The organism is Streptomyces sp. NPDC002835, assembly GCF_053591995.1.
On the sequence record NZ_JBSFUW010000010.1, the window covers coordinates 56719 to 112943 of the forward strand.

At 71.5% G+C, this 56225-nt stretch carries 52 protein-coding genes and 1 tRNA gene (2 of these 53 only partly in view); 25 read left to right on the plus strand and 28 right to left on the minus strand.

The annotated features are described in order from the left end of the window. The 8 genes from ACWD01_RS13490 to ACWD01_RS13525 all read left to right on the plus strand — a co-directional run. Window positions 1-168, plus strand: partial view of a hypothetical protein gene (locus ACWD01_RS13490; RefSeq protein ID WP_451161216.1) — the end only. It extends 681 nt beyond the left edge of the window; 168 of the gene's 849 nt are visible here — the last part of the coding sequence; its start codon lies off the left edge, out of view; the stop codon is at window positions 166-168. 38 nt (window positions 169-206) lie between these two features. Then, window positions 207-278: transfer RNA gene (locus tag ACWD01_RS13495), tRNA-Gln, on the plus strand. A gap of 111 nt (window positions 279-389) precedes the next feature. Further along, entirely contained in the window at window positions 390-1838 is a 1449-nt protein-coding gene (gene glmU / locus ACWD01_RS13500) for a bifunctional UDP-N-acetylglucosamine diphosphorylase/glucosamine-1-phosphate N-acetyltransferase GlmU (protein WP_451161218.1), read from the plus strand. Between the two features lie 124 nt (window positions 1839-1962). Then, on the plus strand, window positions 1963-2940 hold the full coding sequence (locus ACWD01_RS13505; RefSeq protein ID WP_356894343.1) for a ribose-phosphate diphosphokinase: 978 nt from the start codon (window positions 1963-1965) through the stop codon (window positions 2938-2940). Between the two features lie 248 nt (window positions 2941-3188). Then, window positions 3189-3785 (plus strand): 50S ribosomal protein L25/general stress protein Ctc, encoded by a 597-nt coding sequence (locus ACWD01_RS13510; RefSeq protein WP_451161220.1) that lies wholly within the window; start codon window positions 3189-3191, stop codon window positions 3783-3785. 91 nt (window positions 3786-3876) lie between these two features. Next, window positions 3877-4470 carry an aminoacyl-tRNA hydrolase gene (pth, locus tag ACWD01_RS13515; RefSeq protein ID WP_451161222.1) on the plus strand — a complete coding sequence of 198 codons (594 nt, stop codon included), beginning with the start codon at window positions 3877-3879 and terminating at the stop codon, window positions 4468-4470. A gap of 101 nt (window positions 4471-4571) precedes the next feature. Continuing rightward, on the plus strand, window positions 4572-5042 hold the full coding sequence (locus ACWD01_RS13520; RefSeq protein WP_451161224.1) for a hypothetical protein: 471 nt from the start codon (window positions 4572-4574) through the stop codon (window positions 5040-5042). 173 nt (window positions 5043-5215) lie between these two features. Continuing rightward, a complete protein-coding gene (locus tag ACWD01_RS13525; protein WP_451161226.1) occupies window positions 5216-5926 on the plus strand; it encodes an LPXTG cell wall anchor domain-containing protein in 711 nt (236 codons plus the stop codon). A 66-nt stretch (window positions 5927-5992) separates the two neighbouring features. On the opposite strand, the gene ppc is transcribed toward ACWD01_RS13525, so the two are convergent. Then, window positions 5993-8722, minus strand: coding sequence for a phosphoenolpyruvate carboxylase (gene ppc / locus ACWD01_RS13530; protein ID WP_451161228.1), 2730 nt, complete (start codon window positions 8720-8722; stop codon window positions 5993-5995). 216 nt (window positions 8723-8938) lie between these two features. On the opposite strand from ppc, the gene ACWD01_RS13535 reads away from it, so the two are divergent. After that, window positions 8939-9949, plus strand: a complete 1011-nt coding sequence (locus ACWD01_RS13535; protein ID WP_451161230.1) for an acyl-CoA desaturase — start codon at window positions 8939-8941, stop codon at window positions 9947-9949. Next, on the plus strand, window positions 9946-10635 hold the full coding sequence (locus ACWD01_RS13540) for a TetR family transcriptional regulator (RefSeq protein WP_451161232.1): 690 nt from the start codon (window positions 9946-9948) through the stop codon (window positions 10633-10635). The genes ACWD01_RS13535 and ACWD01_RS13540 overlap by 4 nt, the downstream gene beginning before the upstream one ends. A 106-nt stretch (window positions 10636-10741) precedes the next feature. On the opposite strand, the gene ACWD01_RS13545 is transcribed toward ACWD01_RS13540, so the two are convergent. Beyond that, complete coding sequence (locus tag ACWD01_RS13545) at window positions 10742-11563, minus strand: trans-aconitate 2-methyltransferase (protein ID WP_451161234.1); 822 nt, start codon at window positions 11561-11563, stop codon at window positions 10742-10744. A gap of 131 nt (window positions 11564-11694) precedes the next feature. Here ACWD01_RS13545 and tamR point away from each other — a divergent pair, with 131 nt between their 5' ends. After that, on the plus strand, window positions 11695-12192 hold the full coding sequence (gene tamR / locus ACWD01_RS13550; protein ID WP_451161236.1) for a MarR family transcriptional regulator TamR: 498 nt from the start codon (window positions 11695-11697) through the stop codon (window positions 12190-12192). Here tamR and ACWD01_RS13555 read toward each other — a convergent pair. From ACWD01_RS13555 to rsmI, 15 genes are all read right to left on the minus strand, one after another. Then, complete coding sequence (locus ACWD01_RS13555; RefSeq protein WP_451161238.1) at window positions 12151-12933, minus strand: LuxR C-terminal-related transcriptional regulator; 783 nt, start codon at window positions 12931-12933, stop codon at window positions 12151-12153. The two genes, tamR and ACWD01_RS13555, sit on opposite strands and share 42 nt — an antisense overlap. A gap of 272 nt (window positions 12934-13205) precedes the next feature. Beyond that, complete coding sequence (gene galK, locus ACWD01_RS13560; protein ID WP_451161240.1) at window positions 13206-14318, minus strand: galactokinase; 1113 nt, start codon at window positions 14316-14318, stop codon at window positions 13206-13208. Then, a complete protein-coding gene (galE, locus tag ACWD01_RS13565) occupies window positions 14315-15283 on the minus strand; it encodes a UDP-glucose 4-epimerase GalE (protein ID WP_451161242.1) in 969 nt (322 codons plus the stop codon). The genes galK and galE overlap by 4 nt, the downstream gene beginning before the upstream one ends. Continuing rightward, on the minus strand, window positions 15284-16324 hold the full coding sequence (gene galT, locus ACWD01_RS13570) for a galactose-1-phosphate uridylyltransferase (RefSeq protein WP_451161244.1): 1041 nt from the start codon (window positions 16322-16324) through the stop codon (window positions 15284-15286). It abuts the gene before it with no gap. A 98-nt stretch (window positions 16325-16422) separates the two neighbouring features. Beyond that, a complete protein-coding gene (locus tag ACWD01_RS13575; protein WP_451161246.1) occupies window positions 16423-17112 on the minus strand; it encodes a LuxR C-terminal-related transcriptional regulator in 690 nt (229 codons plus the stop codon). A 278-nt stretch (window positions 17113-17390) separates the two neighbouring features. Beyond that, the gene (locus ACWD01_RS13580) at window positions 17391-19178 is read right to left on the minus strand and encodes an outer membrane protein assembly factor BamB family protein (RefSeq protein ID WP_451161248.1); all 1788 of its coding nucleotides are present in this window, start codon (window positions 19176-19178) and stop codon (window positions 17391-17393) included. A 55-nt stretch (window positions 19179-19233) separates the two neighbouring features. Then, on the minus strand, window positions 19234-21048 hold the full coding sequence (locus tag ACWD01_RS13585; protein WP_451161250.1) for an outer membrane protein assembly factor BamB family protein: 1815 nt from the start codon (window positions 21046-21048) through the stop codon (window positions 19234-19236). Between the two features lie 547 nt (window positions 21049-21595). Continuing rightward, entirely contained in the window at window positions 21596-23404 is a 1809-nt protein-coding gene (locus ACWD01_RS13590) for an ABC-F family ATP-binding cassette domain-containing protein (RefSeq protein WP_451161252.1), read from the minus strand. Between the two features lie 43 nt (window positions 23405-23447). Then, window positions 23448-24761: an acyltransferase family protein gene (locus ACWD01_RS13595; RefSeq protein ID WP_451161254.1), complete on the minus strand. Its 1314-nt coding sequence runs from the start codon at window positions 24759-24761 to the stop codon at window positions 23448-23450. Between the two features lie 259 nt (window positions 24762-25020). Next, a complete protein-coding gene (locus ACWD01_RS13600) occupies window positions 25021-25917 on the minus strand; it encodes a 4-(cytidine 5'-diphospho)-2-C-methyl-D-erythritol kinase (RefSeq protein WP_451161256.1) in 897 nt (298 codons plus the stop codon). Further along, the gene (gene rsmA, locus ACWD01_RS13605) at window positions 25914-26774 is read right to left on the minus strand and encodes a 16S rRNA (adenine(1518)-N(6)/adenine(1519)-N(6))-dimethyltransferase RsmA (protein ID WP_451161258.1); all 861 of its coding nucleotides are present in this window, start codon (window positions 26772-26774) and stop codon (window positions 25914-25916) included. Before rsmA ends, ACWD01_RS13600 begins: the two co-directional genes overlap by 4 nt. Further along, complete coding sequence (locus ACWD01_RS13610; RefSeq protein ID WP_451161260.1) at window positions 26771-28276, minus strand: ubiquitin-like domain-containing protein; 1506 nt, start codon at window positions 28274-28276, stop codon at window positions 26771-26773. Before ACWD01_RS13610 ends, rsmA begins: the two co-directional genes overlap by 4 nt. Window positions 28277-28400: 124 nt before the next feature. Beyond that, complete coding sequence (locus ACWD01_RS13615; protein WP_451161262.1) at window positions 28401-29270, minus strand: TatD family hydrolase; 870 nt, start codon at window positions 29268-29270, stop codon at window positions 28401-28403. A 33-nt stretch (window positions 29271-29303) separates the two neighbouring features. Next, entirely contained in the window at window positions 29304-29792 is a 489-nt protein-coding gene (locus tag ACWD01_RS13620; RefSeq protein ID WP_451161264.1) for a hypothetical protein, read from the minus strand. Between the two features lie 130 nt (window positions 29793-29922). Then, window positions 29923-30801 (minus strand): 16S rRNA (cytidine(1402)-2'-O)-methyltransferase, encoded by an 879-nt coding sequence (gene rsmI / locus ACWD01_RS13625; RefSeq protein ID WP_451161266.1) that lies wholly within the window; start codon window positions 30799-30801, stop codon window positions 29923-29925. Between the two features lie 62 nt (window positions 30802-30863). Between rsmI and ACWD01_RS13630 the strand changes: the two genes are divergently transcribed. The 3 genes from ACWD01_RS13630 to ACWD01_RS13640 are packed head-to-tail and all read left to right on the plus strand — an operon-like array spanning window position 30864 to window position 33484. Further along, window positions 30864-32594 carry a dolichyl-phosphate-mannose--protein mannosyltransferase gene (locus tag ACWD01_RS13630; protein WP_451161268.1) on the plus strand — a complete coding sequence of 577 codons (1731 nt, stop codon included), beginning with the start codon at window positions 30864-30866 and terminating at the stop codon, window positions 32592-32594. A 43-nt stretch (window positions 32595-32637) separates the two neighbouring features. After that, the gene (locus ACWD01_RS13635) at window positions 32638-33057 is read left to right on the plus strand and encodes a helix-turn-helix transcriptional regulator (RefSeq protein ID WP_451161270.1); all 420 of its coding nucleotides are present in this window, start codon (window positions 32638-32640) and stop codon (window positions 33055-33057) included. Window positions 33058-33067: 10 nt separating this feature from the next. Further along, complete coding sequence (locus ACWD01_RS13640; RefSeq protein WP_451161272.1) at window positions 33068-33484, plus strand: VOC family protein; 417 nt, start codon at window positions 33068-33070, stop codon at window positions 33482-33484. A 16-nt stretch (window positions 33485-33500) separates the two neighbouring features. On the opposite strand, the gene ACWD01_RS13645 is transcribed toward ACWD01_RS13640, so the two are convergent. Then, complete coding sequence (locus tag ACWD01_RS13645) at window positions 33501-34277, minus strand: DUF817 domain-containing protein (protein WP_451161274.1); 777 nt, start codon at window positions 34275-34277, stop codon at window positions 33501-33503. Between the two features lie 154 nt (window positions 34278-34431). Between ACWD01_RS13645 and ACWD01_RS13650 the strand changes: the two genes are divergently transcribed. Further along, the gene (locus ACWD01_RS13650) at window positions 34432-36078 is read left to right on the plus strand and encodes a penicillin-binding transpeptidase domain-containing protein (protein WP_451161276.1); all 1647 of its coding nucleotides are present in this window, start codon (window positions 34432-34434) and stop codon (window positions 36076-36078) included. Between the two features lie 54 nt (window positions 36079-36132). Continuing rightward, window positions 36133-36540, plus strand: a complete 408-nt coding sequence (locus tag ACWD01_RS13655) for a PIN domain-containing protein (RefSeq protein WP_451161278.1) — start codon at window positions 36133-36135, stop codon at window positions 36538-36540. 87 nt (window positions 36541-36627) lie between these two features. On the opposite strand, the gene ACWD01_RS13660 is transcribed toward ACWD01_RS13655, so the two are convergent. From ACWD01_RS13660 to ACWD01_RS13685, 6 genes are all read right to left on the minus strand, one after another. Then, on the minus strand, window positions 36628-37818 hold the full coding sequence (locus ACWD01_RS13660) for a serine hydrolase domain-containing protein (RefSeq protein ID WP_451161280.1): 1191 nt from the start codon (window positions 37816-37818) through the stop codon (window positions 36628-36630). 57 nt (window positions 37819-37875) lie between these two features. Beyond that, a complete protein-coding gene (locus ACWD01_RS13665) occupies window positions 37876-38337 on the minus strand; it encodes an organic hydroperoxide resistance protein (RefSeq protein WP_451161282.1) in 462 nt (153 codons plus the stop codon). A gap of 154 nt (window positions 38338-38491) precedes the next feature. Continuing rightward, window positions 38492-38965: a MarR family winged helix-turn-helix transcriptional regulator gene (locus ACWD01_RS13670; protein ID WP_451161516.1), complete on the minus strand. Its 474-nt coding sequence runs from the start codon at window positions 38963-38965 to the stop codon at window positions 38492-38494. Window positions 38966-38967: 2 nt separating this feature from the next. After that, window positions 38968-39750, minus strand: coding sequence for an energy-coupling factor ABC transporter ATP-binding protein (locus ACWD01_RS13675; RefSeq protein WP_451161284.1), 783 nt, complete (start codon window positions 39748-39750; stop codon window positions 38968-38970). After that, window positions 39747-40508: a cobalt ECF transporter T component CbiQ gene (cbiQ, locus tag ACWD01_RS13680; protein WP_451161286.1), complete on the minus strand. Its 762-nt coding sequence runs from the start codon at window positions 40506-40508 to the stop codon at window positions 39747-39749. Before cbiQ ends, ACWD01_RS13675 begins: the two co-directional genes overlap by 4 nt. A 12-nt stretch (window positions 40509-40520) precedes the next feature. Beyond that, window positions 40521-41600: an energy-coupling factor ABC transporter permease gene (locus ACWD01_RS13685; RefSeq protein ID WP_451161288.1), complete on the minus strand. Its 1080-nt coding sequence runs from the start codon at window positions 41598-41600 to the stop codon at window positions 40521-40523. A 167-nt stretch (window positions 41601-41767) separates the two neighbouring features. Between ACWD01_RS13685 and ACWD01_RS13690 the strand changes: the two genes are divergently transcribed. Then, window positions 41768-42109 carry an SsgA family sporulation/cell division regulator gene (locus tag ACWD01_RS13690; RefSeq protein ID WP_356896444.1) on the plus strand — a complete coding sequence of 114 codons (342 nt, stop codon included), beginning with the start codon at window positions 41768-41770 and terminating at the stop codon, window positions 42107-42109. Between the two features lie 207 nt (window positions 42110-42316). Here the strand turns inward: ACWD01_RS13690 and ACWD01_RS13695 are convergent, their stop codons facing one another. Continuing rightward, a complete protein-coding gene (locus ACWD01_RS13695) occupies window positions 42317-44482 on the minus strand; it encodes an MMPL family transporter (RefSeq protein ID WP_451161291.1) in 2166 nt (721 codons plus the stop codon). A 114-nt stretch (window positions 44483-44596) separates the two neighbouring features. After that, the gene (locus ACWD01_RS13700; RefSeq protein ID WP_356896440.1) at window positions 44597-45169 is read right to left on the minus strand and encodes a TetR/AcrR family transcriptional regulator; all 573 of its coding nucleotides are present in this window, start codon (window positions 45167-45169) and stop codon (window positions 44597-44599) included. Between the two features lie 199 nt (window positions 45170-45368). Between ACWD01_RS13700 and ACWD01_RS13705 the strand changes: the two genes are divergently transcribed. After that, on the plus strand, window positions 45369-48776 hold the full coding sequence (locus ACWD01_RS13705) for a S41 family peptidase (protein WP_451161293.1): 3408 nt from the start codon (window positions 45369-45371) through the stop codon (window positions 48774-48776). Between the two features lie 63 nt (window positions 48777-48839). Here the strand turns inward: ACWD01_RS13705 and ACWD01_RS13710 are convergent, their stop codons facing one another. Continuing rightward, window positions 48840-49466 (minus strand): MerR family transcriptional regulator, encoded by a 627-nt coding sequence (locus tag ACWD01_RS13710; protein WP_451161518.1) that lies wholly within the window; start codon window positions 49464-49466, stop codon window positions 48840-48842. A 170-nt stretch (window positions 49467-49636) separates the two neighbouring features. On the opposite strand from ACWD01_RS13710, the gene ACWD01_RS13715 reads away from it, so the two are divergent. From ACWD01_RS13715 to ACWD01_RS13730, 4 genes are all read left to right on the plus strand, one after another. After that, entirely contained in the window at window positions 49637-51187 is a 1551-nt protein-coding gene (locus ACWD01_RS13715) for a flavin-containing monooxygenase (protein WP_451161295.1), read from the plus strand. Then, complete coding sequence (locus tag ACWD01_RS13720; protein ID WP_451161297.1) at window positions 51184-52122, plus strand: alpha/beta fold hydrolase; 939 nt, start codon at window positions 51184-51186, stop codon at window positions 52120-52122. The genes ACWD01_RS13715 and ACWD01_RS13720 overlap by 4 nt, the downstream gene beginning before the upstream one ends. Further along, window positions 52119-53000 carry an SDR family oxidoreductase gene (locus ACWD01_RS13725; protein ID WP_451161299.1) on the plus strand — a complete coding sequence of 294 codons (882 nt, stop codon included), beginning with the start codon at window positions 52119-52121 and terminating at the stop codon, window positions 52998-53000. The genes ACWD01_RS13720 and ACWD01_RS13725 overlap by 4 nt, the downstream gene beginning before the upstream one ends. A 106-nt stretch (window positions 53001-53106) precedes the next feature. Further along, the gene (locus ACWD01_RS13730) at window positions 53107-53340 is read left to right on the plus strand and encodes a hypothetical protein (protein WP_451161301.1); all 234 of its coding nucleotides are present in this window, start codon (window positions 53107-53109) and stop codon (window positions 53338-53340) included. 107 nt (window positions 53341-53447) lie between these two features. Here ACWD01_RS13730 and ACWD01_RS13735 read toward each other — a convergent pair whose 3' ends face one another. Further along, window positions 53448-54245: an exodeoxyribonuclease III gene (locus tag ACWD01_RS13735; RefSeq protein WP_451161303.1), complete on the minus strand. Its 798-nt coding sequence runs from the start codon at window positions 54243-54245 to the stop codon at window positions 53448-53450. A gap of 50 nt (window positions 54246-54295) precedes the next feature. Between ACWD01_RS13735 and ACWD01_RS13740 the strand changes: the two genes are divergently transcribed. The 3 genes from ACWD01_RS13740 to ACWD01_RS13750 all read left to right on the plus strand — a co-directional run. Further along, window positions 54296-54781: a GNAT family N-acetyltransferase gene (locus tag ACWD01_RS13740; RefSeq protein WP_451161305.1), complete on the plus strand. Its 486-nt coding sequence runs from the start codon at window positions 54296-54298 to the stop codon at window positions 54779-54781. A 110-nt stretch (window positions 54782-54891) separates the two neighbouring features. Then, entirely contained in the window at window positions 54892-55842 is a 951-nt protein-coding gene (locus ACWD01_RS13745; protein WP_451161307.1) for a peptidase, read from the plus strand. Between the two features lie 256 nt (window positions 55843-56098). Beyond that, a protein-coding gene (locus ACWD01_RS13750; protein WP_451161309.1) for a serine hydrolase domain-containing protein crosses the window boundary here: on the plus strand, window positions 56099-56225 show its start. Its footprint extends 854 nt past the window's final position; only the first 127 of its 981 coding nucleotides appear in the window; the start codon lies at window positions 56099-56101; its stop codon lies beyond the right edge, outside the window.

Below are 56225 nucleotides of genomic sequence, written 5' to 3' on the forward strand. Positions count from 1 at the left end.
GTGTCGGCCTTCCAGCGAGCCACGCTCAAGCGTCACAACCCGAAGACCGTGCGCAAGAACGCCGGGGACGCCTACCGCGGTTGCCTCGTCGTCTACGTCACCAAGAGCGCCGACCTCTACCGTCGCATGGAAGGGGCTTGGTACGGCATAGTGTTGGGTGCCCAATAGGCGCTCGGACCAAATCTCCGGTTCGGTCGTCTTTACAATCCCCTGTGGTGTAATTGGCAGCACTGAGGCTTTTGGTGCCTTATGTCCGGGTTCGAGTCCTGGCGGGGGAGCTGCCCGCTCCGGGTCCTGACCTGCACGGTCGGGACCCGCGCTCGTTTCCGGCCCGAAACCCCCCGGTATCCTTCGGTTGTCCCCACCACCCGAAGCCGAAGGGCATATCCGTGAGCGCCACTCGCCCGGCAGCCGTCGTCGTTCTCGCAGCGGGTGAGGGCACCCGCATGAAGTCGAAGACCCCCAAGGTCCTGCACGAAATCGCCGGGCGGTCGCTCGTCGGACACGTCGTCTCCGCTGCTCGTGAGCTCGATCCCGAGCAGCTCGTGGTCGTCGTCGGCCATGCGCGGGAGCAGGTCGAGGCGCATCTCGGGGAGCGGTACGCCGGGACCCGGACCGCCTTCCAGGCCGAGCAGAACGGCACCGGGCACGCCGTGCGCATGGGCCTGGAGGAGCTCGGCGGGCGGCCGGAGGGGACCGTGGTCGTCGTGTGCGGCGACACCCCGCTGCTGTCGGGCGCGACGCTGTCCGACCTGGCGCGGACGCACGCCGACGACGGCAACGCGGTGACCGTGCTGACGGCCGAGGTGCCGGACTCCACCGGGTACGGCCGGATCGTGCGGGACGAGGCGACCGGCGCGGTGACGGCGATCGTCGAGCACAAGGACGCCACCGCCGCGCAGCGCGCGATCCGTGAGATCAACTCGGGTGTGTTCGCGTTCGACGGGGCGCTGCTCGCCGACGCTCTGACGCAGGTGAGGACGGACAACAGCCAGGGTGAGGAGTACCTCACCGATGTGCTCGGCATTCTGCGCGAGGCGGGGCACCGGGTGGGTGCGGCGGTGGCCGGTGACCACCGGGAGATCCTCGGTATCAACAACCGGGTGCAGCTCGCCGAGGCCCGCAGGCTGATGAACGAACGGCTGCTGGAGCAGGCCATGATGGCGGGCGTCACGGTCGTGGACCCGGCGTCGGTGGTCGTGGACGTGACGGTGACGTTCGAGCCGGACTCGGTGGTGCACCCGGGTACGCAGCTGCTGGGGGCCACACATCTCGCGGAGGGCGCGGAGGTGGGTCCGAACACGCGGCTGACGGACACGGTGGTGCGCGCGGGCGCCCGGGTGGACAACACGGTGGCGGAGGGCGCCACCGTGGGCGAGGGCGCGTCGGTGGGTCCGTTCGCGTATCTGCGGCCGGGTACGCGGCTGGGTACCAAGGCGAAGGCGGGCACGTTCGTCGAGATGAAGAACTCGTCGATCGGCGAGGGTACGAAGGTTCCGCATCTGTCGTATGTGGGTGACGCGACGATCGGGGAGTACACGAACATCGGTGCGGCGAGTGTGTTCGTGAACTACGACGGCGAGTCGAAGCACCACACGACGATCGGTTCGCACTGCAAGACGGGCTCGGACAACATGTTTGTGGCTCCTGTCACTGTCGGGGACGGCGCCTACACGGCCGCCGGGTCCGTGATCACGAAGGACGTGCCGGCGGGTTCGCTGGCCGTCGCCCGGGGCCAGCAGCGGAATATCGAGGGTTGGGTGGCTCGTAAGCGGCCCGGGAGCGCGGCCGCGCAGGCGGCTGCGGCGGCAACGGAACGGGACGTCGAGGAGAACTGACCGGAAACAGGTGCGTCGAACTCGGCGTACCGTGATACGTGCACACAAATTCGGCTGGCTCGCGCCCGGGACCCTTGCCCCTTGGACCGTCGCGGCCAGAGAACACGTCTGAGGAGACAGTGCTGTGACCGGGATCAAGACGACCGGCGAGAAGAAGCTGATGCTCTTCTCCGGCCGCGCCCACCCCGAGCTGGCCGAGGAGGTTGCGCACCAGTTGGGTGTCGGCCTCGTCCCTACGAAGGCTTTCGACTTCGCCAACGGCGAGATCTACGTCCGGTTCCAGGAGTCCGCGCGGGGCGCCGACTGCTTCTTGATGCAGAGCCACACGGCTCCGATCAACAAGTGGATCATGGAGCAGCTGATCATGATCGATGCGCTGAAGCGGGCTTCCGCGCGGAGCATCACCGTGATCATCCCGTCGTACGGCTATGCCCGTCAGGACAAGAAGCACCGCGGCCGTGAGCCGATTTCGGCCAGGCTGATCGCGGACATGCTGAAGACGGCGGGCGCGCACCGCATCCTCACGGTCGATCTGCACACGGACCAGATCCAGGGCTTCTTCGACGGCCCGGTGGATCATCTGTCGGCGCTGCCGGTGCTGGCCGACTACGTGGGCGCCAAGGTCGACCGCGACAAGCTGACGATCGTCTCTCCGGACGCCGGCCGTGTGCGGGTGGCGGACCGCTGGTGCGACCGGCTGGACGCGCCGCTGGCGATCGTGCACAAGCGCCGTGACAAGGACGTCGCGAATCAGGTGACGGTGCACGAGGTCGTCGGTGAGGTCGAGGGCCGGGTGTGTGTCCTGGTCGACGACATGATCGACACGGGTGGCACGATCTGCGCCGCGGCGGACGCGCTGTTCGCGCACGGTGCGGAGGATGTGATCGTGACGGCGACGCACGGCATCCTCTCGGGTCCGGCCGCGGACCGTCTGAAGAATTCGAAGGTGAGCGAGTTCGTGCTGACGAACACGCTGCCGACGCCGGGCGAGCTGGAGCTCGACAAGATCAAGGTGCTGTCGATCGCGCCGACGATCGCCCGCGCGGTGCGTGAGGTGTTCGAGGACGGTTCGGTGACGAGCCTCTTCGAGGAGCAGGCGTAACAAGCCGGAAGGGCCGCCCCGCGTTGTGCGGGGCGGCCCTTGCGCATGTCCGGCCCCGGTGTACAGCCCTGGGTTCGCGTGATCCATTTGGGGCGGTGGGGCGGGCTGGGTAGACTGGTGCAGTTGCTCGGCGAGGGAGGCCGCATCCGGTGAGGTTGCGGCGGTCCGTTATCGACGCGCTCTTCGTAGCAGGCCTGTCGTGGCCGGGTGACCGCCACCAGTTCTTCTGTTCCATACGAGGAGTGCACATGTCCGAGGTGAAGCTCACCGCCGAGCGCCGTTCCGAGTTCGGCAAGGGCGCTGCCCGCCGTATCCGCCGCGCCAGCAAGGTTCCCGGCGTTCTGTACGGTCACGGTACCGACCCGCTCCACCTGACGCTGCCGGGTCACGAGCTGCTGCTCGCCCTGCGTACGCCGAACGTCCTGATCGCGCTGGAGCTCGAGGGCACCAACGAGCTGGCGATCCCGAAGGCCGTGCAGCGCGACCCGCTGAAGGGCTTCCTGGAGCACGTCGACCTGCTGCTCGTGAAGCGCGGCGAGAAGGTCAACGTCGAGATCCCGGTGCACACCGAGGGCGAGCTCGCCCCGGGCGGGTTCCTGCTCGAGCACGTGATGAACGCCCTGCCGGTCGAGGCCGAGGCCACCCACATCCCCGAGTCCGTCTCGGTCTCCATCGAGGGCCTGGCGGCCGGTGACGCCGTCCTCGCGAAGGACATCACGCTGCCGGCCGGCACCACGCTGGCCGTCGAGGACGACGCCGTCGTGCTGCAGATCCTGTCCTCGCAGGCGGAGGAGCCGGCGGCCGAGGGTGCCGAGGGTGCCGGCGAAGAGGCCGCTCAGGCCTGAGCCGTAAGCTCTGTGTGACCGGGGTGGCGGGCTGCGGCCCGCCACCCCGTTTCTTTCTGTTGGGGCCGGTTGACGAGGAGACGCGGCGCAGATGTCGGACGTGAATGCCCCCTGGCTGGTCGTGGGTCTCGGCAATCCGGGGCCGGGGTATGCGGCCAACCGCCACAACGTCGGTTTCATGGTGGCCGATCTGCTGGCGGAGCGGATCGGCGGTTCGTTCAAGCGGGCTCAGAAGGCGCAGGCGCAGGTGCTGGAGGGCCGGATCGGTTCGCCGGGGCCGTCGAGCCGGCGGGTGGTGCTGGCGAAGCCGATGTCGTACATGAATCTGTCGGGTGGTCCGGTGACGGCGCTCCGTGATTTCTACAAGGTGCCGACGGGGAACATCGTGGCCGTCCATGACGAGCTGGACGTCGACTACGGGGTGCTGCGGCTGAAGTTGGGCGGCGGGGACAACGGGCACAACGGTCTGAAGTCGATGACGAAGGCGATGGGTCCTGACTATCACCGGGTGCGGTTCGGTATCGGCCGGCCGCCGGGGCGGATGCAGGTGGCGGACTTCGTGCTGAAGGACTTCTCGTCGACCGAGCGCAAGGAGCTGGACTACTTCGTGGACCGGGCCGCGGACGCGGTGGAGGCTCTGGTCATCGAGGGGCTGGAACGGGCGCAGAGCACGTACAACTCGTGAGGTGTGCGCGGTTCGTGGGGGTTTCGGGGCGCTGAGACCCCGGTCTCTTCGGGCCGCTGGGAGTTGACCACGCGTAGCCCCATGGCCAAGGATCGCGGCCCATGAAGCGGAACTCGTCCGGCCGGATACTGGTCCTCGCGCGGGGCGCGGCGATGGCGCTCGTCGCACTTCTGCTGCTGGTCGCGGGCGTGTGGGCGTCGTGGGGCACCGCGCAGCACATCCTGCTGTCCAAGGGCCGTGAGCACGGCACGCTCGCCGTCTCGCGCTGCGACGAGGACGTCTGCACGGGTGCGTACACGCCGCGGGCTCCGGCGCCCGAGCGTACGAAGGTGACGATCGAGACGTCGGTCGCGGTGAAGAAGGGCACGACGCTGGCCGTCGTGCTGAAGCCGGGTACCACCGAGGCGGTGCGTACGGGGCCGGCGGGCGGGCTGTACGCCTGGGTGCCGCTGGGCGGGGCGCTGCTGCTGGCGGCCCCGGTGCTCGGCGGCGGGCTGCGACTGACGCGGACCGCCTGGGGTGCGGCGGGGGCGGGTGGCGCGTTGCTGCTGGCGTCGTTCCTGGCGCTGTGAGCGGCCAACCTTCTTACCGGACGGGCGTATTCACCTTATCGTTATCAGGGACTATCGGGACGAGTCGGCACCCTTGGTGCGGAAGCGGCGCGCGAGGCTTGACCTGCCCTCCCGTTCATGGTGACGCTTAGCCGCCCCCCACGGCTTCCTTCCTCTCACCCATGGACTCCCCTATGCGCATTCTTCGTTCCACCGGCGCCGTGGTAGCCGCAGCGGCGCTTTCGCTGACGGCCGCTCCCGCCGCCTTCGCCACCAACGGCGACAACGGCAACGTGAAGATTCACGACGCCGTGACCGGTGAGTTCGACCAGCGGAACGTGCCGAAGGTCTGCACTTTCTACCTCGACGGCTTCAAGTTCGACGACGCTCAGAAGGTCGACTGGCACATCGAGGCCTGGGCGAAGAACGACCTCGAAAAGGGCGAGGTCGTGAAGTCCGGATCGCTCACCCTCGACGGCTCCGGCCACGAGCGCACCGAGGACATGACTCTCGCCGACGGCCAGTACAAACTGTTCTGGAACTTCGACGGCGAGAACGGCCGCGCCAAGCACAAGGTCTTCAAGGTCGACTGCCCGGACGCCGAGACTCCGGGTGACGACAAGCCGGGTGACAAGCCCGGGGACGAGCCGGGCGACAAGACGGGTGACAAGCCCGGTGAGGACGAAGGCGCCACGCCGTCCGACCCGGCGGAGGCGGGCGGCGAGTCCGCCGGTGCCGGCGCCACGGACCCGGCGGCCTCCGAGAGCCCCGCGGCCGGCGTCTCCGGCGACCTGGCCGAGACCGGCAACGGCGCGCCGATCGGCGTGCTCGCCGGGGTCGCGGCCGCGCTGGTCGCCGGTGGCGGCTACCTGCTGGCGCGGCGCCGTACGGCCCGTCAGCACTGACGCTCACGCGTGAATGAGGGTGCCCCCACCGGATTCCCGGTGGGGGCACCCTCATGTCGTCCGGGATCAGCCGGTGTTGCGCAGTCCGGCGGCCACTCCGTTGACGGTGAGCAGCAGGGCGCGGGAGAGCAGCGGGTCCGGCTCCTCGCCGCGTGCGGCCGTGTCGCGCTGGCGCTTGAGCAGCGCGACCTGAAGGTAGGAGATCGGGTCCAGGTAGGCGTCGCGGATGGCGAACGTCTGCTGGAGCACCGGGTTGGAGCCGAGCAGTTCGTCGTTGCCGGTCACCTTCAGCACCTCGCTGACGGTGAGGGCGTGCTCGGCCTCGATCGTCTCGAAGACGTGCTTCAGGTGGCCGGGCACCAGGGTGTCGACGTAGTGGCGGGCGATCCTCAGGTCCGTCTTGGCCAGCGTCATCTCGACGTTGTCGAGGAAGTTGCGGAAGAAGTGCCACCGCTCGTGCATCTCGGTCAGGACGGTGTCGAGACCCGCTTCGCGCAGCGCCCTGAGCCCGGAGCCGACGCCGAACCAGCCGGGCACGATCTGCCGTGACTGGGTCCAGCCGAAGACCCACGGGATGGCCCGCAGTCCGTCGAGGCCCGCGCCGGAGTCGGGGCGGCGGGAGGGCCGGGAGCCGAGGTGGAGCTCGGCGAGCTGGTCGACGGGGGTGGCGGCGAAGAAGTACGCCGGCAGGTCCGGGTCCTCGACCAGCCTGCGGTACGCGGCGTGCGCGGCGTCGGAGACGGTGTCCATGGCCGCGTCCCAGCGGGCGAGCGACTCGTCGGACTGGCGCGGCGCGGTGTGCAGGGCGGAGGCCTGGAGCGTGGCGGCGACCGTCAGCTCGAGGTTCTCCCTGGCCAGGGACGGGATCAGATACTTGTCGGAGATGACCTCGCCCTGCTCGGTCACCTTGATCTCGCCCTCGAGGGTGCCCCAGGGCTGGGCGAGGATCGCGTCGTGCGAGGGGCCGCCGCCGCGGCCGACGGTCCCGCCGCGGCCGTGGAAGAGCCGCAGGCGTACGCCGTAGCGGTGGGCGACGTCGCGCAGCCTGCGCTGGGCGCGGTGGATCTCCCACTGGCTGGTGGTGATGCCGCCGAACTTGGAGGAGTCCGAGTAGCCGAGCATGACCTCCTGGACGTCGCCGCGGAGCGAGACGAGCCGGCGGTAGGAGGGGTCGGCGAGCATGTCGTCGAGGATGACGTCGGCGGCCTTGAGCTCGTCGGTGGTCTCCAGCAGCGGCACGATGCCGATCTTGGCCCAGCCGGCGTGCAGGTCGACGAGGCCGGCCTCGCGGGCGAGGACGGCGGCGGCGAAGACGTCGTCGGCGCCCTGGCACATCGAGATGATGTACGACTCGATGACCTCGGGCCCGAACCGTTCGAAGGCTTCCTTGACGGTGTGGAAGACGCCGAGGGTCTTCTCGCCCGCGGCGTCCAGCGGGGCCGGGGTAGGGGCGAGCGGGCGACGGGAGCGGAGCTCCTTGGCGAGCAGCTTCTGCCGGTAGTCGCGCGGCATGTCGGCGTACCGCCAGGACTCCTCGCCGAGCCGGTCGAAGAGCTGGCCGAGTGCGTGGTGGTGGGCGTCGGCGTGCTCGCGTACGTCCATGGTGGCGAGCTGGAGGCCGAAGGCGGACAGGGTGCGGATGACGCGGTCCATCCGGCCGTCGGCGAACAGGCCGCCGCGGTGGGCGCGCAGCGAGGTCTGGACGAGGGTGAGGTCGGCGATGAGCTCGGCGGTGCCGAGGTAGTCGCGGCCTTCCTCGTGCGGGGTGCCCTTGGCGAGGCGTTCGCGGGTGTTGACGAGCTTCTGGCGGATGCAGGTGGCCTTGAGCCGGTAGGGCTCCTCGGCGTTGAGGCGCTTGTAGCGGGGGCTGATCTCGGGCAGCCGCTCCAGGTCGGTCTGGAGGGAGGCGAGCAGTTCCTCGGTGGCCCCGGCGTAGCGGATCGAGTTCGACAGCAGGCCGCGGAGGTAGTCGATGACCTCGATGGCGTCGGTGATGCCGTGCTCGTGCTGGAGGATCAGCACCTCCCAGGTGACGGCGGGGGTGACGTTCGGGTTGCCGTCGCGGTCGCCGCCGATCCAGGTGCCGAAGGTGAGCGGCCGGGTGCCCGGGGGCAGCTCGACGCCGACGCGCTCCAGCTCGGCGGCGAGGTCCTCGAGGACGTCGCCGACGGCGCCGGTGTGCAGCTCGTCGAGGTAGTAGATGGCGTTGCGGGCCTCGTCGGCGGGCTCCGGGCGGACGACGCGCAGTTCGTCGGTCTGCCAGATGAGGTCGATGTGCTCGGCGAGCCGCAGGTCGTGGCGGCGGCGGTCGGCCGCGAGGCCCGGGTTCTCCAGCAGCTCGGCGATGCGGCGCAGCTTGTTGAGCACGGAGCGGCGGGCCGCTTCGGTGGGGTGGGCGGTGAAGACGGGCCGTACGTTCAGGTTCTTCACGGTCTCGCGCAGGTGCTGCGGGTCCGCGTCCTTGAGCCGGTCGGCGGTACGGGCCAGCAGGCCGCCCTCGGCGGCGCGCTTCTCACGCATCTCGTGGCCGCGGTGCACCTGCTCGGTGACGTTGGCGAGGTGGAAGTAGGTGGAGAAGGCGCGGACCAGCTTGGCCGCGGTCTCCAGGTCGGTGTCGCCCAGCAGCTCTGCTGCGGCCGCACCGTCGGTGCGTGTCAGCGCGCGGACCCGCTCGACGAGGTCGAGGAGTTCGGGACCTTCCTGGCGGACGAGGGTCTCGCCGAGAAGATCGCCCAGTCGGCGGATGTCGGCGCGCAGTTCTGCACTGGCGGTGGGTGTCTGGTCGGCACTGCTCACAGGTGCGGCTCCTTGCAGTGTTTGAGCACGTCTGGAGGGGTACTGGAGGCTTGCGGACCGCGCTGTCCGACGTCACCCAGGATAGGTGTCCATTTCCTCGGCGTTGTCCGCAGGTCTCTTGCCGCGCCGCCGGGCACTGCCATACTTACGATGCCGTAGGTTACGCGTCCGTAGCCAGGCGTCCGTCCCCTCTCTCCCCACCCCCAGGGAAGCCACATGACCACAAGTCCCGATCTGCTGGACGATGCCCAGAAGACCCCTGACCCCGACACCTCCTACGCGACCTTGAGTGGTGACAGCAAGCGGTCGATCGAGCAGATCGCCCTGCTGCTGTTCATCACGGTCCCGTTCCTGGCCGTTCTCGCGGCGGTGCCGCTGGCCTGGGGATGGGGGGTCAGCTGGCTGGACCTCGGGCTGCTGGTGGCGATGTACTACATCGGCTGCCACGGCATCACGATCGGTTTCCACCGGTACTTCACGCACGGTTCGTTCAAGGCCAAGCGGCCGCTGCGCATCGCACTGGCGATCATGGGCTCCCTCGCGGTCGAGGGGCCGCTGGTGCGCTGGGTGGCCGACCACCGCAAGCACCACAAGTTCTCCGACGCGGAGGGCGACCCGCACTCGCCGTGGCGGTTCGGCGAGACCGTGCCCGCGCTGATGAAGGGCCTGTGGTGGGCCCACATCGGGTGGATGTTCGACGAGGAGCGGACGCCGCAGCACAAGTACGCGCCGGATCTGATCAAGGACCCGGCGCTCCGCCGGATCTCGCGCGACTTCATCTACTGGACGGCGCTCTCGCTGGCGATCCCCCCGCTGGTCGGCGGTCTGGTGACGATGTCGTGGTGGGGTGCGTTCACCGCGTTCTTCTGGGGCTCGCTGGTCCGGGTGGCGCTGCTGCACCATGTGACCTGGTCGATCAACTCGATCTGCCACGCGGTGGGCAAGCGCCCCTTCAAGTCGCGTGACCGCTCGGGCAACGTGTGGTGGCTGGCGGTCCTGTCGTGCGGCGAGTCGTGGCACAACCTGCACCACGCCGAGCCGACGAGCGCCCGGCACGGTGTGCTGCGCGGGCAGCTCGACTCCAGCGCGCGGCTGATCCGCTGGTTCGAGAAGGCCGGCTGGGCGTACGACGTGCGCTGGCCGCAGCAGTCCCGTATCGACGCCCGGCGCACCGGCTCCGAGGCCGATGAAACCCGCCGCGAGGATGATGCCGCGAAGACGGCATGATTGACGTCGTGGCGAGTGACGGAAGTATCGGCAGTCCGGACAAGACCAGGACGCCCGGCGGCAGGCGTGCCCGCCGCGTCCGCATGACGGGCGCCGAGCGCCGTGAGCAGCTGTTGGACATCGGCCGTGCGCTGTTCGCGGAGAAGGGCTTCGAGGGCACGTCCGTGGAGGAGATCGCCGCCAAGGCGGGGGTCTCCAAGCCGGTCGTGTACGAGCACTTCGGCGGCAAGGAGGGGCTGTACGCGGTCGTCGTGGACCGTGAGATGCGCCAGCTGCTCGACATGGTGACGGGGGCGCTGACCGCCGGTCATCCGCGTGAGCTGCTGGAGCAGGCGGCCTTCGCCCTGCTGGACTACATCGAGACGTACACGGACGGTTTCCGCATCCTGGTGCGCGATTCGCCGGTCGCCCAGTCGACGGGCACGTTCGCGTCCCTGATCAGCGACATCGCCACTCAGGTCGAGGACATCCTGGGCATGGAGTTCAAGAACCGGGGCTTCGATCCGAAGCTGGCCCCGCTGTACGCGCAGGCGCTGGTCGGCATGGTGGCGCTGACGGGTCAGTGGTGGCTGGACGCGCGCCGTCCGAAGAAGGCGGAGGTCGCGGCGCATCTGGTGAATCTGGCCTGGCACGGGCTGGACGGTCTGGAGCAGAAGCCGCGGCTCATAGGGCACCGCAAGAGCTAGGCCTCAACACCCTCCCTGCGCGAGAAAGTGCCGGGAAACGCAAGGGCGCCCCGCAGGCCGCGGGGCGCTTTTCCGTTGCCACCGGTCCGCTGTCACCGGCGGGGCGTCACGACACCTTGCGCGCGACGGCGAAGATCCGCCGGAAGGGGAACACCGTGCCGTGCGGGCCCGGCGGGTACGCCTTGCGGAGCAGGTCGCGGTACTGGCCGAGGAACTCCGCCCGGGCCTCCGGGTCGTCGGCGAGTTCGGTGAGCACGGGCCGCAGGGCGGTGCCCTTGACCCATTCCAGTACGGGGTCCTCGCCGCCGAGGAGCTGGAAGTAGGTGGTCTCCCAGGCGTCGGCGTCGCAGCCGAGGTCGGCGAGGCGGCACAGGTAGTCGTCGGGCTCCAGGATGTGGACGTAGCGCCGGCCGTGGTCGCCGAGGCGGGCGCGCCACCGGGGGGTCTCGCACAGTTCGCCGAGCAGCGCGTGGCTGGGGGCGGTGAAGTTGCCGGGGACCTGGAAGGCGAGGGTGCCGCCGGGGGCGAGTCCGTCGATCCAGACGGCGAACGACTCGGGGTGGTTCGGCACCCACTGCAGGGCGGCGTTGGACACGATCAGGTCGTACGGCTCCTCCGGGGTCCAGTGCGCGGCGTCGGCGGGCCGGAAGTCGAGCAGGCCGCCGCCCGCGGTGGTGCCGGCGTACTCCTTCTCGGCCTGGGCGAGCATCTGGGGCGAGAGGTCGAAGCCGGTGATGCGGGCGTCGGGCCAGCGGTCGGCGAGCAGGGCGGTGACGTTGCCGGGGCCGCAGCCGAGGTCGGCGATCCGGGCGGGGCGGCTGCCGGAGGGCAGCGTGGGTATACGGGCGAGCATGTCCAGGAAGGGACGGGTGCGGTGCCCGGCGTGGCGCAGGTACTGCTCTGGGTCCCAAGTGGGTGCGGAATACATGTTCGAGTCCCCCTCGCAGGAACGGAAGTCCGAAACGGAACGTGCTCCGGGCCGACCATGCCCAATAGCCCAGCAGACTATATCTTGACGTCAAGAGACTTCACGTCGACAGACCCTCTACACTGATCGACATGGAGGACGAGGTCGATCGACTGGTCGCAGCATGGCGCCGTGAGCGCCCGGACCTCGACGTGGAACCGCTCGAGGTGCTCAGCCGCGTCTCCAGACTCGCCCGCCATCTCGACCGCGCCCGGCGCATCGCCTTCTCCGAGCACCAGCTCGAGCCGTGGGAGTTCGACGTGCTCACCTCGCTGCGCCGCGCCGGGGCGCCGTACCAGCTCTCCCCCGGCCAGCTCCTCACCCAGACGCTGGTCACCTCCGGCACGATGACCAACCGCATCGACCGGCTGGCCAAGAAGAACCTGGTGGAGCGGCTGCCCGACCCCAGTGACCGGCGCGGGGTACTGGTCCGGCTGACGGCCGAGGGCCGCGACCGGGCGGACCAGGCGCTGGCCGGGCTGCTCGCCCAGGAGCGCGCGATCCTCTCCGAGCTGTCCCGCGCCCAGCGGGCCGAGCTGGCCGCGCTGCTACGCCAGTTGACCGCCCCGTTCGACAACATCCCCGGTTAGGTCGGCGGGCCCCACACCCGCCCGGCGGGCCAGGGCGACGGCGGCGAGGGTGGAGTGGACGCCCAGCTTCCCCAGCACGTTCTGCATATGGGTCCGGACGGTGTGCGGGGACAGGAAGAGGCGCTCGGCGACGGCTTTGCGCCCCAGGCCCGCGACCATGCAGCGCAGCACCTCCTGCTCGCGCGGCGTCAGCGACTCCACCAGCCGCTCGCTCTCGGTGCGGTGCTTGCGGGCCGCCGTCATCTCCCGCAGCACGCCGGTGAGCAGGGCCGGAGCCAGATGCGTCTCGTCGCGCAGCACCCCGCGCACCACCGCGAGCAGCCGCTGCAGCGAGCAGTCCTTGGCCACCCAGCCCCAGGCGCCGGCCTGCAGCGCGAGCGCCGCCCGGCGGGCGTCGTCCTTCTGCGCGAGCACCACGGAACGCACCGCGGGCTGGACGGAGCGCACGCCCGCGACCAGCGAGATGCCGTCGACGAGGCCGTCGCCCGCGCCGTCGGGAACCGCGCGGGCGAGCGCGACCGACCCGGGCCGCGGCACAGCGGCGGCGGCCCCCAGGTCGGCGTCGACCAGCATCACGTCGAATCTGCGGCTCTCCGCCGCCGCTCGCTCCAGGCAGCGCAGCGCGGCGGGACCGCTGCCGGCCGCGGCGACCTCGACATCGGGCTCCGCCGCGAGGGCCGCGGCGAGCGATTCGGCGAAAATCCGGTGGTCGTCTACGACCAGGACCCGGATACGGACCACAGGACACCCCCAGTCTCCAAGGACAGACCGGCACGGGCACGCCGCCCGGGGGACGCAGGACCCGGCACATCGCACGGCCGCCGCCGTGCTGTGACCGATACCCCCGCCCCGGGCGCCGTACCCGGCTGTCTCGCCCCCTGATCAACACCGGCCCCCACCGGTGCTGTGGTTCAGAGTACGGACGCGGGGCGGCGGCGGAAGGCTATTCGCAGAACTGGCCGGCCGCGGTGTTCATGGTGTGATTCCTGTGCCCAATGGGGCGCTGCGGCGCCTCAGGACAGCCGGCGCGCGCCCTGCGACGGGGCCGCGGTGAAGACACGCGGGGCCAGGAGCGAGGACGCCTCGAAGGCCGCCAGGACCGACTTGGTCACGGTCGCCGACGCGGACGTCTCCGTCAGCGCGATCGCCGAGCCGCCGAAGCCGCCGCCGGTCATCCGCGCGCCCAGCGCACCGGCCGCCAGCGCCGTGTCCACGACCAGGTCCAGCTCCGGGCAGGAGACCCGGAAGTCGTCCCGCAGCGAGGCGTGCCCCTCGGTCAGCACGGGGCCGATGGCCCGGACCTCGCCCGCCTCCAGACGGTCGATCACCCGCTCCACCCGGTGGTTCTCGGTCACGATGTGCCGCACCAGGGGCCGCACCTCGGGGTCCTCGATCCGGGCGAGCGCCGCGTCCAGCCCGTCGTACGGCACGTCCCGCAGCGCGTCCACGCCGAGCGCCGCCGCGCCCGCCTCGCAGCCCGCGCGGCGCCTGCCGTACTCGCCGTCGCTGTGGGCGTGCTTGACGCGGGTGTCGACGACGAGAAGCTCGAGGCCGTGGGCGGCCAGGTCGAAGGGGATCTGCCGCTGGGAGAGGTCCCGGGTGTCCAGGTGCAGGGCGTGGCCCTCGGTGCAGCAGGCGGATGCCGTCTGGTCCATGATCCCGGTCGGGGCGCCGACGTAGACGTTCTCCGCGCGCTGGCACAGGCGGGCCGTACGCCAGGGCTCCAGGCCCAATGCGTACAGGTCGTTGAAGGCGAGGGCGGTGACGACCTCGATCGCCGCGGACGAGGAGAGGCCGGCGCCGGTGGGCACGGTCGACTCGTAGTGGATGTCCGCGCCGCCGACCGGATGGCCGGCGTCGCGCAGCGCCCAGACGACGCCCGCCGGGTAGTCGGTCCAGCCGCCGGGGCCGCCGGGGGCGAGGTCGTCGACACGCAGTTCGACCGGGCCGCCCTCCATGTCGGCGGAGGACAGCCGCAGGACGCCGTCGTCGCGGCGGGCGACGGTCGCCACCGTGGTGTGCGGCAGCGCGAAGGGCATCACGAAGCCGTCGTTGTAGTCGGTGTGCTCACCGATCAGGTTGACCCTGCCGGGTGCCGCCCAGACACCCTCGCCCGTGAAGCTCATGAACCGTTCTCCCTCCTGCGGGCGAATGCCCAGGCGTCCGACACGATGCCGGCCAGGTCGGCGCGGCTCGGCTTCCAGCCCAGGCGTTCCCGGGCCGTCGCCGCGGAGGCGACCAGTACGGCGGGGTCGCCGCCCCGGCGCTCCGCGACCACCTCGGGCACCGGGTGGCCGGTGACCTCGCGGACGGTCTCGATGACCTCGCGCACCGAGAAGCCGTTGCCGTTGCCGAGGTTGCAGATCAGGTGCTCGCCCACGGTGGCCGCCTCCAGCGCGAGGAGATGGGCCTCCGCCAGGTCGGCGACGTGGATGTAGTCGCGTACGCAGGTGCCGTCCGGCGTCGGGTAGTCGTCGCCGTAGACGGAGATCGACTCGCGCCGGCCGAGGGCGACCTGGAGGACGAGCGGGATGAGGTGCGACTCGGGGTCGTGGCGCTCGCCGCATTCGCCGTAGGCGCCCGCGACGTTGAAGTACCGCAGGGAGACCGCCGCGAGCCCGTGGGCCGCCGCCTCACCGGAGATCATGTGGTCGACGGCGAGCTTCGTCGCGCCGTACGGGCTGGTCGGCGCGGTCGGGTCGGACTCGGTGATGGGGGTGGAGACCGGCTCGCCGTAGGTGGCCGCGGTGGAGGAGAAGACCAGCGTGCGCACCCCGGCGCCCCGCATGGCGGCCAGCAGCTCCATGGTGCCGCCGACGTTGTTCGCCCAGTACGTCTCCGGCTTCGCGACCGACTCGCCGACCTGCGAGAAGGCGGCGAAGTGCAGCACCCCGTCGTACGAGGAGTCCAGCCACCCGGCGGCGTCCTGGATCCGGCCCTCGATGAACTCGGCGCCCGCCGGGACCCCTTCGCGGAAGCCGGTGGAGAGGTCGTCCAGCACGGTCACCCGGTGGCCGGCCTCCAGCAGATGCTGCGCCACCACACTGCCGACGTATCCCGCACCGCCGGTGACCAGGTACTTGTTGCTCACTTAACTCGTTACCTCTCGCAGTCGCCGCGCCGCGGCCTCCGGCGGCACATCGTTGATGAACACGTTCATACCGGATTCGGAACCGGCGAGGAATTTCAGCTTGCCGGAAGTGCGGCGAACGGTGAAAAGCTCGAGATGGAGACCGAAGGCGTCCCGCCCCTGGGCCCGGAACGGCGCCTGGTGCCAGGCGGCGATGTAGGGAGTGGGCGGTTCGCCGGGGCCGAAGATCCGGTCGAAGCGCCTGAGCAGCTCCAGATAGAGCCCCGGGAACTCGGCGCGCGCCGCGTCGTCGAGCGCCCGCAGGTCCGGCACCCGCCGCTTGGGGTGGAGGTGCACCTCGTACGGCCAGTGCGCCGCGTACGGCACGAAGGCGATCCAGTGCTCGCCCTCCAGCACCACCCGCGTGCCCTCCTCGCGTTCGCGTGCGACGACGTCGTCGAAGAGGTTGCGGCCGGTCTTCTCGTGGTGGGCGGCGAGGGAGCGGAGCATCAGCTCGGTGCGCGGGGTCACGAACGGGTAGCCGTAGATCTGCCCGTGGGGGTGGCCGAGGGTGACGCCGATCTCGGCGCCGCGGTTCTCGAAGCAGAAGACCTGCTCGACCTGGGGCAGTTCGGCGAGCTCCGCGGTGCGGTCCGTCCACGCCTCGAGGACGAGGCCGGCCTGCTCCTCGGTGAGGTCGGCGAAGGACGCGTCGTGGTCGGAGGTGAAGCAGACGACCTCGCAGCGGCCCGCGTCGCCGGCGAGGGAGGGGAAGCGGTTCTCGAAGACGGCGACGTCGTAGTCGGCGGCCGGCACCTCGCTGAGGCGGCCGTCGCGCGAGGGGCAGAGCGGGCACTCGTCGGCCGGCGGGTGGTAGGTGCGGGCCTGGCGGTGCGAGGCGATCGCGACGGAGTCGCCGAGCAGTGCGTCGCGTCTGATCTCGGCGGTGGTGGCGACGGCGTCGAGGGGACGGCTGTCCACCGCGTCGCGCACGGCGTCGTCGCGCGAGTCGTAGTAGATGAGCTCACGGCCGTCGGCGAGCCGGATCGACGTCTTCTTCACACGGAGCTCCCTCAACCACTCCCATTCCAACAGAACCGAACACAAGAAACCACGACTCAACAGGTGGAGTCAATGCGAGTCGGCTCAGGGGCCCGCTGCTACGCCCGGTCGGGCCGCCGCGTCCCGTACGCCGCCCGGTCCAGCAGACCGGTCCGGGCGGCCAGCGCCGCCGCCTCCAGCCGGGAGCCGACCCCCAGCTTCATCAGCACCCGCTGCACATGCGTACGGGCCGTGCTCGGCGCGATCCCCATGCCGACCGCGATCAGCCGGGTGTCCTCGCCCTCCGCGACCCGCACCAGCACCTCGACCTCGCGCGGCGTCAGCAGCCGCAGCAGCCGCCGGCCCTCGTCGTCCGGCTGGGCGGCCGGGTTGAGCAGCTCCGCGAAGGCCCCCTGCAACAGCTGCGGCGCCACCGCCGTCTCGCCCGCCCGCGCCTTCACCAGCGCCCGCTCGACGCCCTCGATGCGCTCGTCGTGGCGCACATAGCCGGACGCACCTGCGGCGAACGCCGCGGCTATCCCGCGCGGGCTGGGCACCGGGCCGAGCACCACGACCGCCACCTGCGGCCGCTCCCGCTTGATCCGTACGACCGGGTCGAACGCGCCCGGCTCCGCGGGCGTCGCCGTGCCCAGCAGACACACCTCGGGAGACCTGGCGATCACCAGCTCGGCCGCTCCGGCCGCCGGCGCCGCCGCCGCGAGCACCCGGTGCCCGCGCAGTTTCAGCGCGGAGGCGAGCGCCTCCGCGAGCAGTCTGTGGTCGTCGACCACCATGAGCCGAACGCCCATAGACCCATTCCCCGTCCCGCCGGCCCCGGCCCCCCGGCCTCCCCGCCACCACGTCAGTCCCGGCAAGTTACACGCTTGTTCGACGGTACGCGCCCCTATCTCCGCAGAAGCCCCCCAGAATGCCGAATCCCTCACCAAACAGGCCCACTTGCTCGACAAGGCGTGGCGAACCTGCTGTACGGCACTGTCCGCACTGGCCCGCACGGGGAACGGCGACGGCCCGGCCCCTCGCTTGAAGCGAGGGACCGGGCCGCGGTGCGGTGTACTGCCGGCGGGCCTCAGCCCTTGGGGGCGAAGGAGATCGCCAGGTGCTTCGAGCTGGTGCTGCTGCTGTTCGGATCGCTCAGGGTGTCGTCCGCGATGAACAGCCGCCCGTTCCTGAAGTGGTACTCGGAGCCGGACTCGACGAAGCTCGTCTCCGCCTCCCGCACCGTCTTGTCGGCCGGGTTCTCCAGCAGGAGCGTCTCCTTGAGCGTGGCGCCGTTGATGCTGACGACCTGGCCGCCCTTGTCGTACGGGGGCCACTTGTAGGCGATGATGTTGCCGCCGTCCATGCGCAGCGGCAGCAGGTGGTAGCCCTCACCGGCGTCGGCGCGGCCGCTGACGGACTTTCCGGTGGCGAGGTCGTAGGCGACGATCTCGTTGGTGCGCGAGTACGACTCGCCGGTGCCCTCGTGCTCCTCCGTCGGCAGGTAGATCCGGTCGTTGCCGACGACCACGAACTGGCAGCCCTCGACACCGTCGCTGGCCGGGCACCGCGCGAGGTACTTGTCGCCCGGCGCGGCGATCTTGGCACGCAGCTTCCCGGTCTTGATGTCGATCGAGAAGAAGTCCGAGATGCCGAAGGTCCCTGTGTCGCCGACGTCGGCCGCGACGACCAGCGGGTCGGAGGACACGACCCGCGCGTCCTCGACGCCCGCGGGCATCTTGAACGACGAGAGCGGGGTGCCGTTCTCGGGGTTGAGCGCCTGGATGGTCACCTGCGCGTCGTCGTACGAACCGCACCGGCGCACCGCGATGAGCGCCTTGCCGCCGCCGTAGCCGATGTCCTTGCACTGGTCGGCGTCGACGGTGGGCTTCCAGCGGACGGCGCCGGTGGCCAGGTCGAAGGCGGCGCTGCCGCCGAGGTAGCCCGCGGCCACCGTGTTGCCGCTGATGGTGACCTGGTCGAAGCGGGACTCGCCGTCCCCGCTCGAGCCGCCGGTGACGGCCTTGCTCCACAGCAGCTTGCCGGCGGCGAGGTCGACGACGCCGACCTCGGAGCACGTCGGATAGCCCTTGTCGCTCTTCGTCCGCTTCTTGGCCTCGAAGACGACGGCGGTCTTGTCGTCCTCCGTCGTCTGGCGGGAGGCGGCGCACACCTGGCCGGGCAGCGGCAGGCTCCAGAGCTTCGAACCGTTGGCGACGTCGTACGCGTCGATCGTGTTCACACCCGTCTTGACGTACGCCTTGTCGGTGACCCACGAGCCGGGCACACCGGTCACGTCGAGGCGCGGCGGGATCGGGAGCTGGAAGTTGACCTTGGACGCGGGGTCGGCCGGGGCCTTCTCCGTGCCCGGGCCGTCGGCGGCGGCCTGCTCCTCGCCGTCCTTGCCCTCCTTGCCGTCCTCGCCGCCGGAGCCGTCCGAGCTGTTCTTGGCCTGGTCCTGCTTGCCGCCGTCGTCCTTGGTGGTGGAGTACCAGAAGCCGCCGCCGATGATCAGGACGATGGCGAGGCACGCGGCAATGACGATCTGCAGCTGCGTCCTGTTCAGGAACCCGCCGCCGCCCTCCGGCCGGGCGGGCTGCGCCTGCATCGGCTGGGTCGGCGCGCTGTAGGCCGGCTGGCCGGGTGCGCCCTGCTGCGGGTAGCCGTACGGCGCGCCCGGCGGCGGGGTCTGCGGAGCGGCCTGCTGCGGGTAGCCGTAGCCGGGCTCGGCCGGCGGCGGCGTCTGCGGGTAGCCCGGGGGCTGGCTCTGCGGGGGCGGCGGGGTGCCGTACCCGCCGGCGGGCTGCTGCGGCGGGTTCGGCGGCTGTCCCGGCGGCGGGCCGGGCGGCTGGTTCGGCGGTGGCGGCGGCTGCGTCATGGCGTGGTTACCCCTGGGGAGCGGAAGGTGGTTCCTGCGGCGGCGAAGGAGTCGGTCACTGGCCGAAGCCCATCATGGTCTTCGTCTCCTTCTCCTCCGAGTCCTTGCTGGCGCTCACACGGCCGCTGGCGATGAAGAACCGCCCGTCGGCGAAGGCCATCTGCGGCGAGTAGAAGGAGTTCTCGATCTGCGCCGTCGAGGCCGGGTGCTGGAGCAGCGTCTTCGGCGCCCCGCCGGTCGGCTCGACGACGGCCACGCCGCCGCCCGTGTCGTACGACGGCTCCAGGTAGACGAGGACCTTGCCGCCCTCCATGCGCAGCGGCGTCATCTTGCGCTCACCGCCGGCCGGCGCGCGCCAGGCCTCCTTGCCGGTGTCGAGGTCGAAGGCGACGAGCTCGTTGGCCTTGCCGTAGTCGGTCTCCGTGGCCATGTAGAAGTGCTTCGCGTCGGCCGCGACACCGGTGCAGCCCTGGAGGTTCTTGCCCCAGATGACGAACGCGCCGCCGCAGCGCGGCTGGAACTTGTCGTTCTTGCCGCCCGAGATCTGCGACCGCAGCTTGCCGTTGTCGGTCAGCGCGATGATCGACCACTTCTTCTCCGGCTCACGCTGGGTGATGGAGACGACCAGCGGGCTGACGGAGTAGACCTTGGCGACCTCCCAGCCCTCCGGCGTGTTGTACGTCCACTGGGGCTTGCCGGTCGCCGGATCGATCTGCTGGATCTGGTGCTTGGGCTTCTCCGGGTCGGAGTCGCAGCGGGCGCCGGCGATCAGCTTCGGCCCGCCCGCGAAGGCGAACGGCTCGCAGCCGCTCTTGGGCTTGCTGAACAGCTGCTTGCCGGTGGCCAGGTCAAAGCCGTACGAGTTGCTGCCGCCGCCGATCGCGAGGGTGTTGCCCGAGATGGACAGCGTGTAGTCGGCGAGGCCGGCGAAGATGCCGGTCGGCTTGGGGATCGACTTCGTCCAGCCGGCCTTGCCCGCCTTCGTGTCGATCATCTGCATGTCGTTGCACTTGGCCTTGTCGGTGAGGCCGTCCATCACACCGATGACGATCTTGCCGTCGGCGGAGGGCTCCGCCGTCGCGGAGCACACCTCGGTCTTGACCGGGACGCTCCACTTCTTCGTGCCGTCGGTCACCGAGTAGCCGGCGACCTCCCGGTACATGGCCTTGACGACCGTGTCACCGGCGATCCACGGGCCGAAGACCTCCGCGCCGTTGCGGGGCAGGTCGACGTCGTTCTTCGTCAGGAAGAGGACCTTGGCCTCGCCGTCCTTGCGCCCGGCGTTGAGGTCGCCGTCGTCCTCGCGGCCGGTGCCGGTGCCGTCGCCCTGGTCGACGGAGGCGGAGCCGGTGGGCTTCGGGTCCTCGCTGGACTTGCTGACGCTCGGCTTGTCGTCCTTCTTGTCGTCACCGCTCAGGGCGAACCAGGTGCCGCCGCCGACGACGAGCAGCGCGACGGCCGACGCGGCCACGATGATCCCCGTCTTCCCCTTGAAGAAGCCGCCCGCGCCGCCGCCCCCGGGGGCCGGCGCGCCCGGGTACTGCGGCTGCGTCGGGTAACCCCCGTAAGGACCGGGCTGGTTGTACGGGCCGGCCGGCTGTCCGTACGGCCCTGCCGGCTGGGCGTACGGGCCCGGCTGGCCCGGAGGCTGCGCGGGGTAGCCGTAACCGGGCTGCGCCGGGGGCTGCTGGGGGTAGCCGTAACCGGGTGCCGTGGCGCCGGGAGGCGCCGCCGGGGGCGGCGTCTGCGGCGGGCCCTGCGGCATCTGCGGCGGCTGGGCGGGCGGCTGGGGCTGCTGCGGAGTTCCCTGCTGAGGATCCTGTGGGGCTCCGAAGCCTCCCTGCGGGGGCTGGTTCGGGGGCTGCGTCATGGCCTGCTACCTCGTGTGGGGTGGGAGATGCGAGTGGGAGTTGGGGATGTCCGGACGGCCCGGACCGCGCTCATCTGCCGAGAGCGGTCGCGGTGTGCGTTTCCAGGTCGGACTCGGGCCGGTGGACGCGCCTGGCCGCACCGCCGCCGGGCGTGCGAACGCCCCCGCCTGGCGGCGGCGGAGACGGCGGGTGCGGGTGCCCGCGCGGGGCGGCCTCGGGCGGTGCGGGCGGCCGGGGAGTGCCCTGCCGCCGGCCCTGCGGCCACGGCGGAACGGACGGCGGCGACTGCCCCATCTGCGCTTCCCCCTTCGTACGGTCTGCTGCCCGGACGAACTCCCCCGCTCCTCCGGCAAGCGCATCGACCGGAGGGAGTGAATCGGACATGAACCCCGTTGCTGTACGTCAGTCGAGCGGGCCTTCTTTGTATCACTGGTGACGCACGCCGAACGGGCTCGGCCCTTCCCTGTTCCCAAGGGAGGACCGGCCCGTGATGGGGTTGTTACGCGCTCTGCACGGCTTCTCTACGGCCGGGCGGGAGGCACTCGGTCAGGCGTCCTCCGCCAGCTCCAGCCAGCGCATCTCCAACTCTTCGCGCTCGCCGACCAGTTCACGGAGCTCCGCGTCCAGTTTGGCCACTTTCCCGAAGTCCGTTGCGTTTTCGGCGATTTGCGCATGGAGCTTGGCCTCCTTGTCGGAGACCTTGTCGAGCTGCCGCTCGATGCGCTGCAGTTCCTTCTTCGCCGCCCGGGAGTCGGCCGCCGACTTCTCCTTGACCGCCCCGGCCGGGGCGGGCGGCGGGCTCGCGGGCACGGCGGCCTCGACCAGCTTCGCCCTGCGCTCCAGGTACTCGTCGATGCCGCGCGGCAGCATCCGCAGCGTGCCGTCGCCCAGCAGCGCGAACGTACGGTCCGTGGTCCGCTCGAGGAAGAACCGGTCGTGCGAGATGACCACCAGCGAACCGGGCCAGCTGTCGAGGACGTCCTCGAGCTGCGTCAGCGTCTCGATGTCGAGGTCGTTGGTGGGCTCGTCGAGGAACAGCACGTTCGGCTCGTCCATCAGCAGCCGCAGCAGCTGGAGCCGGCGCCGCTCACCACCGGACAGGTCGCCGACCGGCGTCCACTGCTTCTCCTTGCCGAAGCCGAACTGCTCGCACAGCTGGCCGGCGGTCATCTCCCGGCCCTTGCCGAGATCGACCCGGTCGCGGATCTGCTGGACCGCCTCCAGCACCCGCATCGCGGGCGGCAGCTCGGTGACGTCCTGCGAGAGGTACGCGAGCCGTACGGTCCGGCCGACGACGACCCGGCCCGCCACCGGCTGCTCCTCGCCCTGCGAGAAGGCCGCGGAGGCGAGCGTACGCAGCAGCGACGTCTTGCCCGCGCCGTTGACGCCGACCAGACCGATGCGGTCGCCCGGGCCGATCTGCCAGGTCAGATGCTTCAGCAGCACCTTCGGCCCGGCCTGGACCGTCACGTCCTCCAGGTCGAAGACCGTCTTGCCGAGCCGGGCGGAGGCGAACTTCATCAGCTCGGACGAGTCGCGCGGCGGCGGCACGTCGGCGATCAGCTCGTTCGCCGCCTCGATGCGGTAGCGCGGCTTGGACGTACGGGCGGGGGCGCCGCGCCGCAGCCAGGCCAGCTCCTTGCGCATCAGATTCTGCCGCTTGCTCTCCTCGGTCGCGGCGATGCGCTCGCGCTCGGCGCGGGCGAAGACGTAGTCCGAGTAGCCGCCCTCGTACTCGTACACGTCGCCGCGCTGCACGTCCCACATCCGGGTGCAGACCTGGTCGAGGAACCACCGGTCGTGGGTGACGCAGACGAGGGCGGAGCGCCGCGTCCGCAGGTGCTTCGCCAGCCAGGCGATGCCCTCCACGTCGAGGTGGTTGGTCGGCTCGTCGAGGACGAGCAGGTCCTGCTCGTCGATCAGCAGCTTCGCCAGCGCGATACGGCGGCGCTCGCCGCCGGACAGCGGGCCGATGACGGTGTCGAGCCCCTGCGGGAAACCGGACAGGTCCAGCCCGTCGAACAGCCCCGTCAGCACGTCGCGGATCTTGGCGTTGCCCGCCCACTCGTGGTCCGCGAGGTCGCCGATGACCTCGTGCCGGATCGTCGCCTCCGGGTCGAGCGAGTCGTGCTGCGTGAGCACACCGAGCCGCAGCCCGCCGCTCTGCGTGACCCGCCCGGTGTCGGGCTCCTCCAGCTTGGCGAGCAGCCGGATCAGGGTGGTCTTCCCGTCGCCGTTACGGCCGACGACGCCGATACGGTCTCCCTCCGAGACGCCGAGGGAGACCCCGTCGAGCAGGGCGCGTGTTCCGTACACCTTGCTGACTGCCTCGACATTGACCAGGTTGACGGCCATTTCTCTCCTGACAGGGGGAACGATCGACCTCCCAGCCTACTTGTCAGGTACGGCTGCCCCGTCCGGCGCGTTCCACCAGCAGCCAGCCGCCGAGCGCCATGGCCACCGCGGCGGGCGCGCTGACGTGCACGGCGACCAGCATCGCCGTCCTGCCTTCCAGCAGCCCGCCGAAGCCGACCATGGACAGCCCGAGGATGCCGAACAGACAGAGCGCGATCCCCACGGCGGCGACCGGCCCGGTGCCGGGCACCGGGGCTGCGCTCCGGCGCGCGGGGCGTTCGAACCACCGGAACGCGGCGACGAGCAGCGCCGTCACCCCGGCCGCCGCGGCCACACGCAGCGGCACCTGCACCCACCAGGCCGCCGTCGCCGGCTCCGGCAGCTCGACGCCGGCGGCGATCATCACCCCGTAGACGCCCAGCATCGCCGTGAGGTGCCACAGGAACGCGGTCATGGCGATCCCGTTGGCGGCCACGACACCCCGCCACACCCGGGCCCGCCCCACGAACCGCGTACCCGGGCCCTTCAGCAGCTCCACCGCGCCGACCAGCCACAGCCCGTGGAACAGCAGCGCGAGCGTCGGCGGAGCCATGTTCGAGACCTTCTCGCCCGGCATCCCGACCATGGACAGCGGATACGGCCCGACGGCGACCAGCGCGGCGGCCCCGGCCAGACCGGTCACCGCGAGAGCGGCGGGCATCCGGATGCGTCCGTCGGCACGCAGGAAGCCCAGCTGGTGCACGGCGAGCCAGACGAAGGCGAAGTTCAGGAACTCGACGAAGGGAACGCCGGCGGCGAACCGCAGTACGTCCACGGCCGCGGCCGCCGCGACGAGCCCGCCGAAGGCGCCCCAGCCGAAGCGCTCGTGCAGCCTCAGCAGCGGCGGCGTGAACGCCACCATCGCCAGATAGATCCCGATGAACCACAGCGGCTGCGCCACCAGCCGCAGCGCGACGCCCGTCATCCCGCCGCCCCCGCCGAACAACTGCACGACGAGCGCGGCGGCGCCCCAGACGAGGACGAACGCCATCGTGGGCCGCAGCAGCCGCTGCAGCCGGCCGCGCAGAAAGACGGCGTAGACGGGCCGGTCCTGGTGCCGCCGGCGCAGGGACCGGTAGGAGAGGGCGTGCGAGAACCCGCCGACGAAGAAGAACACGGGCATCACCTGCAGCACCCAGGTGAGCGGCTGCAGCCCCGGCACGACGGCGAGCAGATTCCCGACGCCGTCGCCGGTGACGGCGGCCATCAGCCAGTGCCCGCCGACGACGACCCCGAGCGAGGCGACCCTCAACAGGTCGACATACCGGTCCCGGGTGCCGGGGGTGCCGGCGGCGAGCTCACGAGCGGTTGTTCCCATGGGGGTACGGTGCCGGGCGGTGGGGCGGTTGCGGGAGAGTGCGCGTACTCAGGTCGGGGCCTGAGTACGTGGGCGGTGGCGGGTGCGTGGGCGCCTGCGGCGCCGCGGGCCGGGCTCCGGTACCGCGCTCCGCACAGTGGCCTCGAACTCCCCCTACGGCCTGGCGGCCGTAGGGGGAGTTTGAGGCGCGGGTTCGGGGCGGAGCCCCGACGAGACCGGCCAACCCGGCCCCGCCGGCGTTTGAGGCGGAGCCCCCGGTTCAGGACACGCGCCGCGCGCCCCCCGCCGGCGCCCCCGCAACCCTCGCCGTCCGGCACGTGCCCGACGACATCAGCGCCGACGCCACCGCCTCCGCCGCGTCCTCGTCCTTCGTGAGGAACGCCGTCGTCGGGCCCGAGCCCGAGACGAGGGAGGCGAGCGCGCCCGCCGAGGCGCCCACGGCGAGCGTGTCCGCGAGGGACGGGCGCAGGGAAAGGGCCGCCGGCTGGAGGTCGTTGGAGACGGTGTCCGCCAGCGCGAGGACGTCGCCCGTGCGCAGCGCGTCCAGCAGCCGCGGCGAGGCGACCGGGTCCGGCACGGCCACGCCCTCGTTCAGCCGGTCGAACTCTCCGTAGACCGCGGGGGTGGAGAGCCCGCCGTCCGCGACCGCGAACACCCAGGAGAAGCCGCCGCCGACCTCGAGCTCGGTCAGCCGCTCACCGCGCCCGGTGCCGAGGGCCGCCCCGCCGACCAGGCTGAACGGCACGTCGGACCCCAACTGCGCGCAGATGGAGAGCAGTTCGTCCCGCGTCGACCCGAGCCCCCACAACATGTCGCACGCGAGCAGCGCGCCCGCGCCGTCCGCGCTGCCGCCGGCCATGCCGCCGGCGACCGGGATGTCCTTGGCGATGTGGATGTGGACGTCGGGCGCGATGCCGTGCCGGGCCGCGAGCAGTTCGGCGGCGCGGGCGGCCAGGTTCGTACGGTCCAGGGGCACCTGGTCCGCGTCTGGCCCGTCGCAGGTGATCGTCAGCGACGGGGCGGGACGTACCGTCACCTCGTCGTGGAGCCCGACCGCCAGGAAGACGTTGGCCAGGTCGTGGAAGCCGTCGGGACGGGCCCCGCCGACCGCGAGCTGGACGTTGACCTTGGCCGGCACCCGTACCGTGACGCTCACTGCTTCGCCTCCGCGATCCGTGCGAACTCCTCCACCGTCAGGGCCTCGCCCCGCGCCTGCGGCGACACGCCGGCCGCGACGAGCGCCGCCTCCGCCGCGGCCGGCGAACCGGCCCATCCGGCGAGCGCGGCCCGCAGGGTCTTGCGCCGCTGCGCGAAGGCCGCGTCGACGACGGCGAAGACCTCGGCCCTGGTCGCGGTCGTGGCCACCGGGGAGGTCCGGCGCACCAGGGACACCAGCCCGGAGTCCACGTTCGGCGCGGGCCAGAAGACGTTGCGGCCGATGGAGCCGGCCCGCTTGACGTCGGTGTACCAGTTGGCCTTCACGGACGGCACGCCGTACACCTTGTTCCCGGGCCGGGCGGCCAGCCGGTCGGCGACCTCGGCCTGGACCATGACGAGGGTGCGCTCGATCGTCGGGAAGTGCTCGAGCATGTGCAGCAGCACCGGGACGGCGACGTTGTACGGCAGGTTCGCGACGAGCGCGGTCGGCGGCGGTCCGGGCAGCTCCCGCACGTGCATGGCGTCCGAGTGCACCAGCGAGAAGCGCGGGGCCCGTTCGGGCAGACGCGCCGCGACCGTCGCCGGCAGCGCGCCGGCGAGCACGTCGTCGATCTCGACGGCGACGACCCGGTCGGCCGCCTCCAGCAGTCCGAGGGTCAGCGAGCCGAGTCCCGGCCCGATCTCGACGACGACGTCGTCGGGCTTCACCTCGGCCGTGCGGACGATCCGGCGGACGGTGTTGGCGTCGATGACGAAGTTCTGGCCGCGCTGCTTGGTGGGGCGTACGCCCAGCGCGGCGGCCAGCTCGCGGATGTCGGCGGGGCCGAGGAGTGCGTCGGGATCAGTGGTGCTCACCGATACAGCCTACGGCCGCAGTGCGGCCACGGACTCGCCCCCCGTTGCACATAGAGCTTCTTCGCCCGGTACGTCTGCTCCTCCGCGGGTGCGTCCTGCGGGCGGCCGGTGCCGCCCAGGGAGCGCCAGGTCGCGGTGTCGAACTGGTACAGCCCGCCGTAGGTGCCGGACGGGTCGACGGCGTCGGGCCGGCCGCCCGACTCGCAGGCGGCGAGCGCGGCCCAGTCGAGGCCGTCCGCTCCGCGTACGGAGGACGGCGGCTGCCGGGTGCCGACCCGCACCCGCTCGGTGACGGGTTCGCGGACGACGTCCGCGTCGATCCGCCGCGGCTTCTGGCGTACTCCGTTGACCGTCCGCAGGGCGTAGGTGACCCGGCGCACGCCCGGCTCGCCCTGCCGGTCGACGACCTCGGTGCCCCGGAACAGCTCGGGGTCCGGGGTTCTGACGACGGCGAAGGGGATCGGCTCGTCCCGCACCTTCCGCCCGTCGGTGATCCGCATGACCGTGACGCTCTGGCCGTCGCGCGGGAAGCCGGTGGCGGCCACGGACGTGGTGTCCCGGCCGCGCAGCACGATCCCCGCCTCGGTGAGCGCCTGGCCCACGGTGGCGGCGTTGGTGCGGATGGTGCGTTCGCGTCCGTCGGCCATGAAGGTCACGGCCCGCTCGGTGCGGACGTCCAGGACGAGGCCGGTGCGCGGGATCGGGGTGGAGCGGGGCACGGAGAGGTACGCGCCCTGGACGCGCACGCCGAGTTCGCGCAGCGCGCCCGCCACGGTGCCGGCCGTCGTCCAGACCTGGACCCGGCGGCCGTCGAGCGTGAGGGTGAGGGGCCTGCCGTGGCGGACGGTGATCTCGTCGCCGCTGTCGAGCGCCGCGTCGGGGCCGGGGGCGACGACGTCGTGCGGGCCCAGCTCCAAACCCTCTTCTGCGAGGAGTTCGCGTACGTCGTCGGCGAAGGTGTGGGTGGTCCGCGGGACTCCGTCGACGGTGAGACGGACGTCCTTGTCGTCGGCGACGAAGGCGGACGTCCCGCCGGCGAGGAAGGCGACGACGAGGGCCCGCGGGAGGAGCCGGCGCAGCGCCTCCGGCCGCTGCGCGGACCGGCGGCGCCGTGCGCCGCGCCGCGCCGTCCGGGGGCCGGGCACTCCGGGCGGGGGCGCGTCGTCCGTGCCTCCGTCCCGCCGGCGGGTCCCGCCCGCCGGTGACCACTGCCACGGGAGCCGGGCGCGGACGGTCTCCGTGAACTCCAGGTACGGCACGGTCGGCGCCTGCGCCACGGCGTGCCGGCGGCGGCGCGCCCCGGCGGTGTCGGCGCCGTCGCCGCGGAGGTCCAGGTACGGCAGGGTGGGCGCGTAGGCCGCCGCGAGCCGGGCGGCGATGACGGTGGGCTGCGGGACCGGCCAGTCGTACGGCGGTGCGGCCGGCGCGGCGGCGTCGGCGGGTTTCGTGCCCGCGCGCCGCGCGCCGCGCACCGCGCGGTGACTGCCCTGCGAATGACTCACGCTCAACGACGCTCCGTAAGGTCTGGTCAGCCACGGTGGCAACGGACAGTAGCGGAGGGATCGTCACTCTCCAAAGCGACGCGGACACCAGGCGTCACCGGGGCCGGAACCCGCCCCGATCCGGTCAGTAGCCGAATGCGCGCGCGGTATTGGCCGCGATCGCCCCGGCCAGGGCGTCCTCGTCCATCCCCTTGACCGCCGCCATGGCGCGGAGCGTGACCGGGAGCAGATACGGGGCGTTGGGCCGTCCGCGGTACGGCGCCGGGGTGAGGAACGGCGCGTCCGTCTCGACGAGTACGAGTTCCGCGGGCGCCACCGCGAGGGCGTCGCGCAGCGGTTGGGCGTTCTTGAAGGTCACGTTTCCCGCGAACGACATGAAGTAGCCCGCGGCCGCGCAGACTTCGGCCATTTCGGCGTCGCCGGAATAGCAGTGGAAAACGGTGCGCTCCGGTGCGCCCTCCTCGGCCAGGATCCGCAGTACATCCGCGTGTGCGTCGCGATCGTGGATGACGAGTGCTTTGCCGTGGCGTTTGGCGATCTCGATATGGGCGCGGAAAGAGCGTTCCTGGGCGGCGATTCCCTCGGGCCCGGTGCGGAAATGATCAAGGCCGGTCTCGCCGACGGCCTTGACCTCGTCGAGCGCGGCGAGCCGGTCGATCTCGGCCAGCGCGTCGTCGAGCGCGGCGTCCCCGCCCGCATCCCTGGCCCCCTGCCGCGACCAGCCGTCCGGGTCCCCGAGCACGATGCGCGGCGCCTCGTTGGGGTGCAGGGCGACCGCGGCGTGCACGCCCCGGTGCGCGGCGGCGGTCTCCGCCGCCCAGCGGGAGCCCTTGATGTCGCAGCCCACCTGGACGACGGTCTCCACACCGACCGCTGCGGCCCTGGCCAGGGCCTCCTCGACGGTGCCTTCCTGCATGTCCAGGTGGGTGTGCGAATCGGCGACCGCGACACCGAGCGGTTCGGGCAGCGGCGGCGGGGCGGATTTCGAACTCATGGGCGCGATCCTACGGAAGTCGCGCCCGGTGGCTCATTTGCGGTGGTGGAAGGGGTGCAGCAGATCGGAGAGGTGCCAGTGACGGTCCTCGGGCGCGCCTTCGGCCGCCTCCGCCCCCTCCGCTTCGGCCTCGGCCTCGGCCTCGCGGTCCATGGTCGATCCGTCGGCGGTCGGCCTGTCGGCTGCCGGTCCGCCCGCGGGATGCCCCACCGGAACCAGCGGACCCGCCGGGGAGACCGCCGACACGGGCGAGTCGTCGTCGCCCAGCCCCATCAGCGTCCGCACCGTGGAGACGCGTCCCGCCCGCATGATCCGCAGGACGTGCCCGCCGCAGTTGGCGCAGGTCGGGCTGGACAGGGGGGACGGAACACGCTTCCCGTCCGCCTTGTACACGACGAAGTCACCGCCCGCCGGGTCGGTGTGGTGCTCGATCTCGTAGGACTGCTCCCACCCGTGCCCGCAGCGCATGCAGGCAAAGGAATACGCCTCATGGACCTTGGCGGTGCCTGTGGTCTCACTCATGCCAGCTCCTCTCCACCTGGGTCCAGTGGACGCCTTTTCGGGCGGGAGCGCATCAGCGCCTGTCGATTGATTGTGCGGTCTTTGGTCTTTCCATACGTAAGAGGGCAGGACACGGTCTGCGCTTTGCCTTTTACGATAGACCTTTACCCTCGCCGGACGACGGGCGAGCCGCGTTCTTCGCCGCCACGACCGCGTCGAACACCTCGCGTTTGGGCAGCCCCGCGTCGGCGGCGACGGCCGCGATGGCCTCCTTGCGCCGCTCCCCCGCCTCCTCGCGTACCCGCACCCGGCGCACCAGCTCCTCGGCGTCCAGCTCGTCGGGCCCGGTCTCCGGCGCGCCCTCGACCACGACCGTGATCTCGCCGCGTACGCCCTCGGCCGCCCAGGCCGCCAGCTCGCCGAGGCCGCCGCGCTTCACTTCCTCGTACGTCTTGGTCAGCTCCCGGCACACGGCGGCCCTGCGGTCCGGTCCGAAGACCTCGGCCATGGCGGCGAGCGCGTCGTCCAGCCGGTGGGGGGCCTCGAAGTAGACCAGGGTGCGGCGCTCGCGCTCGACCTCGCGGAGCCTGCCGAGCCGCTCGCCCGCCTTGCGCGGCAGGAAGCCCTCGAAGCAGAAGCGGTCCACGGGCAGCCCGGACAGGGCGAGCGCGGTCAGCACGGCGGACGGGCCGGGCACCGCGGTGACCTTGATGTCCTGCTCCACGGCCGCGGCGACCAGCCGGTAGCCGGGGTCGGACACGGACGGCATGCCCGCGTCGGTCACCAGCAGCACCCGGGCACCGCCCGTGAGCGCCTCCACCAGCTCCGGAGTGCGGGCGGCCTCGTTGCCCTCGAAGTAGGAGACGACCCTTCCCTTGGTGTGCACCCCCAGCGCCTGGGTGAGCCGGCGCAGCCGCCGGGTGTCCTCGGCGGCGACGACGTCGGCGCCCTCGAGTTCGGCGGCGAGCCGGGGCGGCGCGTCCGCCACGTCGCCGATGGGCGTCCCTGCGAGTACCAGCGTTCCAGTCACACACGCCATCCTCCCAGGACGCGGAGCACCGATCGCACAGCCGTGTTCCTTACGATGGCGCGGTGACCAGTACCGCGCCACAGCCCCTGCGGGGCAAGGACGACGCCGACCAGCAGCCGCCCGGCTGGGAGCACCGGCTGCGCCGCTTCGGCTACACGCCCCGGCCAGTGATCGGGCTGCGGGACCGCCTGGTGCCGCCGTACACCCGGCCGTCCCGGCAGGTGTGGCAGGTGTTCGGCATCCCGCCGCAGGCCGCCGGGCCGCTGCTGCGCGTCGCCGCGTGGGGCGGTCCGCTGCTGGTCGCGCTGGTCGCGGGGGTGCTGCGGTTCTGGAACCTGGGCCGGCCCCACGCGGTGATATTCGACGAGACGTACTACGCCAAGGACGCCTGGGCGCTGATCAACCAGGGGTACGAGGGGAGCTGGCCGAAGGACGTCGACAAGTCGATCCTCGCCGACCCGTCGGCCGTCGCGGTCCCCACCGATCCCGGGTATGTGGTGCATCCGCCGGTCGGAAAGTGGGTGATCGGCCTCGGCGAGTGGCTGTTCGACTTCACCCCCTTCGGCTGGCGGTTCATGGTCGCGGTGCTCGGCACGCTGTCCGTGCTGATGCTCTGCCGGATCGGTCGGCGGCTGTTCCGCTCGACGTTCCTGGGCTGTCTCGCGGGGCTGCTGCTGGCGGTGGACGGTCTGCACTTCGTGATGAGCCGCACCGCGCTGCTCGACCTGGTGCTGATGTTCTTCGTGCTGGCGGCCTTCGGAGCGCTGATCATCGACCGTGACCGGGCCCGGTCCCGGCTCGCGGCGGCGCTGCCCGTGGCGGAGGACGGCACGCTGCGGCCGGACGCGCGGATCGCGGAGACGCTGCGCCTCGGCTGGCGGCCGTGGCGGCTGACGGCCGGCGTGATGCTGGGGCTGGCGGCCGGCACCAAGTGGAACGGCCTGTTCATCCTGGCGGCGTTCGGTCTGATGACCGTGCTGTGGGACGTGGGCTCGCGCCGCACGGCGGGCGCGGTCAGCCCGTACCTGGCCGTCCTGAAGAAGGACCTCGTCCCGGCGTTCGTCTCCACCGTCCCGGTCGCCTTCGTGACGTACATGGCCTCGTGGACCGGCTGGCTGGTCACGGACAAGGGCTACTACCGGGACTGGGCGTCCACCGGTGCGGGCAAGGACAGCAGCTGGAGCTGGCTCTTCCCCGACTGGTGGCGCAGCTTCTGGCACTACGAGAACCAGGTGTTCGACTTCCATGTGGGCCTCACCTCCGGCCACACCTACGAGTCGAACGCCTGGAGCTGGCTGGTCCTGGGCCGCCCCGTCTCGTACTACTACGAGGACCCGAAGCCCGGCGACGACGGCTGCCCGACGGACGCGGTCGACAAGTGCGCCTCCGAGGTCCTGGCCCTCGGCACCCCGCTCCTGTGGTGGGCCGCCTGCTTCGCGATCTGCTACATCGCCTGGCGCTGGCTCTTCCGCCGCGACTGGCGGGCGGGCGCGATCCTGTGCGCGATCCTGGCCGGCTGGCTGCCGTGGCTGCACTACCAGGAGCGCACGATCTTCCTCTTCTACGCGGTCGTGTTCGTCCCGTTCCTGTGTCTGGCGGTGTCCATGATGATCGGCGCGATCCTGGGCCCACCCGGCTCCGACGAACGCCGCCGCGCGATCGGCGCGATCGGCGCGGGCGTGCTGGTGCTGCTGATCATCTGGAACTTCATCTATTTCTGGCCCATCTACACGGGCACCCCGATCCCGGTCGACGAGTGGCGGGGCCGCATGTGGCTGGACACCTGGGTCTAGCCGGGCCGGGCGGCGGGGGGCGGCGCTGTGGGATGGTGGTCGGGTGACGTTGGAAGACCTGGTCCGGCTGCGCCGGGCCCGTGACCTGATGGACCGCGACTACATGAAGCCGCTCGACGTCGCGGCGCTGGCGCGCTTCGCGCTCATGTCGCCGGGCCATTTCTCCCGCAGCTTCCGCGCCGCGTTCGGGGAGACGCCGTACAGCTATCTGATGACGCGCCGGATCGAGCGGGCCAAGGCGCTGCTGCGGCGGGGCGACATGTCGGTGACGGACGTCTGCTTCGCGGTCGGCTGTACGTCGCTGGGGTCGTTCAGCTCGCGGTTCACCGAGCTGGTCGGCGAGAGCCCGAGCTCGTACCGGGCCCGCGACCACGAGAGCGGCGCCGCCGTCCCGGCCTGCATCGCGAAGATCCACACGCGACCGGTCAGAAACGGAGAAGCGGGACCGGCCCCCCACCCGTAGCGTGAAACGCATGGACATCAAGCTTGCACAGTGCTTCATCGCCGTCGACGACCACGACAAGGCACTCGCCTTCTACCGGGACGTACTGGGCCTGGAGGTGCGCAACGACGTCGGGTTCGAGGGGATGCGCTGGGTGACCGTCGGGTCGCCCTCGCAGCCGGACGTGAACATCGTCCTGGAGCCGCCCGTGGCCGACCCGAACGCCTCGCAGGCCGACCGGCAGGCCATGGCGGAGCTCATGGCGAAGGGCCTGCTGCGCGGCGTCATCTTCGACACCGAGGACTGCGACGCCACCTTCGAGCGCATCCGCGCGGCGGGTGGCGAGGTGCTGCAGGAGCCGGTCGACCAGCCGTACGGCGTCCGCGACTGCGCCTTCCGCGACCCCTCCGGCAACATGCTGCGCTTCAGCCAGCCGCGCGGGCAGTGAGCGCGGGCCTGTACCGCTACACGCTTCGTGGCAGGTGGCCGGGGCGGGACCTGGCCACCATCACGAAGGTGACCGTGATCAGCAGCGCCCACGCGCCGAACTTGGCCACCGACACCGGCTGCCAGCCGCCCAGTTGGTCCGGGTAGCTCCAGGCGCCCACATAGGTGGAGACGTTCTCCGCGATCCACAGGAAGAACCCGATCAGCACGAAGGACAGGGCGAGCGGCATCCGGTGGTCCTGCTCCCCCACCCTGAACCGCACCCAGGTGCCCGCGGTCGCGCAGAGCAGCAGCGCCGCCAGTATCCAGCGGGCGTCCGGCAGCCAGTGGTGGGTGAAGAAGTTCAGATAGACGGCGCCGGCCAGGACCGCCATGGCCCCGGGCCGGTAGCCGTCCAGGCGCAGCTGGAACAGGTGCCAGGCGCGGCAGAGGTAACTGCCGACGGCCGCGTAGAGGAAGCCGCCGTACAGCGGGACCCCCGCGATCTTGGTCACCGCCTCCTCCGGGTAACTCCACGAGCCCAGCCGCACCTTGACCAGCTCGAAGAGCAGTCCGATCAGATGGCACGCGGCGATCACCGCGGTGTCGCGGGCGCTGTCCCAGCCGGCCTTCCGCGCGAGCACCGCGAGTCCGACGCCGTAGACCAGCAGCAGGTCGTAGCGGGCGATCGGGAGCTGCGGCAAGGCGGCGGAGACGGCGATGCCGCCGATCAGGGCCATGGCGAAGGCGCAGCAGCGCAGTTCGAGCAGCACGAAGCTGAGCAGCTGGCGTATCCAGTAGGAGAGGGTTCCCATGCGTGCTGGGACGCCTGTGGCGCCGGCCCGGTTCGGCCGAATCCCGGTCCGATAACGACCGCAGACTCTGACACTCCTGTCACGTAAAGTTTGGACCGACTCATGCCTTTGAACGTGTTCAGCGGCATGCAACTCTGGGGAGGGGGCTGCGTTCATGCGCAGTGGAGCAAAGGTCGCCATCGTCGGCGGCGTCTTCGCGGTCGTCGCGACCGGCGTCGGATACGGGGGCTACAACCTGTACAACGGGCTGACCGGTTCCGGTGGGAGCGGTTCCAGCACCAAGTCGGAGTCGACGGAGAAGAGAACCGGACCGCCGAGCGCGGACGAGATCGAGCAGACCGCGACGGCCTTCCTGACCGCCTGGGCGGAGGGCAGGGGCCTCGAAGCGGCGCAGTTGACGAACAACCGGGCCGAGGCCGAACCGCTGCTGACCGGCTTCAGCAAGAAGGCCCACGTCACCGGCGCGGTCATCGAGCCCGGTCCGGCGATGAGCGCGAACGTGCCGTTCACGGTCAAGGGGACGGTGAGCTACCAGGGGAAGAACAGCCCCTGGTCGTACGCCTCCTCACTGACCGTGGTCCGGGGGGTGACGACCGGGAAGGCGCTGGTGGACTGGCAGCCGTCCGTGATCCACCCGGAGCTCACGGAGGGCACGTCGCTGGTGACGTCGGAGGCGTCGGCCCCGCAGATCAAGGCGGTGGACGACGACGGTGTCGAGCTGACGCGGGAGAAGTACCCCTCGCTCGGGCCGGTCCTGGACCAGCTGCGCAAGAGGTACGGCAGCGACGTGGGCGGCACGCCGGGCATCGAGCTGGCGATCACCTCCGCGTCGGAGGGCGTGCCGGACCGGACGCTGCTCACGCTGAGCGAGGGCAAGGCGGGCACGCTGCGCACGACCCTCGACGCGGGTGTCCAGGCCGCCGCGGAGAAGGCCGTGAAGAACTACTCCGCGGCGTCCGTCGTGGCGATCCAGCCCAGCACGGGTGAGATCAAGGCGGTCGCCAACACCAAGACCGGCGAGTTCAACCCGGCGCTGCAGGGCGCCCAGGCGCCCGGCTCGACGATGAAGATCGTCACGGCGGCGATGATGATGGACAGGGGCCTGGTGAACGGGCCGAACTCGCCGGTCGAGTGCCCGTCGACGGTCCCCTGGGAGCGCATCTTCCACAACCTCGACGACTTCTCGATCCCCGGTGCGACGTTCCAGGAGGCCTTCGCACGCTCCTGCAACACCACCTTCATCAAGCCGGTCAAACCGCTCAGCGACAAGGGCGTCGCGGGCACCGCGCTCGGCGAGACCGCCCGCAAGTACTTCGGCATAGGTCTCAACTGGCAGTCCGGGGTCATAACCGTCGACGGGAAGGTGCCGGAGTCCACGGGCTCCGAGACCGCCGCGTCGTACATCGGCCAGGGACGGGTCCAGATGAACGCGCTCAATGTGGCGTCCATCGCGGCGACGGCGAAGAACGGTGCGTTCAAGCAGCCGATCATCGTTCCGGAGAGCCTGGACAACCGTGAACTGGCCCAAGCCACGCGGCTGCCCGACGGCATCGCCGCCTCCCTGCGGCAGATGATGCACGCCGCCACGGTCGGCAAAGGCACCGCCGTCGGGGCCATGGCCTCGGTCGGCGGAAACAAGGGCGCGAAGACCGGCTCGGCCGAGGTGGACGGCCAGGGCGACTCCAACAGCTGGTTCACCGGGTACGCCGACGACCTGGCCGCGGCGGCGGTCGTGCAGTCCGGCGGGCACGGCGGCGACGCGGCGGGCGAGACGGTCGCACAGGTGCTGAACGCACGCTGACCCTTTGGGGTAAATGAGTGCTCATGGCCGCACGGCCCCGCTGGCGTGCGAGGCATGAGCACTCACGACACCGCCGGCGCGCACCCCCGCTTCGCCGAGGCCCTGCGCGAGCTCGGCCTCGACGTCCCCGTACGCACAGGACCGACCGAGTTCACCGCCGACATCGGCTGGACGAGTTCGGTCCTGGTGGAGATCGAGACATCACGTGCCCTGGCACGCCATGCCCCACAGGCCGTAGCACGCCTGCATCCCGTTCTGGACCTGATCGACCTGATCGACGCGGACGCCGGCGTCCGCATTCTGGCTCAGACCGTGAAACCGGCCACGGTGCGCAGCCTGGACGCCATTCACCTGGCAACAGCCTTGCGCGTACGGACCCGGCTCACATCGTTCGTCACCTACGACAAGCGCCTGGCCGACGCGGCGCGGGACGCCGGGCTCAGCGTGGACGCACCCGCCTGACCTCGTGGCCTGCCAGGACGGCAACGGCGCAGGTGCCGATGCCCGGGGCCCCGCCCGTGACCAGTGCGCCGCAGCCCTCGAAACGTGTCATAGGGCCGAACGTACCGCCCGGATCAGCGCCTGGGCACGGGGATCGGCGGTAACGCCCTTGCGCATCCCGTTCGTCGTGTAGCCGAGCGCGATGCCCGACTCGGGGTCGGCGAAGCCGAGGGAGCCGCCGCGGCCGGGGTGGCCGAAGGAGCCGGGGCCGAGCAGCGGCGACGCGGGGCCGTGCAGCATGTAGCCGAGTCCGAAGCGGGTGGGCACGACCAGGACCCGGTCGGATCCGGCGGACTCCTCCGTGCGGGCGAGGGTGAGCGTGGCCGGGGCGAAGAGCCGGGGTCCGCCGTCGACGGCGCCCAGGGTCGCGGCGTAGAAGCGGGCGAGCGCGCGGGCCGTGGATATCCCGCCGGACGCGGGGAGTTCGGCGGCCCGGTAGGCCGGGTCGTTCTCGTCGGGCAGCGGGTCGATGGCCTCGAAGGCGCGGCGGGTCAACGAACCGGGGTCGCGGTACGCCTCGACCACGGCGCGCTTGGGCCGCAGCTTGAGCCCGCCGCCCTCGGCGGTCGGCGGCTCCGCGATCGGCCCGAGCCGCCCCACCCGGTGGGCCTCCTCCGCGGGCAGCCCGATCCACAGGTCGAGGCCGAGGGGGCGGGCGATCCCCTCCGCGACCCAGCGGCCCAGGGTGCGTCCGGTGACGCGGCGCACCAGTTCGCCGATGAGCCAGCTGTAGGTCTGCGCGTGGTAGCCGTGTTCGGCGCCGGGCTCCCACGCGGGCGCCTGCGCGGCCAGCGCGGCCGGTCCGCTGACACCGTCCTGCGCCCGGGCCGGGGTGAGCGGCCGGTCCAGCACCGGCAGTCCGGCGCGGTGGGAGAGCAGGTGGCGTACGAGGACCCGTTCCTTGCCGGCCGCCTTGAACTCGGGCCAGTACGTGCCGACCGGGGCGTCCAGGTCGATCTGGCCGCGCTGGTGGAGCAGCAGGACGACGGCCGCGGCGACGCCCTTGGTGACCGAGCGGACGACCTGCGCGGTGTCGAGCACCCACGGTTCGTGCCCGTCGACGTCCCGGGCGCCGGCCCACAGGTCGACGACCTTGCGCCCGTCGCGGTAGACGGCGACGGCCGCACCGCGCTCGCCCCGCTGTTCGAAGTTCCGCGCGAAGGCGTCCGCGACCGCCTCGAAGCCGTCCGCCACCGTGCCCCGGACGTCCACCACGTCTGCTCCTTCGCTGCGATCCATCCCCCCATGGTGCAACGTGGTGCAGACCACCGAGCGCCCGGGGCGGCCCGGGGGCGGTCAGCTGAGCACGATGGAGACGTCGATGTTGTCGCGGGTGGCGTTGGAGTACGGGCAGACCTGGTGGGCGGCGCCCACGAGCCGCGAGGCGAGGTCCTGGTCGACGAGCGGCAGCGAGACGTTGAGGGCGACCGCGAGGCCGTAACCGCGCGCCTCGTTGGGGCCGATGCCGACCTTGGCGGCGACGGTCGAGCCGCTGAGGTCGAGGCCGGCGCGGCGGCCGACGAGCACCAGGGCGTTGTGGAAGCAGGCGCTGTAGCCGGCGGCGAAGAGCTGTTCCGGGTTGGTGCCGCGGCCGTCGCCGCCGAGCGCGGGCGGCATGGCCACGCGTAGCTCGATCTGCCCGTCGTGACTGGTCACATAGCCGTCGCGGCCGCCGTGGGCGGTGGCTTCCGCCATGTACATGATCTTGGTCGGGCGGGTGTCCACCGAGTCGTTGGTACCGACGGCCTGTTCGCTCATGCTGCGTCCCCGAGGTGCGTGCGCCGGTGGATCCGCATCGCGTGGCCCGGCGCGTGGTTTCTTCGCGGAATAACGGAATTTACATCGCGCACAATGTATCGGAGGCCGGACGGCTTTGTTACTCCGGGGTAGGTACTTTCTGCCCCGGTGCGGCCTACTCCGGTGCGGCCTTCGCGGCCGTCTCCGCAAGCCGGTGCAGGTCGGCGCGGAGCCGGACGATCTCCGGCCCCTCCAGACCGGTGCTCACCAGCAGCTGCTCGGGCACCTTCCCGGCCCGCTCCCGCAGCGCCTCCCCCTCGTCCGTGAGCACCAGCCGCACCGAACGCTCGTCGGCCGCCGAGCGCTCCCGCCGCACCAGGCCCGCCGCCTCCAGCCGCTTGAGCAGCGGCGAGACCGTGCCGTAGTCGAGCCGCAGCGCCGAGCCCAGCTCCTTGACCGGGATCTCGCCGCGCTCCCACAGCACCAGCATCGTGAGGTACTGCGGATAGGTCAGGCCGAGCTCGGCGAGCAGCGGCCGGTAGGCGGCCGTGACCGCCCGCTGCGCCGCGTACAGCGCGAAGCACAGCTGGTCGTCGAGCAGCAGGGACGCTGTCGCCGCCCCGCTCCGGTCCTCATGTCCGCGCTCCATGTTCACGCGCCTATTGTCACGGACCTCGGGTCGAAGCCGAAGGGCAGCTCCAGCCGGTGTGCGCGCATCAGCTCGTCGTCGCCCAGCACCTCCTGGGTGGGGCCGTCGGCGGCGATCACGCCGTCGCTGAGGATCACCGCCCTGGGGCACAGCTCCAGGGCGTACGGCAGGTCGTGCGTGACCATCAGCACGGTGACGTCCAACGAGCGCAGGATGTCGGCCAGTTCACGGCGCGAGGCCGGGTCCAGATTGGACGAGGGCTCGTCGAGCACCAGGATCTCCGGCTCCATCGAGAGCACGGTCGCGACGGCGACCCGGCGGCGCTGCCCGAAGGACAGGTGGTGCGGGGGCCGGTCGGCGAAGGCGGCCATGCCGACGCGCTCCAGCGCGGTCATGACGCGGGCCTCCAGCTCGGCGCCGCGTATCCCGGCCGACGCCGGGCCGAAGGCCACGTCCTCGCGGACCGACGGCATGAACAGCTGGTCGTCCGGGTCCTGGAAGACGATGCCGACGCGGCGGCGGATCTCCGCGAGGTTCTTGCGGCCGACGGGCAGCCCGGCCACGGCGACGGAGCCGACGCCGCCGGTGAGGATGCCGTTGAGGTGCAGGACGAGCGTGGTCTTGCCCGCGCCGTTGGGGCCGAGGACGGCGACCCGTTCGCCGCGTCCGACGGTCAGGTCGACGCCGAACAGGGCCTGGTGGCCGTCGGGGTAGGCGTACGCGAGTCCGCGCACGTCGAGGGAGGGGGGCGGGGCGCCCTCCGCGGAGTCGGTACGGGCAGTCATAGCGTCCATCCCAGCAGACAGACCGCGAGCGCGGTCACGGGCAGTGCGGCGGCGGAGGACCACTGGGCCCGGGTCGCCCGCGTCTCGTCGAGGACCGGCATCGTCCCGGTGTACCCCCGGCTGACCATCGCGAGGTGCACCCGCTCGCCGCGCTCGTAGGAGCGGATGAACAGCGCGCCGGCCGACTTGGCGAGCACGCCCCAGTGGCGCACGCCGCGCGCCTCGAAGCCGCGCGAGCGGCGGGCGATCGACATCCGACGCATCTCGTCGGCGATGACGTCGCCGTAACGGATCATGAAGGAGGCGATCTGGACCAGCAGCGACGGCAGCCGCAGCCGCTGGAGGCCGAGCAGCAGCGAGCGCAGTTCGGTGGTCGAGGCGAGGATCACGGAGGCGGCGACGCCGAGCGTCCCCTTGGCGAGGATGTTCCAGGCGCCCCACAGGCCGGGCACGGAGAGGGAGATCCCCAGCACCTCGGTGTGCTCGCCGGGCACCACGAAGGGCATCAGCAGCGCGAAGGCCACGAACGGGATCTCGATCAGCAGCCGCTTCAGCAGGAAGCCCGCCGGAATGCGCGCCGCGGCCGCGACCGCGCCGAGCAGCACCGCGTACAGCCCGAAGGCCCAGACGGCCTCCCGCGGGGTGGAGACGACGACCAGGACGAAACAGAGGACGGCGAGCAGCTTGCAGTGCGCCGGCAGCGCGTGCACCGACGAGTGGCCGTGGCGGTAGAGCTTGTGCGCGTGTCCCGCGCCCATGTCGGCGGCCGCCTATCCGACGGAGCTGTGGACGGATTCGGGCCTGGCGTCGTCGCCGCGGCGCCGGCGCACCACGTAGAAGACGCCGCTGCCGGCGGCCACGGTCGCGCCGACGCCGATCACCCCGGCGAGGCCGACGGAGAGCCGCTCGTCCCCGATGTCCTTGACGCCGTAGTCCGCGAGCGGGGAGTCGGCGGCAGCGTGCTCCTCGGCCGACTTGTCGAAGCCCTTGTCCGAGGCGACCTTCTCCAGGCCGTCGGGGCTGGCGGAGGCGTAGAAGGAGACGAAGCCGGCGAGGACGAGGCTGGTGACCAGGCCGCCCAGCAACAGCCGGCGCGGCGAACGGGCGGCGGCCGGCACGGGCTCGGCGGCGGGCGCGTCCACCAGCTCGCCGCCGACGCGGAGCTTGAGCGGCACGGACAGGCCGCGGGCCCCGTACACGAGGTCGGGCCGCACGGCGACGACGGCGCCCACGGTCAGCATGGTGATCACGGCCTCGCCGACGCCGATGAGGACATGGACGCCGACCATCGCGGTGAGGACGGAGCCGACGGGGACCTCGGTGACGCCGCCGACCGCGTAGACGAGGGTGAAGGCGGCGGCCGACGCGGGCACGGAGACCAGCGCGGCGACGAAGGACGCACCGGTCACGGAACGGCGGGTGCGCGGCAGGATCTTCACCAGGCCGCGGAAGAGGCCGTACGCGACGAGGACGGTGACGACGCCCATGACGGTGATGTTGACGCCGAGCGCGGTGAGGCCGCCGTCGGCGAAGAGGATGCCCTGCATCAGCAGCACGACCGCGATGCAGAGCACACCGGTGAACGGCCCGACGAGGATGGCCGCCAGCGCACCGCCGAGCAGATGCCCGCTGGTGCCGGCGGCGACGGGGAAGTTGAGCATCTGCACGGCGAAGACGAACGCGGCAACCAGGCCCGCGAGCGGCGCCGTACGGTCGGCGCCGGGCAGCGCGGCCGGTGATCCGCCCAGCTCACGGCGGGCGCCGCGGAGGCTGACGGCGACCGCTCCGGCGGCCACGACCCCGGCGGCCACCGAGACGGGCGCATTGATGAATCCGTCGGGGACATGCATGGAGAGCTCCGCTTCGGACAGACGAACAACTGCTCAATGATAGTGGCCAGCTGCGAACGACTTGCAAGAGCGCATGAGTCACACCTGAGCCGGCACCCGAGGACGGAGCACCGCTCCCGAAATATGGGACATTAGAGACAAAGCGAATGAAGGTGAGGAGCTTGCCGATGTCGCACGCCGTCAAAGAGCAGGCAAGTGGCCGGATCGTCACCGACGCTCCTCAGCACCGGCCGGTCCGGGTCTTCCTGACGTACGACCCCGCCGAGGATCCCGGAGCCGTCAGCTTCGCCTTCCCCAGCGGCAGGGAGTGGACCTTCCCGCGTGAGCTCCTCGAATCGGGGCTGCGGCAGCCGGCCAGGGACGGCGACATCGGCATCTGGCCGTGCGGCCGGGTCCAGGCGATCATCGAGTTCCACACGTCGGACGGCGTCGCCGTCGTCCAGTTCGACGCGAAGACGCTGATCCGGTTCCTCCGGCACACCTACGCGGTGGCGACCCCGGCGCTCTGAGGCCCCGCCCCGCACGTACAAGCCCCCACACATACAAGCCCCGCACACACAAAAGGCGGCCGTATCCGCCGGCCCCATGCCCGGCGGATACGGCCGCTGTCCCGTGCCGGTCCCCGTCCCCACGGTGCCGCCACGGACGCCGGGAGCCCGCTCTCCCGGTGACGCGGCCGTGCCGCGCCACCGGGGACCCCCGGGGTCTGCGGGACCTCAGACGCGGACCAGTTCGCGATCCTCGTCCTGGTCGCCCGGGCCCTCCGCGAGCTCCTTGCGGAGCTTCTCGCCCTCCACGTCGACGTCGGGCAGCGCCCGGTCGAGCCAGCGGGGCAGCCACCAGGCCTTGTGGCCCAGCAGCGCGAGCACGGCGGGCACGATCGCCATCCGGACCACGAACGCGTCGAAGAAGACGGCGATCGCGAGACCGAAGCCGATCATCTTGACCATCTGCTCGCTGGACCCGATGAAGCCGGAGAAGACGGCGATCATGATGATGGCGGCGGCGGTGACCACCCGGGCCCCGTGCCGGAAGCCGGTGACGATCGCCTCGCCGGGCCGCTCGCCGTGGACGTACGCCTCCCGCATCCGGGTGACCAGGAAGACCTCGTAGTCCATGGCCAGACCGAAGACGACGCCCACCATGAAGATCGGCATCATCGACATGATCGGGCCGGTCTGCTCGACCCCGAACAGCGAGCCCAGCCAGCCCCACTGGAAGACGGCCACGACCGCGCCGAGCGCCGCGACGACCGACAGCAGGAAGCCGAGGGCGGCCTTGAGCGGCACCAGGACGGACCGGAAGACCAGCATCAGCAGCAGGAAGGCGAGACCGACGACGAGCGCGAGATAGGGCAGCAGCGCGTCGTTCATCTTCTGCGAGAAGTCGATGTTCATGGCGGTGGCGCCGGTGACGAGCACCTCCCCGCCGCTGCGGTCACGGATGTCGTGGACCAGGTCCTCGGTCTCGACCGAGGACGGCCGGTCCTTGGGGATCACCGTGATCATCGCGGCGTCGCCGGCCTTGTTGAGCGTCGGCGGGGTCACGGCGGCGGTGCCGTCGAGCCCCTTGATCACCTCGACCGTGCGGTCCGCGGCGCTCTTGCCGCCGTCGACGACGACCAGCAGCGGGCCGTTGAAGCCGGGCCCGAAGCCGTCGGACAGCAGGTCGTACGCCCTGCGCTCGGTGGCGCTCGTGGGCTTCGCGCCGTCGTCGGGCAGGCCCATCTCCAGCGAGGCGGCGGGCACGGCGACGGCGCCGAGGCCCAGCACACCGGCGAGCAGCACGGTCACCGGGCGGCGCAGCACGAGGCGTGCCCAGCGGGTTCCGGCGTTCGGCTTGTCCGGGACCGGCTCGCCCTTGCGGACCTTGCGGCCCAGCACCCGCCTGCCCGCGAAGCCGAGCAGCGCCGGGATCAGGGTGAGCGCGATCAGGACGGCGATGACGACGGTGCCGGCCGCGGCGAAGCCCATCTTGGTGAGCATCGGGATGTTGACGACGGCGAGGCCGACCAGCGCGATGACGACGGTCAGACCGGCGAAGACGACCGCGGAGCCGGCGGTGCCGACGGCCCGCCCGGCCGCTTCCTCGTGCTCCCGGCCCTCCGCCAGTTCGGCGCGGTAGCGGGAGACGATGAAGAGCGCGTAGTCGATGCCGACGGCGAGGCCGATCATCATCGCGAGGGTCGAGGTGGTGGAGCCGAGGTCGAGGACACTCGCCAGCGCGGTGATCGTGGAGATACCGATGCCGACGCCGATGATCGCGGTGAGCAGCGGCAGTCCGGCGGCGACCATCGAACCAAAGGTGATCACCAGGACGATGCCCGCGACGACCACGCCGATGACCTCGCCGAGGCCCTGCTCCGGCATGGTCTGCAGCGCGTCACCGCCGATCTCCACCGTCAGTCCCGCGTCGCGCGCCCCAGTGCCCGTCTCCTTGAGCGCCTCGCGCGTCTCCTTGGTCACCTCCATCGCGCTGACCTTGTACGTGACCGAGATGTACGCGGTGGAGCCGTCCTGCGAGACGGCCCGCACGGCGTACGGGTCGGTGACGGAGGCGACCTGGTCGGAGCCGTCCTTCAGCTCGGAGACCGCCTTCTCCACCTCGGCCTTGTAGCCCGCGTCGGTCATCTTCTCGCCGTCGGGGGCCTTGAAGACGACCCGGGCGGTGGCGCCGTCGGCGCTGCCTCCCGGGAAGCGCTCCTCGAGCAGGTCGAAGGCCTTCTGGGCCTCCGTCCCCGGGATGGAGAAGGACGAGGAGGTGGCGGTGGGGGCGGTGGCCGCACCGACCCCGGCTATCGCGAGCAGCGCCACCCACAACAGGGCGACGAGGCGGCGTCGCCTGAAGGCGGACCGTCCGAGTTTGTAGAGAAACGTGGCCACGAGGGCTACTCCCGTTTATGAGGGTGTACAGGGCATGGGGAGCCGGCCCGACGACGAGAGCGGCGCGCGTCAGGTGGTGCGGTCGTGCTGCGGGGAGAGGGCGACCCGGGGAGGTCAGACGCCGAGGGCGGGGAGGACCACGGCGTCGAGATAGTCGGTGAGGAAGGCTTGGTCGGGGGTGCGGTCCTCGATCAGATGCCGGACGACGAACGCGCCGACCAGCATGTGCGGCACGTAACCCAGCGCCGGGTTGTCCGCACTGATCTCGCCCCGGTCCACGGCCCGCCGCAGCAGCGCGTCGAGTCCGGTCATCTCCGGCTCGATCAGCAGCTCACGCAGGGCCGTGTGGAGATCCGGATGGGCGTGGATCGCCTGGGCCAGACCCCGCATCAGCGCGGAGTCCTTCTCCATCTGACAGTCGTCGGTCCGTCCGACCATGGCGTGGAAGTCACCGCGCAGGGTGCCGGTGTCGATGTCACCGACCTGCACGGGCTTGCTGTGCTTGAGCGCCGTCGCGACCAGCTCGGGTTTGCTCTTCCACTGGCGGTAGAGCGTGGCCTTGCTGGAGCGCGTGCGGGCGGCCACGGCGTCCATGGTCAGGGCGTCGTAACCGACCTCGCGGAGCAGGTCGAGCACTGCTTCGTACAGCTGCGCCTCGCGCTCCGGGGTGAGCCGGCTGCGTGTCATGCCGGCCTCCCGGGTCGCAGTCGATCGAACGAAACTGTTTCGTACACATCGAGGCTACCCCTCACCCTCGGCGAAACGAAACCGTTTCGCTTGTGGCCTCGGTCACGGCCCGCCGCCGGCCGGCCCCGCTCGGCATCCGGCGGAAATTGACCCGGGCCCACGAGTTGCCGCACCCCCACCGCGCGGAAAGCATTGGGGGGTGAGTGACGACGTCGCGTATCTCCGTTTCCCGCATCTGCACGACGACTTGCTGTGCTTCGCCGCCGAGGACGACCTGTGGGTCGCACCGCTGGCGCCGGAGGGGCACCGGCCCGGCCGGGCGTGGCGGCTGACCGTGGACCGCACCAGAGTCGGCCACCCGCGCTTCTCCCCGGACGGCCGCCACATCGCGTACACGAACTGGCGCAGCCTCGACCCGGAGATCCACCTGGCGCCCGTCGAGGGCGGACCGGCGCGCAGGCTCAGCTACTGGGGCTCCACCGACACCCGGGTCTGCGGCTGGACACCCGACGGCCAGATCCTCGCGGTCTCCTCGCACGGCCAGCCGTTCTCCTACTTCTCCTGGGCATACAGCGTCCCGACCGACGGCTCCCCCGGCGGCCGGCTCCCCTGGGGACCGGTCTCCGACATCGCCGTCACCGACGAGTCGGAGGGCCCCTCCCACGCCGGCGGCACCGGCTGTGAGCGGCGCACCCTGCTGCTCACCGGCAAGCCGCCGCACGAGCCCGCCGCCTGGAAGCGCTACCGCGGCGGGGCGACGGGCCGGCTGTGGCTGCACGGCGAACGGCTGCTCCCCGACCTGAACGGCCACCTCGACTGCCCGATGTTCATCCGCGGCGACGGCTCCGCCCGGTGGTCCGAGGACGACGGACGGATCGCCTTCCTCTCCGACCACGAGGGCGTCGCGAACCTCTACTCGTGCCGCCCCGACGGCACCGGCCTGCGCCGCCACACCGACCACGACGCCTTCTACGCCCGGCACGCGTCGAGCGACGGCCGCCGGGTCGTCTACCAGTGCGCCGGGGACCTGTGGATCGTCGAGGACGTGACCTCGCCGGACTCGGTGCCGCGCAAGCTGGAGGTACGGCTCGGCGGCCCGCGCGCCGGGCGCCGGACGTACCAGGTGCCGGCCGCCGGCAACGTGAACGCGATCTCGGTCGACGAGACCGGACGGGCCAGCGCCGTCAACGTACGCGGCAGCCTGTACTGGCTCACCCACCGCGACGGTCCCGCCCGGACCATCGCCGACACCCCCGGCGTCCGGGTACGGCTGCCGAAGATGCTGGGGAGCGGCGGCCAGGTCGCCTATGTGACCGACGCGGACGGCGACGACGCGATCGAGATCGCCTCCCTGCCGCGCGCGACCGGGCCGCGCGAACCGCGCCGGCTGGCCTCGGGCAGGCTCGGGCGGGTGCTGGAGATGGTCGCCGACGAGGAGGGCGAACGGATCGCCGTCGCGTCGCACGACGGCCGGCTGCTGCTGGTCGACACCGCGGAGGCGGTGGACACGCCCGCGGGGGCCACGATGTGGCAGGAGCCCGACGAGCAGCGCGAGGCGGCGGGGACCGAGAAGCCCGAGGAGCCCGCGGAGCCTGCTGCGCCGTCGGCCGAGGTCACCGAGCTGGTCCGGTCCGGGAACGGTCCCGTGCGGGACCTCGCCTTCTCGCCCGACGGGACCTGGCTGACCTGGTCCCAGCCCGGCATCGGACGCTCGCTGCGGCAGATCCGGATGGCCAGGATCTCCGACCGTACGATCGTGGACGTCACCGACGGCCGTTTCGAGGACGAGAACCCGGTCTTCACCAGCGACGGTCGCTATCTCGCCTTCCTCTCCTGGCGCGGCTTCGACCCCGTCTACGACGTGCACACCGGCGACCTGTCCTTCCCGCTCGGCTGCCGCCCCTATCTGGTGCCGCTGTCCTCCGCGACCCCCTCGCCGTTCGCGCTCACGCCGGAGGGCCGCCCCGCCGCCGGAGGACTCGACCCGCTGGCGGAGTCCCCCGACAGCACGGTCCTCGTGGAGACGCAGGGCCTGGAGAGCCGGGTGACGCCGTTCCCGGTCGCCGCGTCCAAGTACTCGGCGCTGCACCCGGTCGCCGGCGGCGGTCTCGTCTGGCTGCGCTGGCCCATCTCCGGCGCCCTGGGCGAGACGTTCGTCAATCCGGCCGACACCTCCGGCCGGCCGACGCTGGAGCACTTCGACATCTCCAAGGCGCGCAGGACCGAACTGGTCGGCCATCTCGACTGGTTCGCGGTCAGCGGCGACGGCACCCGGCTCGTCGTCGTCGACGAGGGCGACCTGCGCGCCGTGCCCGCCACGGAGTCGGGCGACAGCGACACCACCGTCTTCCTCGACATGCGCCGCATCCTGCACGAGGTGGACCCGGTCTCCGAATGGCGGCAGGCCTACGGAGAGGCCGGCCGCATCATCCGGGACTACTTCTGGGAACCGGACATGTGCGGCATCGACTGGGCCGGGGTGCTGGAGCAGTACCGCCCGCTGGTCGAACGGGTCGCCTCCCCGGACGAGTTCGCCGACCTGATGCGCGAGGTCCTCGGCGAACTGGGCACCTCCCACGCGTACGTCACCGGGGCGCGCCGCAACGAGGGGCCGCCGCACTACCAGCGGGCCATCGGGCTGCTGGGCGCCAACCTGGTGTGCCGGGACGGGAAATGGGTGGTCAAGCGCATCCTCCCGGGCGAGTCCTCCGACTCCAGGGCCCGCTCCCCGCTGGCCGGCACGGGCATCAGGGAGGGCGCGGTCCTCACCCATGTCGACGGCCGTCCGGTCGACCCGGTGCGCGGGCCGTACCCGATGCTCGCCGCGGCGGGCGGTACGACGGTCGAGCTGACGTTCCTGCCCGCACCGGGGGAGGGCCGCCCGCGCCGGGTCGCCGTCGTCCCGCTGATCGACGAGCGTCCGCTGCGCTACCAGGACTGGGTCGCCAAACGGCGGGCCGTCGTACGGGAGGCGAGCGACGGCAAGTGCGGCTATCTACACATCCCCGACATGGGCGGCTCCGGCTGGGCGCAGTTCAACCGCGATCTGCGCATGGAGGTCTCGCGGCCCGCGCTCATCGTGGACGTGCGCGGCAACGCGGGCGGTCACATCAGCGAACTGGTCATCGAGACGCTCACCCGCAAGATCCTGGGCTGGGACCTGACGCGCAACGCGGAGCCGGTCTCCTACACCTCCAACGCCCCACGCGGACCGGTCGTCGCGCTCGCCGACGAGGCGACCTCGTCGGACGGGGACATGATCACGGCGGCATTCAAGCTGCTGGGTCTCGGCCCGGTCGTGGGCTCCCGCACCTGGGGCGGCGTGGTCGGCATGACGGGCCGCCACCGCCTTGGCGACGGCACGGTGATCACGGTCCCGATGAACGCGGCCTGGTTCGACGCGTACGGCTGGTCGATCGAGAACCACGGCGTCGAACCGGACCTGGACGCCCTGCGCACCCCGCTGGACTGGGCCGAGGGGCGTCATGTGGGGCTCGACGACGCGATCCGGCTGGCGCTGGACATGCTGAAGGCGGCGCCGGCCGCCGTGCCGCCGGACTACTCGGGCGCCCCCGACCTGCGCCGGCCCCCGCTGCCGCCGCGCTGACCGGGAGCCGCCCGGCCCGGGCGCGCGGTCCGGCCCGGGCGCGCGGTCCGTTTCCGGTACGGCTCAGGGCTGGGGAGGCCTGCGCAGGCGGCGGTCCATCGCCATGGACAGCTCCGCGTCGACGACGCTCTTCGCGAGCGGGCGCAGCTTCTCCAGCTGGTCGTCGGCGCTGTGCTCGGACAGGACCTCGGTGAACAGTTCGGCCAGGGCCTCCGCGTGCACCCGCACCTGGCGGCCCGCCTCCAGCACGGCCGCGAGCGGGACGCCCTGGCGGACCAGTGCGGCCGAGACGTCGAGCAGACGGCGGCTGATGTGGACGATCTCGTCGCCGTCGGTCGCGAGATAGCCGAGTTCGAGCGCGGTGGCCAGATTCTCCGCGGTGACCTCGCCCTCGAAGTAGTCGGCGAGCGCCTCCGGAGTGAGCCGGACCGGGGTCTCCTCGGTCGGTTCGCCGAGGCCCAGGACCTCGCCGACGTCCCGGCCGGTCTCGAAGGCGGTGGCCAGGTCGGCGATCCCGTTGAGGGTGTGGCCGCGCTCCAGCAGCGCGGCGATCGTCCGCAGCCTGGCCAGGTGGTGCTCGTCGTACCAGGCGATCCTGCCCTCCCGGCGGGGCGGTGGGATCAGCCCGCGCTCCCGGTAGAAGCGCAGGGTGCGCACCGTGATCCCAGCCTCCCTGGCCAATTCCTCCATGCGGTACTCGCGCGCTTCCGTCACACCGGAAGCCTATGTTGTACCGCCGGTAACTTGTCGCGCCCAACCCCTACCGCTCAGTAGGCCGCTGCTCTACCCTCCCAACCATGCCAGTGATTGCTGGCAGTGTTTTTGGGTTCGGCAGGGACGTTCCAGCGGGAGGCGGCGGCATGGGCCAGCAGCAGCACGAACACGTACGGGTGGCGGTGATCGGATCCGGCTTCGGCGGCCTCGGGGCTGCCGTCCGGCTGCGCCGCGAGGGAATCACCGACTTCGTCGTCCTTGAGCGAGCGGCCTCGGTGGGCGGCACCTGGCGGGACAACAGCTACCCGGGCTGTGCCTGTGACGTGCCCTCGCACCTGTACTCGTTCTCCTTCGCGCCCAACCCCGACTGGCCCCGCACCTTCTCCGGCCAGGAGCACATCCGGGCGTATCTGGAGCATGTGACGGACACCTTCCGGCTCCGCCCGCATCTGCGCCTCGAGCACGAAGTGCTGATGATGCGCTGGGACACCGACGAACTGCGCTGGGAGATCGAGACCTCGCAGGGCACGCTGACGGCCGATGTCGTCGTCTCCGCGACCGGACCGCTGTCCGACCCGAAGATGCCCGACGTCCCGGGTCTCGCCGACTTCCCCGGCAAGGTCTTCCACTCGGCGCGCTGGGACCACGACTACGACCTGACCGGCAAGCGCGTCGCGATGATCGGGACCGGCGCGTCCGCGATCCAGATCGTGCCCTCGATCCAGCCGAAGGTCGACAGCCTCATCCTCTTCCAGCGCACTCCCCCGTGGGTCATGCCGCGGATGGACCGGAAGATCTCCGGGGCGGAGCGCTGGCTGCACCGGCAGCTGCCGTTCACCAGCGCCGCCCGGCGCGGACTGCTGTGGGGCATCAGGGAGCTCCAGGTCCAGGCGTTCACCAAGCGACCGAACGAGCTGGGCCTCGTCGAGCAGCTGGCCAAGGCCAACATGCGCAAGGCGATCAAGGACCCGGAGCTGCGGGCCAGGCTGACGCCCTCGTACCGCATCGGCTGCAAGCGCATCCTGCTCTCCAGCACCTACTACCCGGCGCTCGCGCAGCCCAATGTGGACGTCGTCGCCTCCGGGCTCAAGGAGGTGCGCGGCTCGACCCTGGTCGCCGCGGACGGCACCGAGACCGAGGTCGACGCGATCATCTTCGGTACCGGCTTCCACGTCACGGACATGCCGATCGCCGAGCGGGTCGTCGGCGCGGAGGGGATCACGCTCGGGGAGGCGTGGAAGGACGGCATGGAGTCGCTGCGCGGCGCGACCGCGGCCGGCTTCCCCAACTGGATGACGATCATCGGCCCGAACACCGGGCTCGGGAACTCCTCCATGATCCTGATGATCGAGTCGCAGCTGAACTACCTGGCGGACTACATGCGGCAGTTGAACCTCCTCGGCGAGGGCACCGCGCTCACGGCCCGGCCGTCCTCCGTCCACGCCTGGAACCGCCGTGTGCAGGAGCGGATGAAGCGGACCGTGTGGAACACCGGCGGCTGCACCAGCTGGTACCTGGACGCGAGCGGCCGCAACACCACCATCTGGCCCGGCACCACCACCGAGTTCCGCAGCGCGACCCGTCACGTCGACCTCGCCGAGTACGAGGTGATCAGGGCCGCCGCGGACAGGAAACCGGTCGCGGCGGGCGGGCCGAAGGCCACGAGCGGTACGAAGGACGCGGAGGCCGTCGCATGAGCCGGCTGCTGCAGCGCGCCAACCCCGCGCCCGTCCCCGACCGCGAGCTGACCGCCGTCTCCGCCGACGGATCACGCATCCATGTCGAGGTGCACGGCCCCGATGGGGGCACCTCCCGGGCCGAAGGCTCCGGGGGAGCCCCCACCGTCGTCCTGGCCCACGGCTGGACCTGCTCCACCCTCTTCTGGTCCGCGCAGATACGGGACCTGGCGGCGGACCACCGCGTCGTCGTCTACGACCAGCGCGGCCACGGCCGCACACCGGCCGGGCCCGTCGGCACCGACCGCCTCGCCGACGACCTGGAGGCCGTGCTCGCGGCCGTCCTGGCGCCGGACGAGAAGGCCGTGCTCGCCGGCCACTCCATGGGCGGCATGACGATGATGGCCGCGTCCGGGCGGGCCGGCTTCCGCGAGCACGCGGCCGCCGTACTGCTGTGCAGCACGGGCAGCGCACGGCTCGTCGACGAGTCCCTGGTGCTGCCGATGCGGCCCGGGCGGCTGCGGACCCGGCTGACGCATCTGATCCTCGGCGCCCGACTCCCGCTCGGCCCGGTCACGCCTGTCTCCCGGCGCATCCTCAAGTACGCCACCATGGGCCCCGGTTCGGCGCCGGAGCGGGTCGACGCGTGCGCCCGTATCGTCCACGCCTGCCCGCGCGCCGCGCGGGTGGCCTGGTCGCGCGTCCTCGGTGAACTCGACCTGGACCAGGGGGTGCGGGGGCTGGACGTCCCTGCGGTCGTCGTCGCCGGCACGGCCGACCGGCTCACGCCGGTCGTGCACGCCGAGCGGCTGGCAGCCGCCCTCCCCCAGTGCCTCGAACTGGTGGAGCTCCCCGGGACGGGCCACATGACACCGGTGGAGGCCCCGGAGACCGTCACCGCCAAGATCCGCGAGCTGGTCCGTACATACCTGGACGTGAAGGAGGAGGCCGCATGAGCAAGGTGAGCCTCGAGGGACAGGTCGCGGTCGTCACCGGCGCGGCGCGGGGCGTCGGCGAGCTGCTGGCGCGCAAACTCTCCGCGCGCGGCGCGAAGGTGGCGCTGGTCGGCCTCGAGCCCGACGAGTTGAAGAAGGTCGCGGCCCGGCTGCACACCGAGGCCGACCACTGGCACGCGGACGTCACCGACCACGAGGCGATGGCGCGGGTGGCGCATGAGGTCAAGGAGCGCTTCGGCAAGGTCGACATCGTCGTCGCCAACGCGGGCGTCGCGACCGGCGGTCCGTTCCTGCGCTCCGACCCGGACTCCTGGCGGCGCGTCATCGAGGTCAATCTGATCGGAAGTGCCGTGACGGCGCGGGCGTTTCTGCCCGTACTGATGGAGAGCCGGGGCTACCTGCTCCAGATCGCGTCCCTCGCCGCGATCACCCCCGCCCCGATGATGTCGGCGTACTGCGCGTCCAAGTCGGGCGTGGAGGCGTTCGCGCACAGCCTGCGGGCGGAGGTCGGCCACCGGGGCGTCCGGGTCGGCGTCGGCTATCTCTCCTGGACCGACACCGACATGGTGCGCGGCGCGGACCAGGACGACGTGATGCGCGAGCTGCGCCAGCGGCTGCCGTGGCCGTCGAACCGCACGTATCCGCTGGGCCCGGCGGTGGACCGGATCGTGGCGGGCATCGAGCGGCGCTCCGCGCATGTGTACGGACAGTGGTGGCTGCGCGGGATGCAGTCGATCCGCGGCTATCTGCCGGCGCTCATCGGGACGGTGGGACAGCGCGAGATGCGCCGTTTCGAGCCCCGTCTCGGGTCCGTCTCGACCGGGCTCGTGGGGGCCGGCGGGGCCGCTGACGAGGCCGTACGCACGCAGAGCCACTGAGCGTCACTGATCGAAATGCGCGGTGTGCGGGTGCGTGCCAGGCTGGTCGCAGCCCCGGGGGCATGATCGCCCCCGACCCCCCACACGCTTCAAGGAGTGACTTTCCATGGGCATCTCGGACCAGTTCAAGGACAAGGCCAACGAGCTCGCGGACCAGGCGAAGCAGAAGTCCGGCAAGGGTGACCCGTCGCAGCGCGCACGCCGCGCCAAGGACGAGGCCTCGGAGCGGATGCAGGATCGCGAGCAGCAGCAGGGCGGCCGGTCCAAGGAGTCCATGCAGGAGCGCGGCGAGGGCGCGATGCGTGAGCGCCGTGACAGGCTCGAGGACTACGACGCCTGACGAGGCGGCGTAGGCCACCGGCCTGCGGACGAGGGGCGCACCCGCACACGCGGGTGCGCCCTTTCCGTGTGTCTTCGGCCGCCGGGCGAACCCCCTTGCGGGCGGGCTCAGTTCTCGTAGACCGCCGTCACGGGCGCGTGGTCGGACCACCGTTCGCCGTGTGTCGCCGCCCGTTCCACCCACGCCTTGACCGCTCGCTTCGCCAGACCGGCCGTCGCCACCTGGTGGTCGATGCGCCAGCCCGAGTCGTTGTCGAAGGCCCGGCCGCGGTAGGACCACCAGGTGTACGGGCCCTCCTGGTCGGGGTGGAGGGCGCGGACCACGTCCACGTACTCCGCCTCGTCGAAGACCCGGCCGAGCCACTCCCGCTCCTCGGGGAGGAAGCCGGAGTTCTTCTTGTTGCCCTTCCAGTTCTTGAGGTCGGCCTCGCGGTGCGCGATGTTCCAGTCGCCGCAGACGACGACCTCGCGGCCGTCGGCCGCCGCGCGGGCCCGCAGCTCCTTCAGGTACGGCAGGAACTCGCCCATGAAGCGCATCTTCTCGTCCTGCCGCTCCGTGCCGACCTGCCCCGACGGCAGGTAGAGGCTGGCGACCGTGACCCCCGGCAGGTCGGCCTCGACGTACCGCCCGCTGCCGTCGAACTCGCTCGAGCCGAAGCCGATCCGCACCGCGTCGGGTTCGCGCCGCGTGTAGACGGAGACGCCCGCGCGGCCCTTCGCCGCGGCCGGGGCGTGCACCGTGAACCAGCCGTCGGGGTCGCGCACCTCGGCCGGGAGCTGGTCGGCGGTGGCGCGGACCTCCTGGAGGCAGATCGCGTCGGCGGCAGTCGTCGCCAGCCACTCGACGAAACCCTTCTTCGCGGCGGCCCGGAGACCGTTCACATTCACGCTGGTCACGGTGAGCATCCCGGCACCTTACCGGCAGACGCCATTCGCATACACGTACGCTTTCCGGCATGCATGTCAGAACTGTGGGCTTCGATCACCCGGACGCGGTGAAGCTCAACGACCAGGTCCAGCTCGAGTACGTCGAGCGTTACGGGGACGACGGTGACGCCACACCGCTCGACCCCTCGATGTTCGTGCCGCCGCGTGGCCTTTATCTCATCGCCTACGACAACCAGGACCGGCCCCTGGCGACCGGCGGCTGGCGCACCCAGGACGAGAACCCGGAGGGGTACTCGGACGGTGACGCCGAGCTCAAGCGCATGTATGTGATCCCCGAGGCACGCGGCCGGGGGCTGGCCCGCCGTATCCTCGCCGCGCTCGAGGACGACGCCCGGGCGGCCGGCCGGATCCGCATGGTGCTGGAGACCGGTGACATGCAGCCGGAGGCGATCGCGCTCTACGCCTCCAGCGGCTACGAGCCGTGCGCCAAGTTCGGCTACTACCGGGAGTACCCGAGCAGCCTCTGCATGGCGAAGTTTTTGACGCGACCCTGACATATTTGAGCGATTCGTGGGACCCTGCCTCACGCACGCCGATCCGCACCACCCTCGCCCCCTCCCCGCCCGAGCACGACCGCGGGCGGGCACGGCAGAAGGAGACATGCGTGAGACGCCACCGCTTAGCCGCCTCGGTCCTGACCGCCGTCGGCGCCCTGCTCGCCGGGGCGCTGACCGCCACCACGGCGGACGCCGCCCCCTCCCCCACACCCCGCCCCGCCTCCTTCGCGCCGAAGCAGGCGGCCGAGGGCTTCTGGACCGCCGAGCGGATGCGCGGCGCCACCCCGCTCGACCTGATCCGAGCCCTTCCCGGCACCACCCTCCGGACGCCCGCGCCGGCCGCCTCGGCCAAGGAGACGGTCATCGCCCCCACCTCCTTCCCACAGGCCGGCGGCCCGTGGACCGGCGGCGGCTCGGTGGTGAAAACCTCCGGCCGGGTGTTCTTCACCTTCCAGGGCCGTACGGCCTCCTGCTCCGGCAACTCGGTCACCAGCCAGAACGGCAGCACGGTCATGACCGCCGGCCACTGCGTGAAGTACCAGGGCTCCTGGCACACCGACTGGGTCTTCGTCCCCGGCTACGACAACGGCCAGGCCCCGTACGGCCGGTGGAGCGCCACCCGCACTCTCGCCACGCAGCAGTGGGCGGCGAGCGAGGACATCAACTACGACGTCGGCGCCGCGGTCGTCGCCCCGCAGAACGGCAGGACACTCGCCGAGACGGTCGGGGCGCAGGGCCTGAGGTTCAACGGCGGCTACAACAAGGCGATGTACGCCTTCGGCTTCCCGGCGGCCGACCCGTACGACGGAAGCAAACTGATCCACTGCAGCGGCAACAGCTCGAAGGACTTCCTCTTCTCCCAGGACCACAGCCTCGGCTGCAACATGACGGGCGGCTCCAGCGGCGGCCCCTGGTTCGAGTCCTTCGACGAGTCCACCGGCACCGGCCTCCAGGTCTCGGTGAACAGCTTCGGCTACCGCTTCCTGCCCAACCGTATGTTCGGCCCGTACTTCGGCCCGGAGGCGAAGGCGGTCTACGACCAGGCCCAGGCGTCCTGACGCGCTGAGCCGCTGCGCACGGCCCCGGAAAGGAACGGCCGGGCCCGGTTGCCGTCCCTCGGCGCCCGGGAAATGGCGAGAGCCCCTGTCGGAAGAATCCGACCGGGGCTCTCAGCTGCGGTGGGGTGTTCACGAATCGGTCCGGCCTTGATGTTCGTCAGGAATGGACGATCGCTCCCCGCCGGCGGGCGGCCGTTCCCCGGATCGATTGTCCGAAGGGCACCGAACAAGCGAGCGGGATGGCTACGGTGACCCGATGGATGAGGTCCACGGCTTGAGCGGGTCCGTGTTGGTGTTGCGTGGGCCGGAGGTCGTCATGCGGGTGTCGGCCGGCACGGCGGACACCGGCACCGGGTCGGTGTGTACGTCGGAGACACGGTTCC

What these genes read in the sequence shown, in the direction of transcription:
- ACWD01_RS13510 (WP_451161220.1), top strand. Translation starts at nt 3,189, where the DNA reads ATGTCCGAGGTGAAGCTCACCGCCGAGCGCCGTTCCGAGTTCGGCAAG.
- pth (WP_451161222.1), top strand. Translation starts at nt 3,877, where the DNA reads ATGTCGGACGTGAATGCCCCCTGGCTGGTCGTGGGTCTCGGCAATCCG.
- ACWD01_RS13520 (WP_451161224.1), top strand. Translation starts at nt 4,572, where the DNA reads ATGAAGCGGAACTCGTCCGGCCGGATACTGGTCCTCGCGCGGGGCGCG.
- ACWD01_RS13525 (WP_451161226.1), top strand. Translation starts at nt 5,216, where the DNA reads ATGCGCATTCTTCGTTCCACCGGCGCCGTGGTAGCCGCAGCGGCGCTT.
- ACWD01_RS13535 (WP_451161230.1), top strand. Translation starts at nt 8,939, where the DNA reads ATGACCACAAGTCCCGATCTGCTGGACGATGCCCAGAAGACCCCTGAC.
- ACWD01_RS13540 (WP_451161232.1), top strand. Translation starts at nt 9,946, where the DNA reads ATGATTGACGTCGTGGCGAGTGACGGAAGTATCGGCAGTCCGGACAAG.
- ACWD01_RS13545 (WP_451161234.1), bottom strand. Translation starts at nt 11,563, where the DNA reads ATGTATTCCGCACCCACTTGGGACCCAGAGCAGTACCTGCGCCACGCC.
- tamR (WP_451161236.1), top strand. Translation starts at nt 11,695, where the DNA reads ATGGAGGACGAGGTCGATCGACTGGTCGCAGCATGGCGCCGTGAGCGC.
- galK (WP_451161240.1), bottom strand. Translation starts at nt 14,318, where the DNA reads ATGAGCTTCACGGGCGAGGGTGTCTGGGCGGCACCCGGCAGGGTCAAC.
- ACWD01_RS13575 (WP_451161246.1), bottom strand. Translation starts at nt 17,112, where the DNA reads ATGGGCGTTCGGCTCATGGTGGTCGACGACCACAGACTGCTCGCGGAG.
- ACWD01_RS13580 (WP_451161248.1), bottom strand. Translation starts at nt 19,178, where the DNA reads ATGACGCAGCCGCCGCCACCGCCGAACCAGCCGCCCGGCCCGCCGCCG.
- ACWD01_RS13585 (WP_451161250.1), bottom strand. Translation starts at nt 21,048, where the DNA reads ATGACGCAGCCCCCGAACCAGCCCCCGCAGGGAGGCTTCGGAGCCCCA.
- ACWD01_RS13590 (WP_451161252.1), bottom strand. Translation starts at nt 23,404, where the DNA reads ATGGCCGTCAACCTGGTCAATGTCGAGGCAGTCAGCAAGGTGTACGGA.
- ACWD01_RS13595 (WP_451161254.1), bottom strand. Translation starts at nt 24,761, where the DNA reads ATGGGAACAACCGCTCGTGAGCTCGCCGCCGGCACCCCCGGCACCCGG.
- ACWD01_RS13615 (WP_451161262.1), bottom strand. Translation starts at nt 29,270, where the DNA reads ATGAGTTCGAAATCCGCCCCGCCGCCGCTGCCCGAACCGCTCGGTGTC.
- ACWD01_RS13620 (WP_451161264.1), bottom strand. Translation starts at nt 29,792, where the DNA reads ATGAGTGAGACCACAGGCACCGCCAAGGTCCATGAGGCGTATTCCTTT.
- ACWD01_RS13640 (WP_451161272.1), top strand. Translation starts at nt 33,068, where the DNA reads ATGGACATCAAGCTTGCACAGTGCTTCATCGCCGTCGACGACCACGAC.
- ACWD01_RS13645 (WP_451161274.1), bottom strand. Translation starts at nt 34,277, where the DNA reads ATGGGAACCCTCTCCTACTGGATACGCCAGCTGCTCAGCTTCGTGCTG.
- ACWD01_RS13650 (WP_451161276.1), top strand. Translation starts at nt 34,432, where the DNA reads ATGCGCAGTGGAGCAAAGGTCGCCATCGTCGGCGGCGTCTTCGCGGTC.
- ACWD01_RS13655 (WP_451161278.1), top strand. Translation starts at nt 36,133, where the DNA reads ATGAGCACTCACGACACCGCCGGCGCGCACCCCCGCTTCGCCGAGGCC.
- ACWD01_RS13660 (WP_451161280.1), bottom strand. Translation starts at nt 37,818, where the DNA reads ATGGATCGCAGCGAAGGAGCAGACGTGGTGGACGTCCGGGGCACGGTG.
- ACWD01_RS13665 (WP_451161282.1), bottom strand. Translation starts at nt 38,337, where the DNA reads ATGAGCGAACAGGCCGTCGGTACCAACGACTCGGTGGACACCCGCCCG.
- ACWD01_RS13670 (WP_451161516.1), bottom strand. Translation starts at nt 38,965, where the DNA reads ATGGAGCGCGGACATGAGGACCGGAGCGGGGCGGCGACAGCGTCCCTG.
- ACWD01_RS13675 (WP_451161284.1), bottom strand. Translation starts at nt 39,750, where the DNA reads ATGACTGCCCGTACCGACTCCGCGGAGGGCGCCCCGCCCCCCTCCCTC.
- cbiQ (WP_451161286.1), bottom strand. Translation starts at nt 40,508, where the DNA reads ATGGGCGCGGGACACGCGCACAAGCTCTACCGCCACGGCCACTCGTCG.
- ACWD01_RS13685 (WP_451161288.1), bottom strand. Translation starts at nt 41,600, where the DNA reads ATGCATGTCCCCGACGGATTCATCAATGCGCCCGTCTCGGTGGCCGCC.
- ACWD01_RS13690 (WP_356896444.1), top strand. Translation starts at nt 41,768, where the DNA reads ATGTCGCACGCCGTCAAAGAGCAGGCAAGTGGCCGGATCGTCACCGAC.
- ACWD01_RS13700 (WP_356896440.1), bottom strand. Translation starts at nt 45,169, where the DNA reads ATGACACGCAGCCGGCTCACCCCGGAGCGCGAGGCGCAGCTGTACGAA.
- ACWD01_RS13710 (WP_451161518.1), bottom strand. Translation starts at nt 49,466, where the DNA reads ATGGAGGAATTGGCCAGGGAGGCTGGGATCACGGTGCGCACCCTGCGC.
- ACWD01_RS13715 (WP_451161295.1), top strand. Translation starts at nt 49,637, where the DNA reads ATGGGCCAGCAGCAGCACGAACACGTACGGGTGGCGGTGATCGGATCC.
- ACWD01_RS13720 (WP_451161297.1), top strand. Translation starts at nt 51,184, where the DNA reads ATGAGCCGGCTGCTGCAGCGCGCCAACCCCGCGCCCGTCCCCGACCGC.
- ACWD01_RS13725 (WP_451161299.1), top strand. Translation starts at nt 52,119, where the DNA reads ATGAGCAAGGTGAGCCTCGAGGGACAGGTCGCGGTCGTCACCGGCGCG.
- ACWD01_RS13730 (WP_451161301.1), top strand. Translation starts at nt 53,107, where the DNA reads ATGGGCATCTCGGACCAGTTCAAGGACAAGGCCAACGAGCTCGCGGAC.
- ACWD01_RS13735 (WP_451161303.1), bottom strand. Translation starts at nt 54,245, where the DNA reads ATGCTCACCGTGACCAGCGTGAATGTGAACGGTCTCCGGGCCGCCGCG.
- ACWD01_RS13740 (WP_451161305.1), top strand. Translation starts at nt 54,296, where the DNA reads ATGCATGTCAGAACTGTGGGCTTCGATCACCCGGACGCGGTGAAGCTC.